Genomic DNA, 40,776 nt, shown 5'->3' on the forward strand with positions numbered 1-40,776 from the left:
TTTCTTGATCCATTGGCCGGGCAGGTTATAGGTGAATACCAATTCCCGCATTTTCAGGTAGCTGCCACTGTAGTAGTGGTAGTTATTCAACATAGCGCCGCTGGTGGTTTGCATGAAGCTGATATAGTTGACCGCCGTGGTATTGGGGGCAAACTTGCGGGTGTCGGAAACGATATTGCCATAGCTGTCATAAGTAACCTTTCCGTCGGTGATCACTACCCCGGGACCCACATAGGTGTTCTTGCCGGCATTGGCATCATCGCGGTATTGTGTAACGGTGCCTTTGGCCGATCCGCCCCACCACATTTTCTGGTTGGTGGTAGAATAGATCCATCCGCCCAGGCGTCCATCGAAGGAGAAGCTCAGCGAGAAATCTTTATAGCTGAAGGTGTTTTGTATGCCATAGATCCAATCGGCATCGCGATTGCCGAAATACTGTCCGTAGGGTTCATAGGCCTGCATACCATTGCTGTTGTAGATAGCCTGACCGTCGGGAGTGCGCGACTCGGTCATGTAGATCCGGTCGGTACGTTGCCCTTCCTTGATCAGTCCGAGATAACCATCTGGATTATCGGTGGCGTCTTCGAGCCAGCGATGCACGTTGCTGAAGTTGACGGTGGCTTCCCATTTGAAGTCCCTGGTCTTTATGGGCGAACCACTCACCATGAACTCCCAACCCTTGCGGAGGTACACATTCGCGTTCTTCAGGATGCTGGTATTGCCACTGGCCTGCGATTGTGTTACGTTGGTGAAGTTGTTGTAGTCTTTATTGCGGAAATAGGTTACGTCCACATTCAGCCTGTTCTTGAAGAAACCGGCTACGATCCCGTATTCACCCGACTGCACTGTTTCTGGCACCAGGTCAGGTGATATGAAGGTGGTGGGCCAGCTAAGCGACGGTGTATTGTTCCATTTGGGGCCAATGCCATAGGTGGTGATGTGCGCATACGGGTTGCCGCCGTCGATGAAGCCGGTATTCACTTTCGCCCAGGAGCCACGCACTTTTAAGAAAGAGATGGGGGCTGGCATTTTGAGTACATCCGAGAGTACGGCAGAGACCCCGGCTGAGGGATAGAAATAGCCGTTGTTCCTGGTGGGCAGCGTCGAGGTCTTATCGTAGCGGCCGGTGAACGACAGGTATAAGAAACCAAGCGTTTCGAGGTCAAGCATACCATAAGCGCTGGCCGTTCTGCGTTCGCGCAGCACATTGCTGGCCTTGAGGGGATTGACGGAATTGCTGAGAGAATAGAATCCGGGAATGGTAAGTCCGTCGGTTGTGGTATACACCGACTCGAAGCGTCGGTAGGTATTGGAGCCCCCTGCCGTTACATTCACCTTGAGGGCTTTGCCAAACTGGTGATTGTAGTTGAGGATAAGGTCGGAGTTGATGTCGAAATAATTGGCTACGTCGGTTGAGAAATTACCTCTTGATATATAGCTATAAGCGATATAGCTGTAGGGCTCTTTAACGTCGGCATTGCTGGCGTACTGATTGAAGCCGTTCCGGAATTTAACACTGAAGTTGTCGGCGATCTTATAGTCGAAAGTAACCTGTCCGAAGTTGTTGGTACGCTTGTAACCGTTCAGCAATTCATTGGCCACGAAATGTGGGTTGTTGTACCAGGAGAGGTTGTAATTGCGCTGCTGCAGTCCTTCGCGGCCGGTGAGCCAGTAATTTTCGAGGCCGCGTATGTCTACATCCGGACCGATCCAGAGGATCAGATTATACAGGTAGTTGGGCGGACCGTAACCAACCGTCGGATAGTTGTCGGAGTATTCCTTGTTGAAGGTCAGCTTGCCGTCCATGGTCAATTTGGGCGACAGCTTGTAGTTGCCACCGATCGAGAAAGAGGAGTTGTTCAGACCGGTATTGGGTACCACGCCTTTCTGGAAGATATGGTTGGCCGCTACGCGGAATGAGCCCTTTTCAGTACCAATGGAGGCCGACACGCTGTTGGTAGACAGCAGCCCGGTACGGAAGAAGTTCTTGATATTATCACGCCCTTTGGACACCCAGGGTGTTTTGATAAGCTTGCCGGTGGTAGGGTCGATGGGACTGTCGAACTGCGTGGTTTCATAGAAGCCACTAGGGGTAGATGGATCGGGTTGATCGAGCTTGGGTCCCCAGATCCAACCGCCGCCTTCGGTGCCGCCGCCGGAACCGTTCACATAGGCATACTTACCCTGATCGCCGCCGCCATAAACGGTCTGTACTTCGGGTATAACGGTGTAACCTGTCTGGAACATGGTAGAAGAATTGAACTCTACATTCAGCTTTCCTTTATTGCCTTTCTTGGTGGTGTACATAATGGCGCCATTAACACCTACTGCGCCATAGAGGGCAGCGGCGGCCGTGCCTTTCAGTACGCTGATGCTTTCAATATCGTCTGCGTTGATCTTGTAGGGATCAGCATCGGGATCGGGAATACCATCGATCACTACCAGGGGCGTTCTGCCACGGAGCGAAATGCCCGGGTTGCGAAACAGGTCGGTCGTATTGTTGATGTTCAGGCCTGCCACTTTACCCGTCAATGCACTGAGGGCGGTGGTGGTTTTGGTTTTCGCCATCGTTTCTCCGCTCACTTCCTGCACGGAGTATCCCAGTGTTTTTTGTTGCTTTTTGATGCCGAGGGCAGTGGTGACTACCACTTCACCCAGCTCGCTGCCCGTGTTGCGTTGCAGCTGAACATGGATAGTAGTTCTGCCATTGAGGGGTACCTGCTGGGAGGTGTAACCGAGAAAAGAAAATACGAGTACGGCCTCTTTGGTAACGCTCAGGGAGTACTGGCCCTCGTTGTTGGTGGTGGTGCCGCGGTTGGTGCCCGCAACAGAAATGGAAACGCCGCTCAGCAGGGCATTATCGCCGGCAGAGCGTACGGAGCCTGTTACGGTGATATCCTGTGCGAAGGATACATACTGCAACAGTAATGTCAGGAATAGCAAAGCAGTTGTCTTCATAAATCTGAACCTGTTTTAAGAGTTGAAGTGCGATGAGGAGATTGGCGCTGTTTTGATGTCATTACAAAAATGGTGAATAAAATGAGATTACAAAAATTAATTGAACGTTCATTCAATAAAATTTTACAACCATAATGCAATGGTCACAATTCCTTAATATGCCTGTTGGGGAAGATGTGTTATGGACGCAATCGGTTGAATGCTTTGTGCAATCGTTTGAACTAACCGGAAAGGCGATCGGGACTGGATAAGAGGGGCTAAGTTGGAGTCGGCTAAGTTGCCTGCGGACAGGCGTCCGGCCTTTAAGTGGGGAACTGTTGGCGCCGGGGCGCCGGGTCTGTCGCTTACCGGGTGCTTGCGATGGAGCTGTTGGCAGTTGAGCGGCGAACCTTATATTTGCCGGAAATCAGCTGACTATTTATGGGACGTAGAAGCATCAAAGAATCCAGGCAAAAGGAAATCATAGAAGCATTTTACCAACTGGCGATCAAGGAAGGATTGGAGAATGCATCCATCGCCAAAACAGCTGCCCTCATCAACATCAACCCCAGCCTGGTCATCCATTACTTCAAGACAAAGGAGTACCTCGTATATGGCCTCATTGAATATATTCTCGATAAGTACCTGCTCATCTATGAAACGCCGGCTGCCTATCGCAACGATCCCCAGAAAAGGTTGCTGAAAGTGATCGATAATATCTTCTCGCAGAAATGGAATACCTTATTTGATGACAGCGTTTCTTACAGCTGCTATTCCCTGGCTTTTCGCGACCAGAACGTTAAGGAGAATTATAAACTGTTGTTGGATACCCTGCGCAGTAACCTGAAAGATATTATAACGGAGTGTAATAAGCAGGGTGTGCTGGCGGTGAAAGATCCCGCCCTGGTGGCGGATACCATTTTTGTGATGGTAGATGGCGCTTATTATTACCTGAGCCTGGTGAGCAATAAGCAGGAGTATAAAAAGAAACTGGCTCAATACAAATCGCTGGCGCTGGCGCAGCTCAATTTTGTTTCTTCCTCTTCCGCCAAAGCACTACCAAAGCGGTAACAGCAATGAGTCCCCATACGAGGTTAACGACTATGTTGGGCAGGTCGGCATGATACACTGCACTGGCAATGAGGCCGACTGCCCCGACGATATTCAGTGCATGGTAGATCAGTTGGTTGGCCTTGATCTTATTAATGCTCAGCAGAAAATAGGCCAGCAGGTACGCCAATGTACCTATCCAGCCCAGCAGCGAATAGATACCACTCATCGACAATTGATACATACTCCGTTTTGTGCGCCCAATATACAGAACATGGGGCATAAGGGCGAAAAAACCGTTTTAGCATGACGCTGTCCAGCCGTGTGCGGGGAGGTTGTGAAGCTGGGATTTGCCCGGCCGGGGCGTAATGAGGTTTTTTCCCGCTTTTACCGGCCGGCCTGTCACAAAGAATGCCCTTATTTTGTCTACTGTATTGGCCCGGTCGGAAACCCCGGTTGCGCCGCAAAAAGACCCATGCTATGGTGAACAAAGACGAAATATTCAGGGAGTATAAATCGCTGTTATTCTCTATAGCCTACAATATGCTGGGGCAGGTAGCTGCTGCGGAGGATATTGTACAGGATACCTTTGTGAAGTGGCTGGAAGCCGACACATCGCAGGTGCGGCAAACCAAGGCCTACCTGGTGAAATCGGTTACCAATGCCAGCATCAACTACCTGCAGAGCGCCCGGATAAGGAGGGAATCGTACGTAGGCATCTGGCTGCCCGAGCCGCTGCACCAATATGACGGCCGCGATGCACAGACAAAGTTCGAGACCTGGCATACTTTGTCAATAGGCATTCTTGTTTTGCTGGAAAAGCTTTCGCCGGTTGAACGTGCGGTATTTCTGCTGCGGGAGATCTTTTCGTACGATTATGCGGAGCTCGCCGAGGTCGTGGAAAAGTCGGCCGATAATTGCCGGCAGATCTGCAAGCGGGCCAAGGATAGTTTGGGTAAGGATGCCCGCCGTTTTGCTGTCGATATCAAAGTGCACGAGCGGATATTGCAACATTTCATGCGCGCTATTGAGGAGGGCCATGTAGACGACCTGGTACAGGTGCTGAAGGAAGATATTGTATTGCTGGGCGATGGCGGTGGCACCACCTTTGCCGTAAACGGACAACGCATCACGGCTACGGCCAATCCTATTTATGGCGTGGATAAGGTGAGCCGGTTGTTGCTGAAGATCGTTCCCAAATTCGATGAACACCTGCCCGGTTTTCATCGCACCATCGTTATCGCCAACAACCTGCCTGGTATTATCAGTTATGCCGGTACGCAGCCTGTTGCCCTGGTGTCGATCGAGCCGGAGGGTGATAAGATCAAAGCTATTTACGTGCAAACGAATCCGGAGAAATTGAAGCGTTTTGTGAAATTAGCTGTTTGATCTGTCACAGCCTTTACGGTTATACTGTCTCGTGTATAGAACCAATTGTTCAACTAAAACAGTATGACCATGAAAAAGAATCTGCTCATTTATTGGATCGCTACCGGCGTGATCGCCGGCGTTATGGTGTTCAGCATTATCAGTTTCACGTTTATGGAGAAAGCCATTTATCCCGATGGGGCTTTCCGGCATCTTGAATTACCGGCTTACATCAAGATCGAGCTCACGGTTGCCAAGGCCTTGGGGTTGATCGCTTTGCTGATACCGGGCATTCCGCCCCGGTGGAAGGAGTTTGCGTATGCCGGTTTTGCCATCACCCTGATCTCCGCCAGTATCGCGCACCTCGCCATCGGCGATCCGTTGTACAATATCATCGATCCACTGGTTTTCCTGGCGATCCTGTATGTGTCCTGGCTTTATTGGCATAAAATAAAGAACCGGCCAACAGAGGCCGGTTCCGCGATGGTATGATTTTGGTGCATGGGCTGCCGCTTAATTATCATCCTTGTGAATGCCCAGCTTTTTCATCTTGGATTTAAGGGTCGTGGGCGGTACGCCCAGCACTTCGGCTGCTCCGCCCCGGCCCCATACCCTTCCATAACATTTTTTCAACACACTGATGATATAGTCGCGCTCATTCTCGTGGATCGATTTCAGCGGCATGTCATGGCCGGTTTTCGCCTGCACTGCCGCTGACGGTATAGACGGTATCGCGATATCTTCAATAAGGGATCCTTTTGCCAGCAATACGCTTCTTTCTATCAGGTTTTCCAGTTCCCGGATATTGCCGGGCCAGGCATAAGCCATCATGCTGTTCAGGACCCGGTCGGATAATCCGTTGATCTTTTTTCCGGATTTCCTATTGTAGATGCCAATGAAGTGTTGGGTCAGTGCAGGGATGTCTTCGGTCCTTTCACGCAGCGGCGGCAGAGATACCGGGAATACGTTCAACCGGTAATACAGATCGAGCCTGAAGCGGCCCTCTCCTACTTCCTTTTCAAGGTTCCTGTTAGTGGCGGCAATGATCCGCACATCGATCTTGACGGGTGCTCTGCCACCCACCGGTTCTATTTCTTTTTCCTGCAGTACCCGCAATAGTTTTACCTGCAGGTCGATGGGCATTTCACCAATTTCATCCAGGAATATCGTGCCGCCATTGGCCTGTTCAAACTTACCTATTTTCTTATCGGTTGCGCCCGTAAACGAACCTTTCTCGTGACCGAATAATTCTGACTCGATCAGGGTGGCCGGCAACGCCGCACAGTTAACTTTCACGAAGGGCTTTTTCTTACGGGGCGAAAGGTTATGGATACAATCTGCGATGCGCTCTTTACCGGTGCCGCTTTCTCCCAGTATCAATACTGCTGTATCGAAGGGTGCTACCTGTGAAATATGGTCAAATACGGTCAGCAACATGTGGCTGTTGCCTACAATACCTTCAAAGCCCGCCGGTGCTGTGGAAACGTTACCGGGTGCCGGTGAGTGTGCTGCTTTATTGGCCTGGTCTGCTGCCGGCTCCTCATCTATTAGCCGGACCAGGGTTTGTTGCAGGCGTTCCAGCAAGGTGATATGTTCTGCGTTATAGCTGTCGGACCGGCGACTATAGAAACTACAGATCGTCCACTCGCCGTTGTTCATGGTAAGGGGAAAAGAAAGTAGTGATTCCAGGTCAAATTCCCGGCTTACCAGTTTCCTGATCGAAGTAGTTTCCGTGATCCTTTCAAATGCTTCATTGATAAAGAATCCCTTTTGTGTTTTCCCGTCGACCGCGTTCATCAATTGCCTTAATTCATGTACCGAAGTGCCGCTGATCGTTGACAGCTCCTGTATCCCGATCGTTTGGTATTCGTTGAATCCAATCCGCAGTAAACTGGTGATCCTGCTGTTGGGGCCTGTAGGCTCCTCAAACCCCACGGTAAAATAGTCGAACGGCAGCTCCTGCTGCATAATGGTGCCAATTTGCACAAGCTTTTCCTCCCAGTCCAACGATTTATTGATCTTTTCCAATTGTTGCAGCAATTCACTTTCCCGTCTGTGTTTGGTTGCCCGGCTGTGCTCGTGCCGGTATTGAGCAATTTCAAGGGTTACGAGAAGGTCTCTTTCCCGGAAGGGCTTTACAATGAAACCGTAGGGTTCGGTTGTTTTGGCAGCATTCAATATCTCTTCGTTGGAGTTGGCGGACAAATAAATGAAGGCTGTATTGTCTTCCTTGAGCTGTCTGGCCAGGTCGATGCCGGTTCGGCTTCCTTTCAGGAATATATCGAGTAGAACGAGATCTGGTTTTTCTTTTTTGATGATCTCTTCCGCTTTGTCTACGGAACGCGCAATACCACACACTTCATAACCTGCTTTCCGTAGCATGAGCTGGAGATCATTCGCTTCCACGAACTGGTCTTCTACAATAAGCACTTTCTTATTCATGGTCAAATTTAACTATTCGATAGAAATGGTATACTATTTAATGTTGCACGATCAGTTGTCCGATGAGGCAGGAGTTGTTAACCGGTCGTGTCCTTTGGCATTTTCGTCGTGGATAAAGGAAACCTTCACAATGGTGCCGCCGTTGTTGTCGATCGAAAAGCTTCCATCGAGGTCTTCACTCAATCCTTCCATCAAGCTCATGCCGAGCGAACCGGGCCTTCGGCCAGACTGCCCTCCGGGCATTCCAATGCCATTGTCGGCAATGGTGAGCAAGTAATTTTGTGGGGCCGTTTTTACAAGGGTGATGGCGATCACCCCCTGCCTGTCGTTGGGAAATGCATACTTGATGGAATTGGTAATGGCTTCATTGAGAATGAGGCCCAGCGGTACGGCCTGACTTACATCCATATCGAGCGGTACGATATCGAATTCAAACCGGATGCGCTGTCCTGTGTTGTAACTGTCGCCCAGGTAAAGGGTCAGTTCGCGGATATAGGAAGAGATATCGATGCTGGAGATATCATCCGTATTGTAGAGCTTTTGGTGTATCAGCGACATGGCGTGCACCCGGTGCTGGCTATCATGAATAACCCGGAGGGCCGGCTCGTTGTCGATATAGGCAGTTTGGGAATTGAGCAGGCTCATGACGATCTGCAGGTTGTTTTTAACCCGGTGATGCACTTCTTTGAGCAGCCATTCTTTTTCCGTTACCAAGCGTTGCAGCTGCTCGTTTTTGCCGGCAATCAAGCTATTGTGTTTTTTTCTTTGCCGGGTTTGCCGGTAAAGGAGTCCGGCGATAACCAGCAGCATGACGGCGCCTACAACGACCCAGTTACGGGTATTCTCGGCATATTGTAATTGCGCCTTGGCCAGCTTTTCCTTGCCTTCCAGCACCTTGATGTTTTGGTCTTTCTGCTCGGTTTGATAGGCGACTGTCAACTCTTCGATCTGCTTGTTCCGCGCTATGGAAAAAAGCGAGTCGTTGACCCGGTTGCTGAGTTGCAAATGATTGATGGCGGAGAGGTAGTTGCCCGTTGCAGAGTCCAGTTGAAAGAGGGATGCGTGAACATTTCTTAATAACTGCAACACACCGCCTTCTGCATACACCTTCAAGGCTGTGTCCAGGAACGGGCGCGATTGCTCGTAGTTGCCTTTGCGGAGGTAAAACTGTCCCATCGAATAATAGTCGGCCCCCTTGTCAAAAATGGAGAAGTTGGATCGCTGTTCTTTGCCCAGCCTGATCGCTTCGGCAAAGCATTTTTCTGCCTTGTCGTATTCTTTGAGCAGGTTGTAACAGTCGCCCATTGCTTTTTGAATGGCACGCCGGTCGTTGGTGAGCACAGGTTTGTTGTGGGCTGTTTGATCGAGGATGAACTGGAGGGCTTCCCGTGGCTTGCCCTGTTTGATGTGGAGATTGCTGATGCCCACGATGGTGCTGAATACCGGGGCCAGGTTCTGCGTCCAGATGCTGTTGGTAAGACATTTCTTTTGCCATTCGATGCTTTCGGGCAGTTTACCGAGGTAGTAATAGATCTGAGATATGCGGTTGTAAAAAGTGCCGGCGAATGTAGTATCCCCGGTTGTATGCATCATCTTCTCGGTTTTGAGTGCGTACTGCAGCGCTTTGTCGTAGGCGCCTTTGGTCACGTACAGGGCTGCCAGCAAGTCGCAAGCATACATAATATGTACCGTTGGGGACTTGTTTTCATTTCCGATGATCTGGAATAACTCTTTTTCGGCCAGATCAAATTTGCGTTGCTGCAGGTGAACATCGGCTATATACCTGAGCAGGTCGAGTTCATCTCCCCCATTATTCCTTTTCCTGGCCAGTGCCATCGCTTTCTCATAGCAGCTTATTTTATAGCCGGCTGTTTGTGCGTCATTGCCGAGATGATCGCCGAGTTCGGTCCAGGCACGTTGCTCGTGCAGTGCATCGCCCGTTTTTTGGCAGGTGTCGATGACCAGGGTAAATATTTTCGTGGGGTCTTCATCGGGGTGCAGCTCGCAGAAAAGCTGTGCATTCAAAATACCCGCCTGGTTTTGAAAATCTACCCGCTTCACGGTTTGGTTGACCTGTCTTGCCTGATGCAGGTAGTAGGCCATGCTGTCGAGGCGGGCAGGTACGCTATTCTTCCTGTAATAGTAATCGGCCAGCTGCAGGTATATCCGGATGCGGCCGGTATCGGTCGGGGTTTCGGCTAGTTTTGACTGCAGCGGGTTGGCAACGGCAGGTTTAACCTGCGACCGCGCACCCAATGCCACGAAGCCCAATAGAATGAACGTAACGAGTTTTTTCATGATAACAGTCATTGTGCTAACCTCTTCTAATTCAAAAACGGGGCAGTTTCATGGTCACCAACCGCTTTATGCAGCGATTTTCTCCCTGCAAAGAAAGAATATCCTCATTATCAATGGATAGCCCAGGAAACTTTTTGTTGACATGGAGCTGTATTCATTGCCAGGTAGATGATCACCACGGAAATTACCATTTTATTTCGTGGTGCATTGATTGGCGCCACGACATGTCGTGGTGAACACGATTGGTGTGGTACTCGGTTTGTGTTGATTATCAATTAATTGCCTTATTGGCATTTCGTTTGGCTATTCCTCTCCAAACGAAATCAATGTCAGGTACTTCATCAAAAACAGTTGTATTCATCGCAGGATTATTTGTTAGCCAGCAGTGTTGGGAAGAGTGGATCGCGCATTTTGAACAAGCAGGCTTTCAATGTATCGCTCCGGCCTGGCCTGGCCAACAGGCCTCGTCTGAAGAGCTGCGCAACAGGGCCGATGAAGATCAAACTGTATTCCCTACCCTGCAATCCCTTACCGGTTATTATGCTGCCATCATCCGGGCTTTGCCCGAACAGCCCATTTTGATCGGCCATTCACTGGGTGGTATCGTTGTACAGTTGTTGTTGCAACAGGGCCTGGGCGTAGCAGGCGTAGCTATTCGCCCGTTTCCGCCACGTGGCGTGGGTAAATTATGGTTGCCCTGTTTAAGAGGTTTATGGGAAACCGCCGCTGTTCGCTGGTCCGACAGGCGCATGTTCCTGATGCCATTCAGCCGGTGGCAGCGTGTTGTTGCCAACGGGATGGACTTCGATCAACAAAAGGATCTGTATTACCGCTATGCCGTTCCAGCAGCTAAGCAGCTCATCCGGCAGGCATTTAAAACGACTGCTGCCATCGACTTTAAAAAACCTCACGCACCCCTCCTGATCACTTCGGGTAGCAATGACAAGTTGATACCAGCTACACTGTGCTTCAGTACCTACCGGAAATACGAAAACGACCTTTCAATTACCAGCTATATAGAATTTAAGGGACACGGCCATCTGGTCTTTGGCGTACCGGGCTGGAAAGAAGAAGCGGTAGCTGTACAGCACTGGCTGCAAGGACTGAATAACAACCATTAAATAATATACTCATCTTAAAAACTGATCATATGCAAACTCTGCCAATCAAAAGTATCGCACCTGTTGCAGCGCTCAACCTGTTGCCTGCTGCTGCCAATGAGATTGCCGGCTTTCCCGGCAATTTGCCAGAGGAACTGAAGGCGGTTTATCAATACCTGGGCATGCCCTGGCTGGATAGCTTATTGAAAAAGTTGACCGTGCCGGCCGGAAAGAAAAGCTTCCTGGTGTTCCGGAACAATAAGTACATCAACGTGCCTACGGAAAATATTGCCCTCTTCTACATCAAATATGAATCGGTGATGATCATGACCTTCGACAAACAGAAGTATTTTCTCGATCATTCGCTGGAGCAGGTTCAGCAGCTGTTGCCGGAAGGCCTTTTTTACCGGTTGAACCGCCAATACCTGATCAACTTCAACGCCGTGAAAGAAGTGGAATATTACCTGGGCAGAAAGCTGTTGGTGAACATTATTGTCCCCATGAAAGACAAGCTCCTTGTTTCGAAGGAAAAGGTGAGTGAGTTCCTTCACTGGCTCGACAACCGTTAATGTGACGCAGGTCACGTAATCACCTGCTATTTGCGCGCCAACTTTGTATCAGCAAATCTTAATGTTATACAATGATGAAATCTCTTTTATTAACCGTTTTCATGTGTGGCGGAATGTTGCACATGAAGGCACAATCAGTCAAATCAATGAAAAATAATGAAGCGGAGGTCAAAGCGATCTCGACGATACTGGAAGAAAATTATTTCAAGGGTATCTATGAGGGCAACCTCGATCTGCTGAAGGCAGTGTATTACCCAGGCACTTTGTTGTTTGGCGATGCGGGCGGGAAGCCTTATGCCAAAAACCTTCCCCAGTACCTGGATGGCGTCGCCAACCGGCAGAGCCCGAAAGACAGCGGTAAGCCATTCAAAGGAACTATTATTTCGGTGAAGGTGGTGAATACGATCGCTATAGCTGAACTGACCGTGAAGATGTACGATTTCAATTACCACGAATTCCTTTCCTTTCACAAACTCGATGGCAGGTGGCAGATCGTTAATAAGATGCTCAGTGATGTACAGCAATAACACATTCATCAATACTTTAAAATAGTCGTCATGAACACTTCAAAAGTCTGGTATGTCACCGGCGCGTCGCAGGGATTGGGATTGATCCTGGTGAAAGCATTGCTGGAGAACGGGCACCGGGTAGCGGCCAGTTCACGTAATGCTGAAAAATTGAAAGAGGCTGTTGGGATAGCAGATCCCAATGGTTTTATTGCATTGACCGTTGACCTGAACAGTGCAGATTCGATTGCAACTTCGGTACAGCAAACGCTGGAAGCTTTTGGCCGCATCGATGTCGTTGTCAACAATGCCGGCTATGGTATGGTGGGTACTGTTGAAGAGGTAGGCGGACAGGAGGTGCGGGATATCTTTGATATCAATGTGTTGGCTGCGATCAACGTGGTAAGGGAAGTACTGCCTGTTATGCGCCGGCAGCAAGCGGGTTATATCATCAATATTGGCTCGGTCGCAGGCTTTGTAGGAGCTCCCGGCTGGTCGGTATACTCCGCAACGAAAGCGGCACTCGCAGCGTTTTCTGAAGTGCTGGCCCTGGATGTGCAAGAGTTTGGTATCAAAGTAACGGTGGCAGAGCCATCTGGTTTCAGGACAGGTTTCCTGACTGAGCATTCGCTCGCCAATATCGGCACCGGTATCGACGGATATGAGGCGGTAAGGGCTACCCGCGAACGTTACCTGTCCGGCAATGGTAAACAACCGGGAGATCCTGTGCGTGCAGCCGCTATTTTCATGGAGCTGGCAGCAAGCGATCAGCCCCCGCTTCACCTGTACCTGGGAGAAGACGCCTACAACCGGGCCTCTAAGAAACTAAAAAACATGACCGATGAACTGGAAAGCTGGAAGAGCGTTTCCATTTCAGCAGACTTCCATTGATCAATACACTATTTTTATTCCTGGTCTTGCGTTTATTTCCTTTCGTATTCGTAGCTACCCTGTAAAGCTGCCTCATTGATGATGGCGGCTTTTTTTATCCATCACCGCCTGGTTTTCCAACTGCCGGTCGGAGAACTTGCGTTTCTCCATATCGGGATACTTACTTACCGCCGTTAAGTCTCCATACTGTTTGAAGACCAGTTGCTTACCAAGATGCCCTGCCAGGTTTTTCAGCAGAAAGTTTTTACTGATTGCCATCGTTCAGATTTTAATAGTTGACAGGCTGGATATCTCCAGCCTTACTTGTTGCCCAAAAAGCACAAAACCCGCCGAGGCGGGCTTTGTGTTTTTACTTTTTTGCGGTTCTGTTCTGTTGGGGCGCAACAGCCATTAGGGTTATCCGGCTTTATTGTTGTTCAATGCGAAGGGTTTGTTCCATTGAATAAACCTGATCCCAGATATAGATATCGAAAGCGGCGAGTCTGGATGACCACCTGGGCGTAAGCTCATTAACTACTTGTATCACCACTTTGTCGATGTAATCGTCGAAAATGGCCCAGGGGTTTTCGCCATACGATACGTCGACATCGATACCTGCTTTGGTGGCAGCCAGTGCTTTGCTGGTGGCCTTTTTCAGATCGCTCATGAATTCGAGCTGCAGGGCCACATCTGCATGGGTACCGGTGCGGGCTACGTGGCCGCTTACCAATACATCCCAATCCAATTTATTGATCAGTTCAATCTGTTCGAAGTATGCCGGAATGTCCTGTGCTACCGCAAATCTTCTCCAGGGCATCCATCCGGGAAATACCATGTCGATCACCATCAGGGTGCGTTGTGCCGGTGCATAGATGTACGTATTGCCAGGTATATGTGCGTTACCATAGTAGTTTAACTCCAAAACCTGGCTGCCTGCTTTGAGTACGTATTTGTCCTTAAATGTAACGGTTGGCAAAGGGCGGCTTGGATCGTTGGCCCTTTGCAACAGGCGTTTCGTTTCTTCCTGGGCGATGATCGGGGTTCCTTTCTTTAACTGCAGACTATTGACAGCTGCAATGTGATCGGCATGCATATGACTGTACACCATATGGGTGATCGGCTTGTTGGTTACTTCTGCAATTCCTTTCAACAGGTATTTTTCTAATGGTGGCGGAGCATCGACAACTACTACGCCCGTTTCATACACCAAAAACATGGATTGATAGGCATTGTCGGTGATCATATACAGTCCTTTGCCGAGGTCCTGGAGGCGATAACCTTTTGCCGGATCGATAGCGGGGCCTTTGGCGGACTCATTTACTGTGATGTGCTTGTCGATCCGCTCCCCGATCGTCGCTATAACCGGCATGTTTGGGTATGGATGTCCAATGGCGCCCGGTGCTGCTTCCTGGGCAGAAGTGTTTGTTGACGTGAGCGCTAATGAGCTGAGCAAAAGCGCGCTGATAAAGTAGGTGTTTAACTGTTTCATTGTTTTAATATTATTATGTTTTTAAAGTCATTTGGCTTTTCCGGATCATTGTGTTCTAATGCGGGGAGGGCGATAAAGATTTAAAGAAGCCCATTCACTATTGTGAGGAAAGGTGAATGGGCTTTACTTTTATAGATGACTATCGAAGAGTTTTAAATGCAGCCCTCAGTTCTTCGGCAAAAAGCTGGGGTTGTTCCCAGGCAGCAAAGTGGCCGCCATTGTTCACTTCATGGTAGTAGATGAGGTTGGGATAAGCTTTTTCTGTCCAGGTTTTAGGGGCCTGGTATATTTCGCCGGGAAATACGGTCACGGCCACGGGCACTTTGATCTCCCGGGTCCTTTGTTCCACTACATTGAAATTGTTGTTGTTGTTCTCCCAGTATAGTTGTGAGGAAGAGGCCGATGTATTGGTGAGCCAGTACAGGGTAATATCATCGAGCATATCATCTTTGCTGAGCACCTTGGCTGCATCGCCGCCACTATAGGTCCAGTCGTTGAATTTATCGTAGTAGAAAGCTGCAAGACCAGATGGAGAATCCGAAAGGCCATATGCCAGTGTTTGCGGACGGGTTACCATGATGCCTGCATAAGCTCCTCCCCTGGTGTATAGATCGTTCATTGACTCATAGGCCTTTTTCTCTTTGGCTGATAAGCTTGCAGGGGCTGGTAAGCCGCTCTTAAGCGCCTGTGCAATATCGGCGGGCACGGTAGCAGGCATATTTACATGTATACCCAATAATCCCTTTGGCGCCTGGCGGCCCATGGCATCAGATACTACAGCGCCCCAGTCTCCTCCCTGTGCCACATACCGGGTGTATCCGAGACGTTTCATCAGCACATCCCATGCTTTGGCCATTCTATCTGGTCCCCAGCCGGTGGCGGTAGGTTTTCCGGAGAAGCCATAACCGGGCATGGAAGGTATGATCACATCGAAGGCATCTTCTGCTTTGCCTCCATAGGCTGTGGGATCGGTGAGCGGGCCTATGATCTTCAGTTGTTCGAAGATCGAACCGGGCCAACCATGCGTAACAATGATGGGCAGCGCATTCTTGTGTTTGGACTTCACCTGGATGAAGTGAATATCGAGCCCGTCGATGTTGGTGATGAACTGGGGCAGTGCATTCAATTTGGCTTCTGCTTTTCTCCAGTCATAAGCTGTACCCCAGTACTGTACCAGTTGTTGAAAGCCTTCGAGCTTTACGCCCTGCGAGCGGTCGCTAACGGTTTCCTGGATGGGCCATCGGGTGGCGTTGATGCGTTGCTTAAGTTCGGCCAGGTCTGCATCTGGCACATGAACCTGGAAGGCGCGTATTGCTTCGGGAGCGTTGTTTGTTGTATTGGGGCCGCCCTGTGCATGCGTGGCGGTAGTTTGGAAAGTCATGGTGGCAAGTATTATTGGTGATAGTATTTGTTTGAACTGTTTCATTGTTATAAATTTTTGAAAGTGTAGTATTTGTTAACGAAGTGATTTAAAGGCTGCTCTCAATTCCTGTGTAAAGAGGGTTGGTTGTTCCCAGGCTGCGAAGTGGCCGCCCTTCTCCAGTTTATTGAAGTAGATGAGATGGGGGTAGGCTTTTTCGGCCCAGCTTTTGGGAGCGGCATAGATCTCATCGGGGAATGCGCTCACGGCTACCGGGATGGTCACGTTGCGGGGATCGAAGAAGCCGGCTTTGGCCTGGAAGGTTTCCCAATAAAGGCGGGCAGAAGAAACGGCTGTATTGGTAAGCCAGTAGAGCGTGATGTTGTCAATGATATCGTCTTTCGTAAGTCCTTCGGTTTCACCGGCAAATACGCGGGCAATGAGGGCATAGCTGCGGGCGTCGTGGTCGAGCATCCAGGCTGCGAGGCCAATGGGCGAATCGGCGATGCCATACAATGTTTGAGGCCTTAATCCCATTTCATTGGCATAACCCAATCCGGTTTTATAGAAATAGTCGAGCTGTTCGTAGGCGTTCTTTTCATCGGGCGAAAGGTCTGCCGGTTTTACTCCTGTTGAGAGTGCTTTGGCAATATCCGCTGGTACGGTAGCTGCCATGTTGGTGTGGATCCCTACCAGTCCGGGAGGTGTTTGCAGGGCCATCAATTCGGTGACGGCATTACCCCAGTCGCCGCCTTGCGCTACATATTTTTTGTAACCGAGCCTATTCATCAGTTCGATCCAGGCTTTGGCGATGCGGGCGGCTGTCCAGCCCAGTTCGGTGGGTTTACCCGAAAAGCCATGACCGGGCAGTGAGGGTATCACTACATCAAAAGCATCTTCTGCTTTGCCGCCATAGGCAGTAGGGTCAGTGAGCGGACCAATGACCTTCATTTGTTCGATGATGGAGCCGGGCCAGCCGTGGGTGATGATGACGGGTAAGGCATTTTTATGTTTGGAGCGTACGTGAATGAAGTGAATGTCGACACCATCGATGGTAGTAACGAATTGTGGCAAGGCATTCAGTTTGGCTTCCATGTTGCGCCAGTCGTAGCTGGTGGTCCAATACTTTGCCAGTGCCTGCATGGTGGCGTACTGTACACCTTGTGATGCATCTTTTACGTTCTCAGGCTCGGGCCACTGGGTGGCGAGGATGCGGCGTTTGAGATCTTCGAGTTTCTTCGCGGGTACCTTCACCTGGAAGGGACGGATGGTTGGTTCGGAAGAAAGGCTGGCCGGTGCAACTGATTGTGCATTGCCGAGCGTGCTTTGCATCATGATAGCTCCCGCTACCATCGTGTTGGTGAGTATATTTTTACTCTTTTTCATTTGATTGATTTTTACTTGTTGTTGAATGTGTACGTAAAGGTATCGGCGGCATCGGGGGTGTTCCAAGACCGAACCCGGTAAGGCGGCCCAAGTAAAGGGCCAGGCAGGCGTATTGAACCGTGAAAAGTTGAGGGTTATAGATAGTGAAGCCCGGTTGAGTTGTTGATCATTTGAGCAGTCATTAGCAGTCGACTTGTTTAGTATTGCCCAAATCCATTAATTTTGCGGTTGTAAGTTCTTTCCTTTACATCTATCAAGCAGCATAGGTTCCCGCTTCGCGTGGGATTAATAGGGAATTGTGTGTGAATCACAAGCTGTCCCGCAACTGTAAGTAACGCAAAGGTTTTTACCCCAGTTGTCCACTGTTCTCTCAACCTGAATGGGAAGGACGGTAAAACTGTTACAAGCCAGGAGACCTGCCTCTACTGTATTTGACAATGCTTTCGTGGAATGAAGCCGTTGTTGAAATGATATGCCCATAGGCCAGCCGCCCGTATAATACAGGCAGGCTCGTGCCTGCGCGCGTATATTTCTCCTCCTTCTTACTTCTACCTTAACATTGCCTGTTTAGCAAAGAGCTTTTAACTGATTTTATCATCTTAAAAGCATGGAACATGCAAACACACAATCTTGGCTACCCGCGGATAGGCAGCCATCGAGAACTCAAGAAAGCTTCCGAGCAGTATTGGGCCGGCAAGGCCACTGCGCAACAACTGATGCAGGCGGGCGCCGCCATCCGGTTACAGAACTGGCAGCTGCAACAGGCAGCAGGCATCGACCTGGTACCTTGTAATGACTTTTCTTTCTATGACCAGGTACTCGACACCAGTCTGATGGTTGGCGCGATCCCTGCCCGGTATCACGACCTCATGCAAGAAAAGCAGTTACCGCATATCGATCTGCTGTTCGCCATGGCAAGGGGCTATCAAAAGGATGGCTATGATATCACTGCGATGGAGATGACCAAGTGGTTCGATACCAATTACCACTACATCGTGCCAGAGTTTACCGCCAACCAGCAGTTCACCCTATTCAGCAACAAGGTGATCAACGAGTTCAATGAAGCAAAGCGGGCGGGCATCAACGCCAAGCCGGTTCTGCTGGGCCCCGTATCTTATCTGTTGCTGGGTAAGGAAAAGGAAAGCGGCTTCCATCGCCTGGAGTTGTTGAAGAAGCTGTTGCCGGTATACACCGAAGTGTTGACGAAGCTCGAAGAAGCAGGCGCCTATTACGTACAGCTGGATGAGCCCTGCCTGTCGTTGAACCTCTCCACAGCAGAGCGTCAGGCCTTCGTGAAAACCTACCAGGAGATCAAATCCAAACTACCGCAACTGCAGATCATCCTGGCCAGTTATTTTGAATGTTATGGAGAAAACCTGCCAACGGCATTAAGTCTGCCGGTGCAGGTACTGCACCTCGACCTGGTGCGCTGCCCATCACAGCTGGAGGATATACTGGCTACCGATATTGCCCGCTCGAGGATGGTACTGTCGTTGGGTGTGGTAGATGGCAGGAATATCTGGAAGAACAATTTCGAAACATCACTTGGGTTGATCGATAAAGCTGTTTCACAGTTGGGATCGGCCAGGGTATGGATCGCTCCCTCCTGCTCGCTCCTTCACGTGCCCTGCGACCTCGACCTGGAGAAGAATGACAACGTGCTCACACCGGAGATCAAACAATGGCTGGCCTTTGCAAAACAGAAGATCGACGAAGTAGTGACATTGAAGCAGCTTGCCACCGGAGAAAACAAAGAAGTTGCGAATGCACGCTGGAAAGAAAACCTCGATGCCAATAACAAGCGCAAAACTTCCTTACTGATTCACAATACGGCGGTAAAGGCGCGCACGGCAGCTATTACCATCAGGGATGCGGCGCGCAACAGCGCTTATGCTTCCCGCAAGCTACAGCAACAGGAAGCATTGCGCCTGCCCCTTTTCCCTACTACGACCATCGGCTCGTTTCCGCAAACCGCGGAGGTACGTAGCTGGCGGGCAAAATGGAAAAAGGGCGAGCTTACGCAGGAGCAATACGACGAGTTGATTGCCCACGAAACGGAGGCGTCTATCCGCTGGCAGGAAGAGACCGGCATCGATGTGCTGGTGCATGGTGAATTTGAGCGCAACGACATGGTGGAGTACTTTGGTGAACAACTGAGCGGCTTCGTATTCTCGCAGAATGGCTGGGTACAGAGCTATGGCAGCCGTTGCGTAAAGCCCCCCATTATATACGGTGATGTAAGCCGGCCGACGCCGATGACCGTTCGCTGGACTTCCTATGCGCAATCGCTCACCAAGCAGCCGGTGAAGGGGATGCTGACCGGTCCGGTGACCATTTTGCAATGGAGTTTTGTACGCAATGACCAACCGCGCAGTGAAACCTGTACGCAGATCGCACTGGCTATCCGTGATGAAGTGGTCGACCTGGAGCATGCGGGTATCCGCGTGATTCAGATCGACGAGCCCGCAATCCGGGAAGGATTGCCTTTGCGCAAGGAGAACTGGGATGAATACCTGCGCTGGGCAGTACGGGCATTCCGGGTGTCGGCCAGCGGTGTGGAAGATGCCACGCAGATCCATACGCACATGTGTTATTCCGAGTTCAATGATATCATCGAGCATATTGCCGCCATGGATGCCGATGTGATCACGATCGAGTGCAGCCGCTCGCAGATGGAATTGCTGGATGCTTTTGCGGAGTTCAGATATCCCAACGAGATAGGACCCGGTGTATATGATATTCACTCGCCCCGGGTGCCTTCAAAACGGGAAATGATCGAGCTGATGGAAAAAGCAAAAGCGGTGATCCCTGCAGATCAGCTGTGGGTGAACCCCGACTGCGGTTTGAAGACCCGTGGCTGGCCCGAGACCAAAGCTGCTTTGGAGGCAATGGTGAATGCGGCGCGGGAACTACGCGCAGCAGTAGCCGTCAATGCATAGTGAAGCAGGCTAAGGTCTTTACTGTTCCATTGAATCAGCTTTAATATTCTCCAAATTCATAACCCAGGGAATTGTTGCAGGTTCCCTGGGTTCATTAACCTACAGTACATGAACCAGCAACAAATTGATCAATCCGTTACCCGGATCTTTAAGGCAGTATTCCCTGACAGTACCAACCATTATGATACTTTGTTTGGCGGCACGGCCATGGCCCTGATGGATGAAGTGGCTTTTATTACCGCCACGCGTTACAGTCGCCAGCGCATGGTGACCGTCAGCAGCGACCGCATCGACTTTACGAAGCCTATTCCGGCCGGTACCATCATCGAACTGATCGGGGTGGTGTCGCACGTAGGCAATACCAGCTTAAAAGTGAAGGTGGAAGTGTTTATAGAACAAATGTATAGCCGTGAGCGGGACAAGGCCATCAGCGGCGAATTCACGTTCGTGGCGATCGACGAACAGAAGCGGCCGGTGAAGATTGTATAGTGAGAGGGGGACATTGTGCCTGTCGCGAGCGGCAGCGGTCTGTGTAGATCCTGCAGTGCCGGCGAGCCTGAGTTGATTTTTTTGAGAAAGAAGTGTATTTTGGCGGTTTCATAAACCCTCACATGCAAGGATACGCTACTTACGCTAAATTCTACGCGCCCGAAGAGGCGGAGACCCTGATCGGCCTGTTGAAACAACACGATATTCCCTATGCGCTGGACCATGAGGTGAACCAGATGGACCCTATTTACCTCGGCGAATCGCCCGACCCCATGTTTGTGTTGCGGATACCGGGTGAGCAGTTCAAGGTGGCTCATGCCGTGTTGGCGAAGCAGGCGGGCCTCGATATGAATCAGCCCGGATTTACGCATCAAATGCAATCGTACGATGCAGCAGAACTGAAGGAGATACTCGACAATCCCGAAGGCTGGAGTGCTTATGACCTGAAAGTGGCGAAGGAGCTGCTGGCTGAAAAAGCACCGGGCGTGGCGCCCGTCGCCGAAACTTTTGAGCCCGTGCGGGTGGAGACGGTTTGGATCGTTTTGGGATACCTGGCCTGTCTGGTAGGACTTGTTCCGCAATTCTTTTACGTAGCAGCCGGCGGATTCTTTGCCGGTACCTCGATCGTGCAGGCTAAAAAGACCCTGAAGAATGGTACCACCGTATTGCAATATACAGCCGCAGATCGCAAGCATGGGCAGGTGATGATGGTCTTAAGCATGGTATTCATTTTTATCGGCTTTTACTGGCTGCTGGTGGGGAGCTACCATTAAATTGTCGGGTGTGTGCAACGGACTGTATTTCCTCCGGGTCATAATGGGTGTTAATTCACCTATTATGAAAATTGTTTATTCCCTTCTGATCGCATTAGTAGTATTGGTACTCGCTTCCTGTAAGAAAGATAGTATCCATTATGCAGATGATTTTGGTGACAGCCGCCGTGCGTGGCAGGCGTTTAAAGATAGTGCCCACAATTCATACCGGTATAAGGTGGTGAGCGGTTCCTGGGTCGGTATAGGGATGGAGACCATCATTACTGTGCAGGCAGGAAAGGTGGTTGGCCGGTCTTTTAAATATACGGCACGCATAAATAATGCGCCAATTACCACTGTAAGAGAATGGGTGGAAAACGAAAGCCAATTGAACAGTCATCAGGAAGGTGCGAAAACGATCACCCTCGACCAGGTTTACCAGGAAGCCAAAGACAATTGGCTGAAAAAAAGGGACGATGCAGACACCTATTTCGAGGCAAGAAACAATGGCAAGATCTCCACGGCAGGTTATGTTCCACACGGATGTGCCGACGATTGCTTTACGGGCATTACCATTACGCTGATAGAAGCGATTTGATTTACCGGTCCATCAAGGCGCGTGCCCGGACGAGTTCCATCTCGACGGCTTAATGTTTTACCGCTTCATAGATCTCTGCTTCAATAATACTAAGGGTTCCTTTGGCGTTGGCATCGTCGCGGGATACGCCATCATCCAGCTTTTTGCCTGATACTTCCACCATTTGGCTGCCTTCTGTTGCCGTGGCGGCTGCGGCCAGTTGTATCCTTAATTTACTGCCAACAGTGGGTATGCACGGGAGTGTTACATAACCCAGGCTGCGGGGCGTGGCACCTTTGAATATTTCCTTTCCGTCGAGTGTGATCAGCAGCGGGTAGCTGCGTGATCTGAAATTGTTCAGCTTGAGGGTGACCTCGCTGACGGTTGCGTTGCGCTCCAATTCGTATTCGATCCAGGCCGTGGAGAGCTTGCCGTCATTCACCCAGTCGGACAGCTCATTGTCGTCATAGCTTCGTGCTGCATTGGTGTCATTGGCGCCGGCAGTAGTCCGGATGATGCTTATAGGGGTACGGGTAGCGTGAAAGGATGGCGTGGCGGGTGTGGGCCCTCTGTCCAGGTGCACGGGCAATCCTTCGGCGGGTAAAATGGTAGCAAGACCATCTTTAGCAGAGAATGGTTTGGACTGTAAGGTGATCGTTGCTTCGCGCAAGCCTGCTGCCGATGCTTTGATCGTTATGGTACCTGGATGGGTCAAGGAGCGGATCAGTGCGCGGTTGATGCCGCCTTCTACCGGAAAGGTTTGGGTGAGCGTATAATTATCCGGCCCCATGGCCATACCACCGCGCCATTGTGCGGGGCCCGAGAGGTGGAAGTTGACCATGTCCATCGCTGTGGGCACCCGGTTTCCTTTTTCATCAACTGCTTCTACCTGTATTAGGGCCAGGTCATGACCATCGGCGAGAAAGCCTCTTGGACTGGCGATCTGCGTCAGTTTTAAGGCAACTGCTTTGCCGGTTGTTGCTTTCTGTGTGGAACTTACGATGTGCCCCTGTTCGTCGTATCCTATCGCGGAGATGATGCCCGCCGTCCAGTTAACTTCGGGAAAAGTGAACAGGAATCCATCGCTCTTTTCGCCAAACCCGACTGACTTCCCATTCACCTTCAACTCCACTTTGCTGGCGGTGGCTATTACATAAACAGGTTTCTTTACGCCGGCCTGGTAATTCCAATGGCCCAGGATATGAATGCCTTGCTTTTCGGGCACCACCCATCCATCCCACATTACCTGGTGCGCATAAAAGTTCTCTTTGGGGACGCGCAGGGCATCCACTTCCCCACTCCGCCGGTAATTTTCTTCGCCTCGGTGATGGGTATTGGTCTCAGAGAATACGATGTTGACACCGCCTGCACTTACGCGTTTGCCAGTACCGGGCCTTTCGTTCCAGAACTCGTACCAGCGTTTAACGTTTTCTACGGCATGACTTTCCATGTTCCGGTTATACGCGGCGGCGTTCTGTCCGTTGTGCTGGGGACCATCTCCGTCTTTATGAAAGGGTGGCGTGTAGTCATCCCAGTATTTGCGGGATCCTTCGTCTCTTGAATATTCCATGGCCCAGAAAGGTAAACGGGCGCTCTTGTTGGTGTACAGCATTTCTCCTCCGTATTCGGCGGTGGTACTGTTGAGCATCTCCCGCGAGCCGATGGCTCTGCCGCCTGCCGGATCGTACTGGTCGCGGATGGCTTTCATTTCCTGCATATGAACTTCACTGATGTTCTCGTTGCCACATTCGTAAAACAAGATGCTCGGGTTGTTGCGGTTGCTGATGATGGCGTCGCGCATCACGGCTTTGCGTTGTTCCCATCGTGTTCCATTAACGTCGGCTTCTGCATCTCCTGCAGGCATGGCCTGCAATAAACCAACGCGGTCGCAGCTTTCAATATCCTGCCTGGAGGGTGTGATGTGCATCCACCGCACCAGGTTGCCATTGCTTTTCACCATCAGTCCATTGCTATAATCACTTAACCAGGCGGGCACCGATAAGCCAACCGCGGGCCACTCGTTGGAGGTTCGCTGTGCATAACCGTGTACCATCATGACGCGGTCGTTGAGGTAGATCATACCATCTTTAAAGGCAGTTTTCCGGAATCCGGTTTGGGTAGTAACCACGTCGACCGGCTTGCCATTTATTTTGAGGATGGTTTTTATGGTATATAAATATCCATAACCCCAGCTCCACCAGTGAAGTCCGCCCACGGGCGCAGCGGCCTTTAGGGTGGTATTGCTACCCGGGTTCAAGGTGGTGACGCCGCTGCTGAATGTTTTAACGGGTTTGTGTTGCTGATCGAAAATGGCGACCTCGTAGGAGACCTGTTGTGGCCGGCCGCTTTCATTGATCACTTCGGAGGCTGCCTGTATAGTGGCTTTGCCGCCGCGGATATCAAAGTCGCTTGCATAGATGTATACGCCGGTGGTTTGCAGGTTGGTATAGAGCGGCAGGGTCTGGTAAACGGGGCCTGTTACGTGCAGGTAAACATTCTTGGTGATGCCGCCGTAATTGGCATTGAAGTTCCTGTCTTCCCACTGGTATTTCTGGTTGGTGGCTTTTTCGCGGTAATCCCAGCTGTTGTCGATGCGGGCGGCAATCACGTTTACTGCTCCTGGTTTTATGTAAGGGGTGATATCGAATCCAAAAGCGGTGACGCCGTTCTCATGCAGACCGATCTCTTTTCCATTTACATAGAATACGCCTGCCTGCCGGATGCCGTCGAATTCAATAAATATTTTCTGTGCTTTGGGAGAGGCGGGTAATTTGAATTGTTTGCGGTACCAGGCTATGCCGGTGCGGTGATCGCGGATGTCTTTGCGAAAGGCGTCGTCTTCGTTCCAGGCATAAGGTAACGTAACGGATTGCCAGGATGCGTCATTGAAGCTGATCTGTTCGGCGCCGGTGGTGTCGCGGCTGTAAACTTTCCAGTCGCTGTTGAAGTTGTACCGGGTACGCTGGGCAGATGCGTGGCAGACTGTTAGTAGCAGGAAGAAGATAGCCAGGTTATAGAGTTTCATATTGTTAAGCAAGTCGGGTTGGGTACGATCGTACCGTTAATGTCATTTGATATGCCTAAGCTAGTGTCTTGTCAGAAAATACCTGTCCTGAACAATCCTGCCAGGTGGCAAAGTGCTGCTGTATTGCGCGATGAATGTCTAAATGGCGTATTGCGCTACTGGAAAACCCGGGAGCTTGTTTGAAATGACGAGCGATATGGACGCGATCCATTGACCGTAAATTAATTTTACAGAAAATGAAAGTAATGATCAGCGATAAAAAAGTGCGTCCCTATGCTTATCTCGTCTTCGGGATTATGTTTTATCTTTTTTTCATGCTCGACATGTTTTTTTGGCCAAGCATACCCAATCTCCTGATCAAGACGGTCGTGGCAACGGTTCTTTTTACGTTCCTTGTTTGGGAACCCGTGCGGTTGGTGGCTCTATGGGCTTACCGACGGTGGCAGGGCGTGCAAGATTCGCTGAAACGCCGATGTGTGATGGCGGCCATCTTGGTTCCTTATGCATTTCTCCTGGGCTTTTCCCGGATATTTGTGGAATCTGCACTGCTGGTATGGGGGATAGACATCTTTATAATCCCCGTATTCCTAACGTTCTCGGGTATATCGTTACTTTTTATTTCGTTGGGTATCGTTTTTTACGAAGTGGTCTTCTATATGGAAAGGTGGCAGAGCACCCAACAGGAAACAAACGAACTCAGGAAGCTGAACCTGCACATGCAATTCGATTCGCTGAAAGTACAGATACAGCCACATTTCCTGTTCAATACAATGAATACCCTGATCGGATTGATCGAGCGGGATCGGGACGGGGCGATCCGTTTTACAGAAGAACTGTCTTATGTATATCGCTACCTGCTCGAAGCCAATCAGTCGAACCTGATCAATTTAGAGGAGGAGATGAAGTTTGCGCGGATTTATTTTTCCCTGTTAAAAACCCGTTATCCTGAAGGGATTTTTCTGGATGAAAAGGTGGAGGATGCTGGACAATACGAATTACCTCCATTAAGTTTACAGATACTGATCGAAAATGCGGTTAAGCATAATGTCATTACACGGGCCAATCCCTTACGCGTAAGTATCCATTTCGACGCGGCATTGCAAAGGGTAGTCGTTAGTAATAACTGTCAACCAAAATTTTATGTGTTGAAATCGGGATATGGTCTGCTGCATTTAAAAAAGAAATTTGAGTTGTTATCACTCCCGGAAATTGTGATAGACCTGAACCAGGATTACTTTTCTGTTAGTTTTTCTGTAATAAAAGCAATTATCTGAACGTGCTGAGGTTTAGAGAAGAAGGTCTTGGTATTCTTTCGGGGAAAAGCGCCCGGAGCTCTGAATGTGAATTATTGTATGCGAAGGTGTTATTTCAAGTGGCCGATCTGTCATTCCAGCAATCTTCTACTCCATCTAAAGCGAAAGACCCATCCGGCTGACTGCTTTATATGTCTATATACGTGATCATTGTTTTTTGGGAATAATTAAATCAACTATCAACATGAAACGTTTTTTACAAATTGGGGTTTTATTGGTGACTGTTCTGTTGCAGACGGCTGCAGCCGAGGCGAAAGTGTGGAGAATCAACAATGCCAATGGATTGGTGGCGGATTTTAGGGAGTTGTATACAGCAGTGGCAAGCAGTAGTGTGGCGAATGACGATACTTTGTATGTAGAAGGGTCTGCCGTTAACTATGGCAGTGTTACCCTCAACAAAAGGCTTGTTATTATCGGAGCGGGCTATTTACTGTCTGGGACGGGCAGCAATACCGGTTTGCAGGCGATGGGACTTACATCGAAGGTTCAGGTTATTGGTCTCGATTCGCTGGCGAGTGGCTCGGTTTTCATGGGCATTAGCTCCAACTTCAGTATCAATTCCAACACAGATGATATTACAATTACCCGTTGTGAAGGAATTATAAGTCAGAGTACCAATTTCCCTAATTCTAAAATAGTCAATCTGGCCATTAATAAGTTTTTGGGATATGTAGATATTTCGGCGTTTCAACTGGAGGCCCCCCGGGTTACCAATTGCATTTTTACCAATATTTTCAATTTCATAAAGGTTACTAATGGGTTGGTTAGAAATAACCTTTTTACGACATCTGCAACAATGAACAATTGTTATGTTACTAACAATATTTTTTTGATCGCTCCAACAATTGCCAGCAGTACGATTAAATATAATCTGGCTACCATTGCCGGAGCGCTGCCAGCCGGTAATAATAACCAAAATGGTGTTTCACAGTTATCCCTGTTTGTGGGCACTGGCTCCAATGATGGTAAATACATACTGAAAGCTGGTTCGCCCGCTTTGCTCGCCGGTGAACCGATTGGTGGCGAGACGCCCGATGCGGGACCATTTGGGACGGCTGATCCTTATCGTTTGAGTGGCATTCCCGCCATTCCCTCGATCTATAGTCTTACCGTGCCTCCATCGGTACCTGCTGCTTCCACTACCATGGATATTACGTTCAGCACCCGTTCTAATAATTAATCACCCCAAATTTTCGTTGATGAGATATTATAGATTAGTTGGAGGTGTAATATTAAGCTGTGCCACCTTGATGGGCATTGCGCAAGAGCCTTACCCGGTTGCTGCCAGCACATCGCCAATCGTAAAGGCGGAATATTTTTTTGATACTGACCCAGGTTTGGGTAATGGTTCTTCTGTCGTGATCACCCCGGGGATGGACATTAACGGACTCGCGAGGACGCTGATGCTGACGGGTAGCGGATTGTCGAACGGTCTGCATTATTTCTATTTACGTACCCAGAATGCAAATGGAAAATGGAGCTTGAATAATGCGAGGTACTTCGATAACATGTTCGTGCCGATGTACCCCGTCGAAGAAGTGGCGCCCAATCTGGCTGGCGCCGAATACTTTATCGATACCGACCCGGGACCCGGTAATGGTACGCCGATTGCTTTACCTGGTGCTGAATTGGTAGATGGGTTCCATGTAGCTGTTGACATTACCGGATTGTCTCCCGCTGTTCACCGGCTGTATGTACGTACAAAGGATGCCGGAGGCAGATGGAGCTTGCGTAGTTACGCAGTTTTTGACAATAGTGTCACAGTGCCCTATCCTACTGCGCCGGCGGTGGCGCCTGCTGTTGCACTGGTTGAATATTATATTGACCATGATCCGGGTTTTGGGAATGGTAAGCCTATTTCGGTTGGTGCATCCAATGATGTTTCAAATTTTATGTTTTCGGTACCGCTTGCGGGGGTAACACAAGGAAACCATACCTTCTACTTACGGAGCAGACAGAATCCATGGAGTATGTCTGCCTATGCCGACTTTGCCTATGCAATTTCTCTTCCAGTGCACTGGCTATTTGTTAAAGGCGAAGCGGCCTCATCGGGCAGCAGGATCACGTGGGCAACCGGTGAAGAGCAGCAGGCAGATAATTTCATTGTTGAGTATAGTACAGATGGAATTCAATTCTCTAAGGCTGGAGTAGTGAAAGCTGCAAATCGGGCCAACGGCAGCTCTTATTCATTCTTTCATGAACATCGCCTGAGTGGAACGCTTTATTATCGGATAAAGCAAACAGATGTTAACGGCGACTTCACCTATTCAAAAATCATTATTCTGTTGTTCAGGAACCAGCTTAACAGCTATGTGTTGTTTCCCAACCCGGTTAAAGATATATTAAATGTTGCTGTGCCCCGGGACGAGTCGGTTTTGAAAATGGCGATTTATAGCAGCGATGGCCGTCTGGTGCAGCAGGTCAACGTCAATGGTGTTGACAACGTAATTAGCGTACAGGTTAGCCAGTTACAGCAAGGAAGCTATTACCTGAAGATTGAAGGGAAAACCACCATAAAAACGCTACCCTTTTTAAAACCTTAGAACGCTGAGACCGGAGGAAAGATCGGGTAAGATCAGGGGGAGTCAAAGCCCCTGATCTTACCGGTTTTGCCAGGTGATCGTAGCTTCTGTTCCTTGTGCCTGGTTGGGTGTATATTTGCTGCTATCAGCAGATTAGTTGTTATGCGCGATTCCACCAAAAAGAATAGAGGAAAAGAAGCGATCCCCATGATGGATATCAGGGAGTTTTTGTCGGACGCGCAGGCCGAACCTGGTTTTCAGTACCATGAGATCCAGGGCAAGCGGGTCATTGAGAAATTTCACCGGCACGATTTCTTCCAGTTCCTGCTTTTTGAAAAAGGCAGCGGTACCCATGCTATCGACTTTACCGATCACCGGGTCGGCGATCACCAGGTGCATATCATGTTCCCCCACCAGGTGCACCGCTGGGAACTGGGGGCGCGCACGAAGGCAGTTCAGTTAATGATCAGTCAGCGCATTTTTGAAACGTTCTCGGCTTCGCTCGATCTTTCTTTTCTATTGTATCAAAGTCATCCCGTAGTGCAGCTTTCGCCGAAAGCCTTTCAATGGCTGTTGTACGAGTTTCAGTCGATCCGTGCAGAATTGCGGCAGAAGCCCGTTAACTGGAACCTGATCTACCTGCGCAGTAATATCATTGCCAACCTGGTGAACCGCGAAGCGGAACATCATTTCTCGGAATTAAGCCTGTACCGCAAAAAGCCGGTGTTGGTCAAATACCTCTCGCTCATTGAAGCGCATTTCCGCGAAGAGCGCTCGGTATCATTCTATGCAGGCCTGCTGCACCTAACCCCCAATTACCTGAATATTCTTTGCAAGCGCCATTTCCAGGTGCCCGCCATGTTCTTTATCCAGAAACGGGTTACCCTCGAAGCCAAACGGATGATCCTTGCTACGGACCTTTCCCTAAAGGAGATCGCCTTTGAGCTCGGCTTCGACGATCCGGCCTATTTCACCAATTTCTTCAAAGCGCAAACAGGCTCTTCTCCCCGCGCCTTCCGCGAACAGTGATAAATTTTACAAGTATTGGCATAAATGTCTATCCCGCCTCCGGGGCAGCTGTTTTAATTTTGAGTAAAACGCACCGGCAATGAATGATTCAACGATATCAAGGAAGAATTTTATCAGGAATGCCTCCGTATTAGTGGCAGGCGGAACTGGCTTGTTAGGCACTGCGCAAAGACAGGAAGGAGCATCAGATGGTGGTTCTGAGGGTGCCCTGGGCGTTGAGATGACGGGGTCAGGGGATGCTGCTGCAGTACCTGCCAATGCCCCCGGCACCCCGGGTAGTGGCGATCAGGGCAAAAAGAACTATAGCTTCAAGAACGTGCGCCTGGAAACGGGCTTCGACTACGAGGATAACGAAGTAGCCCATACCCGTACGGAGCTTTTTATTGTCAAGGTGGCTGATGGTAAGATCGCCGCCGTGCTGCCCAATGACCCGAAGGCAGATGCCATCGATGCAGGTGGCCGGTTGATGTTGCCAGCCTTTAAGGATATGCATATCCACCTGGATAAAACCTTTTATGGGGGACCCTGGAAGGCGCGGCAAAAGAAGAACAGGTCGGTGCGTGATATGATCGCGTTGGAACAGCAGATCAATCCTGAATTATTGAAGACCTCCACATTCCGTGCGGAGAAAATAATAGAGTTGCTGCAATCGAAGGGCAGCAGTTTTGCGCGCAGCCATGTAAATATTGAACCTACTTCGGGTGTTCAATCGTTAAAGAACCTCCAACAGGCTTTACAGAATAAGAAAGCCGGCTTTGGTGCAGAGTTGGTAGCCTTTCCACAACATGGACTTTACTATACGGCATCCACCGGTTTGATGCGGGAGGCGGCTCAAATGGGCATCGACTTCATTGGTGGCCTGGATCCCCAATCGATCGATGGAGATATCGAGCGGAGCATCAACTTTACGGTAGACCTGGCCCTTGAATTCAACAAAGGCATAGATATCCATTTGCATGAGGGAGGCGACAGTGGTCTGCGGACGGTAGAATACCTTATTGAAAGAGTAAAAGCGCAACCGGCGCTGAAGGGTAAGACCTTCCTGAGCCATTGTTTTGTATTGGCCCGGTTGGACAAAGCCAAACAAGAGGCAATCGCCGACAGTCTGGCGGGCGCAGGGATCGGTATAGTGTCGACCATTCCGTTTGGCGGTACCATTATGCCGATCCCTACGCTTTACAAATATGGGGTAACCGTGCTAACGGGTAATGACAGTATCATCGACCATTGGAATACGTTTGGTACGGGTAGTGTATTGCAGAAAGCCAGCCTGATGGCGCAATTGTATGGGTACTCTACCGAGTTTGACCTTTCTAGGAGCCTCAAGCTGGCAACGGGCAATATTCTTCCGCTGGATGACAAGGGCAAGCGGCAATGGCCTAAAGTGGGCGACAAGGCCAGCCTGGTGTTGCTGGACGCCAGCTGCTCGGCAGAAGCGGTGAGCAGGGTACCATCCGTTCGCACACTGGTTCACGAGGGCATGATCGTCTATTCAGTATAATACAACTTGTTTTGTAAAAGGATCCTTTTATGCCAGGGAGACCACTGTGTGGCAGTTTACCTGTTCTGCTGCGCCATTCGATCCTAATATTTGAAGTTGGTTGTTTGTGTTTGGTCTAGTTGGGGATTGCCGGGATAAGACAGCGTGGTAACGGTCTTGTCCAGGCGTTTGTCATTGCTGATCGTATATGCCATGGTGGTTACTTTCTCTACCCGGGGTGCACCGCCGGGGTTAATAACGGTTTGGGTGATCTTACCAGGTAGTTTTTTCAGCTTGCTCAATACAGGGTAGTTGTAAATATGGTGGTACTCCGACAATGTAGTGCTGATGAATAACCAGGGATGGATCTCTATTTCCGCTGACCAGCTGTCAATCGAATACTTGATGACCAGGTTATTTGCCAGCTGCGTAACGACAACGGTATCGAAGTCGCCGTTTGCTTTATAGGTGTATACGGTGTTGGTGAGGGCGGTGGTGCCCGCTTCGTTGACCCTGGAGTATTTGAATTCTTTCAGCTGGCCTGCGCTTGTATAGGTGTAATCATATTTATACCCAGATGGGGTGGTGAGGTCTCTGTATTCGTTGACCATGCGGGTCATCAGGCCGTTATTGTAGGTAAACGTGTTCTTGTACAGGGAGGTTGCCAGCGACACGGTAGTGAGTTGTTTGCCAGTCCAGGTATAATCGGTTTGCGAACCAGTGCCGAGTCCTACATAAGCGATCGATTTGATGGTGCTGTCGGTATTATAACTAACGGTGCCTGTTACGCCCAAGTCCCATTCGATGGTCTTTACGAAATGCTTCAGCGCGGCCGGTGAGTTGGTGGGTGGTGGGTTATCGTCGTCCTTTTTGCAGCTTTGAAAAACGAGGAGGGATAAGGCGATCAATGGTAATAGTTGTTTGCGCATAACCATAGGATTTTCTGCAAGTATAGTAATGCTACAAGGCGCGCCAAGATTAATTCGGGTGAATTGTCGATTTAATGGCCCGGGCCACCAGTAAGGCGCTTTGAGCGATACCGGCTACATCAGCTGTTTCAGGATAGCAATGCTGGCGGCCATTTCTTCGGGTGTGGAAGAGGCGAAGCCAAGGCGGATGGAGTTGGTTTGGTATTGCGGATATTGATGTGCCGATCCGTTCGATATATATAGCCCTTTTTGTAATGCTTTGCGGGCCAGTTCACCGGGCACGATGCCGGGTGCGAAGGTGGTCCATACAGTCAGGCCGCCTTCGGGCGTGTCGAAGCTTACAGCATCTCCCAACTCACTTTGGAGCAATTGACAACAATGGTCCCTGCGATCGCGGTACACAGACAATGTCTTTCTCAGGTATCGTTGTATAGTCCCGCTATTCAGCAATTCGCCCATCGCCATATCGAGCATATGATCGCCTTGCCGGTCGATCAGGATGCGGACCCGGGAGAGGTGCTCAATCACGTTTTCCGAAGCGGCGAGGTAGCCCATGCGGAAGCCCGGAGAGAAGCTCTTGCTGAATGACCCGCAGTATAAGACCATGCCTTGCTCGTCGGCGCTGGCGAGCGGCAGCAGCGGCCGGTTACGGTAATGAAAGTCGAAATCATAGTCATCTTCGAAGATGATGAATCCATACTCGTACGAGAGTTGCAGCAGTTCGAGCCGGCGATCGATGCGGAGGGGTACCGTGGTTGGATAATGGTGATGGGGTGTTACGTAGACCATCCTGATCTTTTTGCGTTTGCAAATCTTTCTAAGTTCGTCTACCACGAGGCCGTGCTCATCGACGGAAATACCGATGTGTTTGGCGCCGGCATGGATGAAATTCCTTTCGGCCCTCCCCCAGCCCGGTATGCCCGATACAACGTTGTCGCCGGGCGTGAGCAGGCCATTGCAAACGAGGTTGATGCCCATGACGGCGCCCCTTACTGAAAGGATATTGCGGGCCGTGGTTTTTAGTCCGCGGGTTTCGTTGAGGTAGTTCGACAAGGCTGTTTTATAGTACAGGGGGCCGTCGGGCTGGCTGTAACTGCCGAAGTTATGGTAGAGGCCACTGCGGGTGAGCTGACTGCGATAGGCCCTGTACAGCTCCTGCAAAGGCGCCAGGCGGGGATCGGGAAATCCGTCGTCCAGATGGAGTTTGGTGTTGATGAGGGTGGGCGCCCGATCGAGGTAATCCCTGGCTGGGATGTCGAAGCCTGCTTTTTTACCAGCATTGCGGGCACTGGTGTTGTGAAGTGCCACTGGCTCGTGTTCGGGTATATGGGCCGATACAAAGGTGCCTTTGCCGACAAAACTTTCGAGCCAGCCCTGGATCTGCAGTTCTTCGAGGGCACGGTTGATGGTGATGCGGTTGAGGTTGAGTAATGTGGCCAGTTCTCTCGAGCCCGGCAGCTTTTGTTCGGGCCGGAGCTTTCCCTGTTTGATGAGACGCAGGATTCCATCAGCAAGCTGCAGGTATTGCGCCCTTTCGGCTGATGGCGTTGTGGTGATATTGCTGAACAGCCGGTCGAGTAGTGGACTATGCATATGGTCTGGAATGGACCGTAAAGGTAATCCATTTGCCGGAGCTACGGCTTGTAGCCAGGTAGGTTGGTTTTCAGCGCACCGGAAGTCGCCAAATGGGCTGCTGCCTTTTTTACTAAGGCTTAAGGGTGAGTAAGGAGGAAAAGATCCACCCGATGGTCTTAATACTGCGGGTCTTTTTGCCCTGGGTGATCAGTACGTCCTGCTTTTTATCGACGAGGTACACTTTGCTCCACTGGCCATTGGTCTCTATCAATCCTACTTCATAGCCTTTGGCCAGTTTCTTGATGGAAGTGGTATTGGTAGAAGCTCCGCTGCGCAGGTTGGTGCCTTCGGTGTTGACGGTAAATATATTCCCGGCAGGATTGTCGGCGCCATATACCTGCCGCTTGAATTCGGGCCAGGGAAAGGCAGGACCGGGATCGGGCTTGCGGGCAGGCGATATATCATCATGACCAACGGCGGTCACCAACTGGTAGGTGCTGATGAGCACTTTGGAGAGTTTGTAAAGGGCCTGCAGTTGTGCGGGGGGAAATATGAACCAGTGCTGGTTGTCTTTGGCGGTCCAGAACTTGTGTTTGTGTTTTGCTTTGACGATCCGGTTCGCAATGGTTGCCGGGTAAGTTTTGGTGCTTCTCTTAAATGATCCATTACTGAGCTTTTCCACGAAGCCCGCATTGACGATCTCGATACCGATGGAATGTGAATTGAAATTATCTACCCCATCCCAGGTACTGGTGCCAGCGTGATTGGCCTTTTGGTTGAAGGGCACCAATTGAGTAATAGTACCGTCGAGATCGAGTACAATATGGGCGGCTATTTTATCGGGATTGTCTTTGGTATTCAGGAACCAGTTGGTAGCTGCTGCAGCATCGTCGGTGGCGGTGTAATGGATGACCAGGTAATCCGGATCGATGAGGTTGCCGGCATTCTTCGTTTTGGAGATGACGATCTTTTCGGCGGTGCTTTCGGCTTCAAGCCAGTGGTTTTTGATCTTCATAGCTCTAATGTAAGTTTTGATGATAGTGATACGATCAGGTGTTTTCACCCATTAATCATTGCCGGCTTTGGCGCCGGGGAGGCGTCCTTTGATCCATTTGATCTGTCCGTTGTGGTTCGATTCGTGCTCCACGACATGAAACCACTTGCAGTAGTTGTTGGTGGGTTGCCCGCCAAAGAACTTAGGGTCTACCGTCATCAGCCAGGCATCATCCCGGCGGCGGAGCTCTTCGAGTGTTTTGTTGCGTGTTTCACTGAGTACATTGAGGTAGTAGTCGAGGTTATGTCCCTTGATCACTTTGCGCCCTTCATCGCCCAGGCTCATAGCGGGCAGCCACAGGGCTTTTTCGTTCTCCTTAAAGTCCTTCAACCCTTCGAAGGTATTGCCCTGGTAAAAGGCTTCTGTAGCGGCCAGGTGCAATAGCATGGCGCCGATGGTATTGCTTTTGGGATCAAAGAGGTAGTCGAGTTCTTCCTGTTTCATGCCTTTTACTGACCGCAATACGGTTTCGCGCATCCAGTTCATCATCGATACGAGGGTGCCAACCTGGGGGCTGTATCCCTGGCGGGGACCAACGATGTGGAGGCCCTCCTGCTGTTGTGGCGGCGTTGAATTGGCGAGTATGGGGAATGTGCTGAGACCGGTGAAGGCGGCTGTGAGGGCAGCCGTTTTCTGCAGGAAGCTCCTGCGGTTGGCAGTTCGTTGAGTTTGTGGCATGGTGGTCGTGTTTGTTCTATGAAGTTAGCCCTATTCCCATCACCGTGACATACCACAAAGCGGGGATTTATAGAGCCTTCCGGGCGATCCCGTGATGGCCGGGAGGGGGAAAGCGGGGTTGTGCAGGTGCCGGCCGGCGAGATTGGGGGGCTGCCGATTTTGGTTGGTACCGCTGGATGAAGTTTGGCACCTGCCGGCGACGGTTAAGTGGAATCTCCTATCCATTAAGTGTGGCCCAGGTGGCGGCCCCGGCGAGTATACCTTGGTGCTCAATCCACAAAATAATCAGTTATGACCAAGCGGTACTCACTTTACTTAAGCCTTTCCTTCCTGCTGTGCCTCTCCGTTACCGGGAGTTGGGCCCAGGGTATCTACCAGTTCTGGGGTGTTACGGACTATGGCGGCGCCGATGACCAGGGGTCAATCTTTTCGACGCGGTTCGATGGTACCGGCCACCGGATGTTTGACGTATTCAAAGTGAATGCACCGGGCGATCACCCCAGGCGTCAACGGCCTGTATTATACAATAATAAGTTCTATGGGGTGATGACATATGGAGTGAACCTCAATCTTGACTTTATTTACGAATATGACCCTGCCACGAACAAGCTGTTGCGGAAGGCCAACCTGGCAGAAGTGATCGGCTTAAATGTTAACGACGACTATGACGCTTCGTATACCTTGTTGTTGTATAATAATAAGTTTTACGGAGTTTCCACGTCGGGCGGCGCCAATGACAAAGGGTGCATTTTCGAATACAATCCGGCCAATCACCAGGTGACCGTCAAATACAGCTTTATAACAGCTACGGGGTATTGGCCTTCGGGCGAGTTGATCGCCGTGAATAATAAGTTTTACGGGATGACCTCTTATGGTGGCAATTTCTCGGCCGGAGTGCTGTTTGAATTTGATCCGGCAACGAATGTGTATGCCAAGAAGGTTGATTTTAATGAAGGGGTTTGGGGCGGCCGGCCTTCTGGTGGTCTGACCCTCCATAATGGTATGCTGTATGGCGCTACCTCTTATGGTACGGGATCACTTTCGGGTGGGGCCATCTTCCGGTTCAATCCGGCAAACAGTACCTTTTCGAAGCGGGCGGATATGAGTAGCATCGGTGCTGAAGCGCATATAGGAACAATGGTGGTGCTCGACGATAAGCTGTATGGCATTACTGAAAGAGGTGGTGCGGAAGACCGGGGTATCCTATTCGAATTCGACCCGGCTGCCACCACCCTTTCCAAGGTGGTCGAAATGACCGGCGTTAAGGGATACCGGGATGCCCGTTTGTCTGTTTTTAATAATAAAATACTTGCGACCACCAACTATGGCGCTTCCGATAACAGGGGATCCATTGTTGAATACAATCCGGCCACCAATGCACTATCTGTGAAAGTATATTTCACCGCTGCCACCGGCTGCAATCCCGATGGTGGGATGACGCTGTACAATAACCGCTTCTACGGCTTCTCGCCTTTCGGTGGAGAAAGCAGCAATGGTGTATTGTTCGAATACAATCCGGTGGCCAATGGTTATACAAAGAAGCTTGATCTTTCTACGAGCGCCACGGGCTTTCGTCCGTCGGGCCCGGTTCAATACTATAAGGGTAAACTGTATGGTACAGCCACACAAGGTGGCGCGGATGGCTATGGCGTGGTCTATGCGTTCGACATTCAAACCAACACCTACGAGGTGTTGCACAACAGAACCGATTTTACCGGACGCAACTATGATCAGGGTGGTATGATCCTGTACAACGATAAGTTGTATGGCGTGAGTTATGGGGGCGGGCTGTTTGGTCATGGTGTGTTGTATTCCTTTGATCCGGCCACGAAGACCTACGAGGTGAAGGTGGCATTCGAAGAGCATAGCGGTAAACATCCGTATGCGCGGCTTAGTTTCTCGGGCTCGAAGATGTATGGCACAACCTCTGCCGGCGGCAACAATGGTACCGGCACTATCTTCGAATACAATGCGGCTACAAATATCTATACGACAAAATATCATTTCCCGGCAGGTTTTAGCCGGTCAATGAGCGAGCTGGCGCTGGTGGATGGTAAGTACTGGGGTACGGCCATGCTGGGAGGCGCTAATAGCCGGGGGGTGTTGTTTTCCTGGAACCCGGCCACCAATGTATTTGCGAAGGAGTTTGACCTCGGTGCAACCCAGGGCGTATCGCCGGAGGGCGGATTGATGCATTTCGACAACAAGTTATATGGCTTGCTTTCGGGCTATAGCTCCGACGGGCTGATCACGGGTTCATTCGGACAATTGTATTCCTATAACCCGGCTACGCATACGATGACGATCGAACACCAGTTCGATATCGAAGCGATGGGCGCCTGGCCGCGCAGCACGCTGACCGGCTACAATGGTAAGATCTATGGCCTTTGTAATGCAGGGGGCGATTTCCGTTGGGGCGGCACTTTGTTTGAGTTTGATCCCAATACCAAACAAATGAAGAAGACGGTGGATTTTACCGGCAACAATGGCCGGCTGCCGAGACGTATGCAGATGAGGATGGCGCCTGCGCCAGTGGCGCCGGGCCATCCCGGTGTTTGCTGGAATGCATCGGAGGTGGTGAATGTGAACAATACCAACAATGCAGCCTGGTTTGGCTTCACCGATTCGGAGGGCAGGGCGATCGCGGAGATCAATGCGGAAGGGAATATACTCGGCGATGCGGCCATCAAGTTCTATACGCACAATGGCGCCACCCGAAAGGATGAGCAGGGCAAGTTCTACCTCGACCGCAACTTCACGGTAACGGTGGATCAGCAGCCTGCTTTTCCGGTTACGTTGCGCTTGTATATCACGAAAGCAGAAGTCGATAAATTGGTGAACACTCCGGGATCGGGTGTGCTGGGGGTGACTAACCTGGCGGTATTTAAGAATGAAGATGGCTGCGCCAATGTAGCAGGCCAAAAAGCGGTGAAGATCCCGGCGAGTTTTGTTGAATGGGAGAATGGATATGTGTTTACCATGTCGGTTAGCTCCTTTTCTTCCTTCTATTTTGCCAGCAGTAGCTTCAGCGCCCTGCCGATCGTATTGGAATCTTTCAAGGGGACGGTAAAGCCGGAGGGCAACCAGCTTAGCTGGAAGGCCAACTGTACCGACGCCGCGCAGTTTACCATCGAGCGTAGTGTGGATGGCGTGAATTTCAAACCAGTGGGCGCCGTGCAGGCGCAGGCACAGGATTGCCGGCATCCCTTCCAGTTCGTGGACGCCGTATTGGCGACAGGAAGTTATTATTACCGGCTCAGGATGGAAGAAGCGGGCAAGGAGGCTACTTATTCGATGGTGGTACAACTGACACGCGGTACAGGCAGCGCTTTGATGATGACCGTGGCTCCCAACCCGGTGGTGGGAAATACCGCAGTACTGCGTACGGTGTCGACCGCCGCGGAGAAGTTGGAAATATCGATCCATGATATGGCCGGGAGAAAGGTGATGCAGCGGCTGGTACAGGTGACGGCTGGCACCGGTGTGGTTCATTTGCAGGTAGGGTCTTTGGGCAGCGGTACGTATGTGCTGCAATACAGGGACCGCAACCAGGTATTGGCGGTGAGGTTTGTGAAGCAGTAGCCAACGCTTTCTGGATGGGGCATAAATGTATACGGTTAATGCAGGCAAAATGACAGTTGATGGGAATGGGAAAGCGCTTTAGGCGGGGATGTATTAGTTTTACGGGGCTATATTTCGCCATACCATGAGAAAAGTAATATTGTCCTTTTGTATTGTGTTTGGATTGGTTGATATAGGTCAAAGTCAGACCTACCGGTACGCTGACCAATTGTACTATCAATCATCGCTCTACCTGAATACCCCCTGGGTGTACCTGAATGCTGCGGCGTCGAGGGCACAGGCCGGGGATACGGCGACGGCGGTAAGCTACATTCAAAAAGCGGCTACGATGAACTTATATGACACCGGGTATGTGACCGGTGACGGGCGGATCAAATTCGTTTGCAGCAAGCCGAATTGGGCGGGGATCCGTAAAACCATACTGGCCAACCGGATGGCTTTGGGCAATCCGGATAAGATGGAAGTGGTGACCAGTGATATCAATAATTTCTGGAAGGTATTTGATAAGGTGGATGAGCCGGGGGCCGATAAGCGGATCATGGAAGAGTATATCCTGAAGGGCTCTCCAGGATTGAGGACCTTCTTTGATGTGCGGATGCGGGGGCAGGTGTCCAGGATCATGGAAACCATGCGCAAGCGTAAGAAGTACCTGACGAGCATCAGGCCGGTGACTTTGCAATTGCACGCGCTAAAACCACGTATGATCGAAGCGGCGCGGACATTGAAGGCCCTCTACCCTGCAGCGATCTTTCCGCCGACTACTTTCTCCATTGGTACATTTGGCGCCTTTGGTACGGCTGATGGATATGCGGGCCAGTTGATCGGCGCCGAGTTCCTTTGCGATACGAATACGGTAAACCGGGAAGAATTGAATGACCGGGAGCGGATGGCGATCGCAGATACTTCTACACTGTTGGCGGTACTTATTCATGAACTGATCCATGTTGAGCAGCAAACGGCGAGCGACAATTCTTTGCTGGCTTTGAGCATCAACGAAGGGGCGGCTGATTTCATCACGCACCTGGTGTTAGGGTATCACCTCAACAACAATGTGCATGCTTATGGCAATGCCCATGAAAAGGAGCTGTGGACAAAGTTCAAAACACAGATGACAAAGGATAATACCGACGATTGGTTGTACAACAGCAAAAACGCACAATCGGGGGCCCCGGGCGATCTGGGCTATTATATGGGTTACAAGATCTGTGAGGCTTATTATGAAAAGGCTGCTGATAAGCGGCAGGCTGTCAAGGACATTTTGACGATACCCGATTTCCAGGAGTTTCTGCAGGCGAGCGGATATGATGCAGGTAATTAAGGACGGTTCAATATAGACAAAGAGGGTGTCTCAAAAGTAATTTGAGGCACCCTTTTTCTTTTCAGTTTTCTGGTGGGGTTTATCCACAAGAGCACTGTATAAAAAGACGTGACTGAGGGGTGTTTTAGTATTGTTTTTG

31 protein-coding genes and 1 riboswitch (1 of these 32 running past the window's edge) are annotated in these 40,776 nt (G+C 50.3%); of the genes, 18 read left to right on the forward strand and 13 right to left on the reverse strand.

The window, feature by feature from the left end:
* Positions 1 to 2,958: the 5' portion of a SusC/RagA family TonB-linked outer membrane protein gene (locus P2H89_RS34035; protein ID WP_275835788.1), read on the reverse strand. The gene continues 147 nt to the left of window position 1, outside the view; 2,958 of the gene's 3,105 nt are visible here — the first part of the coding sequence; the start codon lies at positions 2,956 to 2,958; its stop codon lies off the left edge, out of view.
* Between the two features lie 420 nt (positions 2,959 to 3,378).
* Here P2H89_RS34035 and P2H89_RS34040 point away from each other — a divergent pair, with 420 nt between their 5' ends.
* Entirely contained in the window at positions 3,379 to 4,008 is a 630-nt protein-coding gene (locus P2H89_RS34040) for a TetR family transcriptional regulator C-terminal domain-containing protein (RefSeq protein WP_275835790.1), read from the forward strand.
* Here P2H89_RS34040 and P2H89_RS34045 read toward each other — a convergent pair.
* Complete coding sequence (locus P2H89_RS34045) at positions 3,962 to 4,270, reverse strand: hypothetical protein (protein WP_275835792.1); 309 nt, start codon at positions 4,268 to 4,270, stop codon at positions 3,962 to 3,964. The two genes, P2H89_RS34040 and P2H89_RS34045, sit on opposite strands and share 47 nt — an antisense overlap.
* A gap of 197 nt (positions 4,271 to 4,467) precedes the next feature.
* Here P2H89_RS34045 and sigJ point away from each other — a divergent pair, with 197 nt between their 5' ends.
* Positions 4,468 to 5,376: an RNA polymerase sigma factor SigJ gene (sigJ, locus tag P2H89_RS34050; protein ID WP_275835794.1), complete on the forward strand. Its 909-nt coding sequence runs from the start codon at positions 4,468 to 4,470 to the stop codon at positions 5,374 to 5,376.
* 69 nt (positions 5,377 to 5,445) lie between these two features.
* Positions 5,446 to 5,847 (forward strand): DoxX family protein, encoded by a 402-nt coding sequence (locus P2H89_RS34055; RefSeq protein WP_275835795.1) that lies wholly within the window; start codon positions 5,446 to 5,448, stop codon positions 5,845 to 5,847.
* A gap of 21 nt (positions 5,848 to 5,868) precedes the next feature.
* On the opposite strand, the gene P2H89_RS34060 is transcribed toward P2H89_RS34055, so the two are convergent.
* The gene (locus tag P2H89_RS34060; RefSeq protein ID WP_275835797.1) at positions 5,869 to 7,797 is read right to left on the reverse strand and encodes a sigma 54-interacting transcriptional regulator; all 1,929 of its coding nucleotides are present in this window, start codon (positions 7,795 to 7,797) and stop codon (positions 5,869 to 5,871) included.
* Between the two features lie 51 nt (positions 7,798 to 7,848).
* Positions 7,849 to 10,095 carry a histidine kinase dimerization/phosphoacceptor domain -containing protein gene (locus tag P2H89_RS34065; RefSeq protein WP_275835800.1) on the reverse strand — a complete coding sequence of 749 codons (2,247 nt, stop codon included), beginning with the start codon at positions 10,093 to 10,095 and terminating at the stop codon, positions 7,849 to 7,851.
* Positions 10,096 to 10,421: 326 nt separating this feature from the next.
* Here P2H89_RS34065 and P2H89_RS34070 point away from each other — a divergent pair, with 326 nt between their 5' ends.
* The 4 genes from P2H89_RS34070 to P2H89_RS34085 all read left to right on the forward strand — a co-directional run bounded on the left by P2H89_RS34070 (position 10,422) and on the right by P2H89_RS34085 (position 13,161).
* Entirely contained in the window at positions 10,422 to 11,216 is a 795-nt protein-coding gene (locus tag P2H89_RS34070) for an alpha/beta fold hydrolase (RefSeq protein ID WP_275835802.1), read from the forward strand.
* Positions 11,217 to 11,245: 29 nt separating this feature from the next.
* Positions 11,246 to 11,764 carry a LytTR family DNA-binding domain-containing protein gene (locus P2H89_RS34075; protein ID WP_275835804.1) on the forward strand — a complete coding sequence of 173 codons (519 nt, stop codon included), beginning with the start codon at positions 11,246 to 11,248 and terminating at the stop codon, positions 11,762 to 11,764.
* 146 nt (positions 11,765 to 11,910) lie between these two features.
* Positions 11,911 to 12,291 (forward strand): nuclear transport factor 2 family protein, encoded by a 381-nt coding sequence (locus P2H89_RS34080; RefSeq protein WP_275835806.1) that lies wholly within the window; start codon positions 11,911 to 11,913, stop codon positions 12,289 to 12,291.
* A gap of 30 nt (positions 12,292 to 12,321) precedes the next feature.
* On the forward strand, positions 12,322 to 13,161 hold the full coding sequence (locus P2H89_RS34085; protein ID WP_275835808.1) for an SDR family NAD(P)-dependent oxidoreductase: 840 nt from the start codon (positions 12,322 to 12,324) through the stop codon (positions 13,159 to 13,161).
* Between the two features lie 72 nt (positions 13,162 to 13,233).
* On the opposite strand, the gene P2H89_RS34090 is transcribed toward P2H89_RS34085, so the two are convergent.
* The 4 genes from P2H89_RS34090 to P2H89_RS34105 form a co-directional block, all read right to left on the reverse strand.
* Positions 13,234 to 13,419: a hypothetical protein gene (locus tag P2H89_RS34090; protein WP_275835810.1), complete on the reverse strand. Its 186-nt coding sequence runs from the start codon at positions 13,417 to 13,419 to the stop codon at positions 13,234 to 13,236.
* 148 nt (positions 13,420 to 13,567) lie between these two features.
* On the reverse strand, positions 13,568 to 14,629 hold the full coding sequence (locus P2H89_RS34095) for an MBL fold metallo-hydrolase (RefSeq protein ID WP_275835812.1): 1,062 nt from the start codon (positions 14,627 to 14,629) through the stop codon (positions 13,568 to 13,570).
* A 139-nt stretch (positions 14,630 to 14,768) separates the two neighbouring features.
* On the reverse strand, positions 14,769 to 16,055 hold the full coding sequence (locus tag P2H89_RS34100) for an epoxide hydrolase family protein (RefSeq protein ID WP_275835814.1): 1,287 nt from the start codon (positions 16,053 to 16,055) through the stop codon (positions 14,769 to 14,771).
* A 30-nt stretch (positions 16,056 to 16,085) separates the two neighbouring features.
* On the reverse strand, positions 16,086 to 17,375 hold the full coding sequence (locus P2H89_RS34105) for an epoxide hydrolase family protein (RefSeq protein ID WP_275835816.1): 1,290 nt from the start codon (positions 17,373 to 17,375) through the stop codon (positions 16,086 to 16,088).
* Between the two features lie 247 nt (positions 17,376 to 17,622).
* Positions 17,623 to 17,814, forward strand: a riboswitch (cobalamin riboswitch).
* Between the two features lie 175 nt (positions 17,815 to 17,989).
* Here P2H89_RS34105 and metE point away from each other — a divergent pair.
* From metE to P2H89_RS34125, 4 genes are all read left to right on the forward strand, one after another.
* Entirely contained in the window at positions 17,990 to 20,314 is a 2,325-nt protein-coding gene (metE, locus tag P2H89_RS34110) for a 5-methyltetrahydropteroyltriglutamate--homocysteine S-methyltransferase (RefSeq protein WP_275835818.1), read from the forward strand.
* A gap of 108 nt (positions 20,315 to 20,422) precedes the next feature.
* On the forward strand, positions 20,423 to 20,803 hold the full coding sequence (locus tag P2H89_RS34115; RefSeq protein ID WP_275835820.1) for an acyl-CoA thioesterase: 381 nt from the start codon (positions 20,423 to 20,425) through the stop codon (positions 20,801 to 20,803).
* A 122-nt stretch (positions 20,804 to 20,925) separates the two neighbouring features.
* Positions 20,926 to 21,576, forward strand: a complete 651-nt coding sequence (locus tag P2H89_RS34120) for a hypothetical protein (RefSeq protein ID WP_275835822.1) — start codon at positions 20,926 to 20,928, stop codon at positions 21,574 to 21,576.
* A gap of 64 nt (positions 21,577 to 21,640) precedes the next feature.
* A complete protein-coding gene (locus tag P2H89_RS34125; protein WP_275835824.1) occupies positions 21,641 to 22,153 on the forward strand; it encodes a hypothetical protein in 513 nt (170 codons plus the stop codon).
* 49 nt (positions 22,154 to 22,202) lie between these two features.
* Here P2H89_RS34125 and P2H89_RS34130 read toward each other — a convergent pair whose 3' ends face one another.
* Positions 22,203 to 25,157, reverse strand: a complete 2,955-nt coding sequence (locus P2H89_RS34130; RefSeq protein ID WP_275835827.1) for a sugar-binding domain-containing protein — start codon at positions 25,155 to 25,157, stop codon at positions 22,203 to 22,205.
* A gap of 236 nt (positions 25,158 to 25,393) precedes the next feature.
* Between P2H89_RS34130 and P2H89_RS34135 the strand changes: the two genes are divergently transcribed.
* The 5 genes from P2H89_RS34135 to P2H89_RS34155 all read left to right on the forward strand — a co-directional run bounded on the left by P2H89_RS34135 (position 25,394) and on the right by P2H89_RS34155 (position 31,522).
* Positions 25,394 to 26,431 carry a histidine kinase gene (locus tag P2H89_RS34135; protein WP_275835829.1) on the forward strand — a complete coding sequence of 346 codons (1,038 nt, stop codon included), beginning with the start codon at positions 25,394 to 25,396 and terminating at the stop codon, positions 26,429 to 26,431.
* Between the two features lie 223 nt (positions 26,432 to 26,654).
* Positions 26,655 to 27,650 (forward strand): hypothetical protein, encoded by a 996-nt coding sequence (locus P2H89_RS34140; RefSeq protein ID WP_275835832.1) that lies wholly within the window; start codon positions 26,655 to 26,657, stop codon positions 27,648 to 27,650.
* Positions 27,651 to 27,669: 19 nt separating this feature from the next.
* Positions 27,670 to 29,013, forward strand: coding sequence for a T9SS type A sorting domain-containing protein (locus P2H89_RS34145; RefSeq protein WP_275835834.1), 1,344 nt, complete (start codon positions 27,670 to 27,672; stop codon positions 29,011 to 29,013).
* A gap of 141 nt (positions 29,014 to 29,154) precedes the next feature.
* Positions 29,155 to 30,021 carry a helix-turn-helix transcriptional regulator gene (locus P2H89_RS34150; RefSeq protein WP_275835836.1) on the forward strand — a complete coding sequence of 289 codons (867 nt, stop codon included), beginning with the start codon at positions 29,155 to 29,157 and terminating at the stop codon, positions 30,019 to 30,021.
* 79 nt (positions 30,022 to 30,100) lie between these two features.
* Positions 30,101 to 31,522, forward strand: a complete 1,422-nt coding sequence (locus P2H89_RS34155) for an amidohydrolase family protein (protein ID WP_275835838.1) — start codon at positions 30,101 to 30,103, stop codon at positions 31,520 to 31,522.
* An 83-nt stretch (positions 31,523 to 31,605) separates the two neighbouring features.
* Here the strand turns inward: P2H89_RS34155 and P2H89_RS34160 are convergent, their stop codons facing one another.
* From P2H89_RS34160 to P2H89_RS34175, 4 genes are all read right to left on the reverse strand, one after another.
* A complete protein-coding gene (locus P2H89_RS34160) occupies positions 31,606 to 32,430 on the reverse strand; it encodes a hypothetical protein (protein ID WP_275835840.1) in 825 nt (274 codons plus the stop codon).
* A gap of 114 nt (positions 32,431 to 32,544) precedes the next feature.
* Positions 32,545 to 34,023 carry a PLP-dependent aminotransferase family protein gene (locus P2H89_RS34165; RefSeq protein WP_275835842.1) on the reverse strand — a complete coding sequence of 493 codons (1,479 nt, stop codon included), beginning with the start codon at positions 34,021 to 34,023 and terminating at the stop codon, positions 32,545 to 32,547.
* A gap of 112 nt (positions 34,024 to 34,135) precedes the next feature.
* A complete protein-coding gene (locus tag P2H89_RS34170; protein WP_275835844.1) occupies positions 34,136 to 35,020 on the reverse strand; it encodes an N-acetylmuramoyl-L-alanine amidase in 885 nt (294 codons plus the stop codon).
* Between the two features lie 51 nt (positions 35,021 to 35,071).
* Positions 35,072 to 35,737 carry a DUF664 domain-containing protein gene (locus tag P2H89_RS34175; RefSeq protein WP_275835846.1) on the reverse strand — a complete coding sequence of 222 codons (666 nt, stop codon included), beginning with the start codon at positions 35,735 to 35,737 and terminating at the stop codon, positions 35,072 to 35,074.
* Between the two features lie 291 nt (positions 35,738 to 36,028).
* On the opposite strand from P2H89_RS34175, the gene P2H89_RS34180 reads away from it, so the two are divergent.
* Both P2H89_RS34180 and P2H89_RS34185 read left to right on the forward strand, forming a co-directional pair.
* A complete protein-coding gene (locus P2H89_RS34180; RefSeq protein WP_275835847.1) occupies positions 36,029 to 39,319 on the forward strand; it encodes a choice-of-anchor tandem repeat GloVer-containing protein in 3,291 nt (1,096 codons plus the stop codon).
* Positions 39,320 to 39,443: 124 nt separating this feature from the next.
* Positions 39,444 to 40,637: a DUF2268 domain-containing putative Zn-dependent protease gene (locus tag P2H89_RS34185; protein WP_275835849.1), complete on the forward strand. Its 1,194-nt coding sequence runs from the start codon at positions 39,444 to 39,446 to the stop codon at positions 40,635 to 40,637.
* Positions 40,638 to 40,776 lie beyond the last annotated feature (139 nt).

It is taken from the genome of Paraflavitalea sp. CAU 1676, from assembly GCF_029223285.1.
GTDB lineage: Bacteria > Bacteroidota > Bacteroidia > Chitinophagales > Chitinophagaceae > Paraflavitalea.

What these genes read in the sequence shown, in the direction of transcription:
- P2H89_RS34155 (WP_275835838.1), top strand. Translation starts at nt 30,101, where the DNA reads ATGAATGATTCAACGATATCAAGGAAGAATTTTATCAGGAATGCCTCC.
- P2H89_RS34140 (WP_275835832.1), top strand. Translation starts at nt 26,655, where the DNA reads ATGAAACGTTTTTTACAAATTGGGGTTTTATTGGTGACTGTTCTGTTG.
- P2H89_RS34135 (WP_275835829.1), top strand. Translation starts at nt 25,394, where the DNA reads ATGAAAGTAATGATCAGCGATAAAAAAGTGCGTCCCTATGCTTATCTC.
- metE (WP_275835818.1), top strand. Translation starts at nt 17,990, where the DNA reads ATGCAAACACACAATCTTGGCTACCCGCGGATAGGCAGCCATCGAGAA.
- P2H89_RS34150 (WP_275835836.1), top strand. Translation starts at nt 29,155, where the DNA reads ATGCGCGATTCCACCAAAAAGAATAGAGGAAAAGAAGCGATCCCCATG.
- sigJ (WP_275835794.1), top strand. Translation starts at nt 4,468, where the DNA reads ATGGTGAACAAAGACGAAATATTCAGGGAGTATAAATCGCTGTTATTC.
- P2H89_RS34065 (WP_275835800.1), bottom strand. Translation starts at nt 10,095, where the DNA reads ATGAAAAAACTCGTTACGTTCATTCTATTGGGCTTCGTGGCATTGGGT.
- P2H89_RS34120 (WP_275835822.1), top strand. Translation starts at nt 20,926, where the DNA reads ATGCAAGGATACGCTACTTACGCTAAATTCTACGCGCCCGAAGAGGCG.
- P2H89_RS34125 (WP_275835824.1), top strand. Translation starts at nt 21,641, where the DNA reads ATGAAAATTGTTTATTCCCTTCTGATCGCATTAGTAGTATTGGTACTC.
- P2H89_RS34095 (WP_275835812.1), bottom strand. Translation starts at nt 14,629, where the DNA reads ATGAAACAGTTAAACACCTACTTTATCAGCGCGCTTTTGCTCAGCTCA.
- P2H89_RS34165 (WP_275835842.1), bottom strand. Translation starts at nt 34,023, where the DNA reads ATGCATAGTCCACTACTCGACCGGCTGTTCAGCAATATCACCACAACG.
- P2H89_RS34175 (WP_275835846.1), bottom strand. Translation starts at nt 35,737, where the DNA reads ATGCCACAAACTCAACGAACTGCCAACCGCAGGAGCTTCCTGCAGAAA.
- P2H89_RS34115 (WP_275835820.1), top strand. Translation starts at nt 20,423, where the DNA reads ATGAACCAGCAACAAATTGATCAATCCGTTACCCGGATCTTTAAGGCA.
- P2H89_RS34105 (WP_275835816.1), bottom strand. Translation starts at nt 17,375, where the DNA reads ATGAAAAAGAGTAAAAATATACTCACCAACACGATGGTAGCGGGAGCT.
- P2H89_RS34185 (WP_275835849.1), top strand. Translation starts at nt 39,444, where the DNA reads ATGAGAAAAGTAATATTGTCCTTTTGTATTGTGTTTGGATTGGTTGAT.
- P2H89_RS34055 (WP_275835795.1), top strand. Translation starts at nt 5,446, where the DNA reads ATGAAAAAGAATCTGCTCATTTATTGGATCGCTACCGGCGTGATCGCC.
- P2H89_RS34130 (WP_275835827.1), bottom strand. Translation starts at nt 25,157, where the DNA reads ATGAAACTCTATAACCTGGCTATCTTCTTCCTGCTACTAACAGTCTGC.
- P2H89_RS34075 (WP_275835804.1), top strand. Translation starts at nt 11,246, where the DNA reads ATGCAAACTCTGCCAATCAAAAGTATCGCACCTGTTGCAGCGCTCAAC.
- P2H89_RS34160 (WP_275835840.1), bottom strand. Translation starts at nt 32,430, where the DNA reads ATGCGCAAACAACTATTACCATTGATCGCCTTATCCCTCCTCGTTTTT.
- P2H89_RS34100 (WP_275835814.1), bottom strand. Translation starts at nt 16,055, where the DNA reads ATGAAACAGTTCAAACAAATACTATCACCAATAATACTTGCCACCATG.
- P2H89_RS34045 (WP_275835792.1), bottom strand. Translation starts at nt 4,270, where the DNA reads ATGCCCCATGTTCTGTATATTGGGCGCACAAAACGGAGTATGTATCAA.
- P2H89_RS34085 (WP_275835808.1), top strand. Translation starts at nt 12,322, where the DNA reads ATGAACACTTCAAAAGTCTGGTATGTCACCGGCGCGTCGCAGGGATTG.
- P2H89_RS34070 (WP_275835802.1), top strand. Translation starts at nt 10,422, where the DNA reads ATGTCAGGTACTTCATCAAAAACAGTTGTATTCATCGCAGGATTATTT.
- P2H89_RS34145 (WP_275835834.1), top strand. Translation starts at nt 27,670, where the DNA reads ATGAGATATTATAGATTAGTTGGAGGTGTAATATTAAGCTGTGCCACC.
- P2H89_RS34090 (WP_275835810.1), bottom strand. Translation starts at nt 13,419, where the DNA reads ATGGCAATCAGTAAAAACTTTCTGCTGAAAAACCTGGCAGGGCATCTT.
- P2H89_RS34040 (WP_275835790.1), top strand. Translation starts at nt 3,379, where the DNA reads ATGGGACGTAGAAGCATCAAAGAATCCAGGCAAAAGGAAATCATAGAA.
- P2H89_RS34080 (WP_275835806.1), top strand. Translation starts at nt 11,911, where the DNA reads ATGAAAAATAATGAAGCGGAGGTCAAAGCGATCTCGACGATACTGGAA.
- P2H89_RS34180 (WP_275835847.1), top strand. Translation starts at nt 36,029, where the DNA reads ATGACCAAGCGGTACTCACTTTACTTAAGCCTTTCCTTCCTGCTGTGC.
- P2H89_RS34170 (WP_275835844.1), bottom strand. Translation starts at nt 35,020, where the DNA reads ATGAAGATCAAAAACCACTGGCTTGAAGCCGAAAGCACCGCCGAAAAG.
- P2H89_RS34060 (WP_275835797.1), bottom strand. Translation starts at nt 7,797, where the DNA reads ATGAATAAGAAAGTGCTTATTGTAGAAGACCAGTTCGTGGAAGCGAAT.